This is a genomic window from Roseovarius nanhaiticus (genome assembly GCF_900156535.1).
GTDB classification, from domain to species: domain Bacteria; phylum Pseudomonadota; class Alphaproteobacteria; order Rhodobacterales; family Rhodobacteraceae; genus Roseovarius; species Roseovarius nanhaiticus.
The window spans coordinates 168,507-226,177 of record NZ_FTNV01000004.1 but is presented as its reverse complement, the minus strand read 5'-3'; the positions used below and the strand labels follow the sequence as shown (position 1 = coordinate 226,177).

Here is a 57,671-nt window from a genome sequence, read left to right as displayed (position 1 = left end):
GCCGAGAATTCTGAAACCGCAATGCGCATACTTGCCGAGGAAGCGTCTTCGGCCGCTCGCATGAAAATGAATTTCATGAGCATCGTGAGTCACGAGTTGAGGACGCCGCTGACCTCAATTATCGGCGGCTTGGCTTTATTGAAGCGCCGGGTTGCGGACACGATGACGGATGAGACCGCGCTCAAGCTGCTTGATCTGGCAATGCGCAATGGAGACCGGCTTCTGGCGTTGGTCAATGATATACTCGATGCTCAGGCTTTGAGCGAGGGTAAGGTCTCGTTGGAGCGAAAAAACGTAGATCTGAATGATGTCGTCACCGCGGCGGTAGAAAGTTGCCACGCCTACGCCGACAAGCACGACGTTCGATATAAAGTGACCACTCCTGGAGAGGAGGTGAAAGCCTTCACGGACAGCACCCGCGTCAGTCAGGTTCTGGTCAACCTGATTTCCAACGCGACAAAATTTACGACCTCAGGCGACGTCGTGGAAATCAGATTGAAAAAAATTGACCAGAAAGCGCGGATAGAGATCACCGACAATGGTATGGGCATCCCCGTTGACCGACAAAAAGCAATCTTCTTGCCCTTTCATCAGCTCAACCCGGGTACCACGGGTTCCACCAAGAGCAGTGGCTTGGGTTTGAGCATCTCGAAGCAGCTAATTGATTTGCTGGGCGGAGAAATCGGGTTCAGCTCGGTCGAAGGAAAGGGCTCAACATTTTGGATTGAGCTGGGTCTATTGCCGAAACTCACCGGGACACTTGCGGCCGTGTAATCTGGGATTGCCACTGATGATGGACCGGTGACTACGCGCCCGAGCCAGCGCGCTCCACAATGGTCGTGTTCTTTCGGCTCATTCCTGACCCTGACCCAATTCGCTGTCGCTGCGGTCCAGCTTTCAAAAAAGCGGTTATTGGCTCTTCGCTCGGCATTTTTCGTGCTGGTGCGTGCTATGTGGCATAAAAGGACTCTTGATTGATCCGCAATTTGGTTCAGCGTCTCAATAAATAGATTTTACTCCGTGGGTGATGCCCCGACGATCAGTGATCGCCGGGACCGCAAAGCTTACCGGTCCGCCTTCGGCACCCAGTCGAACTTCTGCATAGGGGCATCGACGGGCGTGTTCGCGATGTGATTGGTGTAGTTGCTCATTACCTTCTGGGCGAGGCCAAGGATGACTTCCAGCACATGGCGCTGCGCGAAGCCCGCGTCATAAAACGCCTGAAGGGTTGCATCATCGATGTTGCCCCGCTCGCGCACCATTGCGAGCGTGAAAGTGCGCAGCGCCTCCAGCTTCGGCGTCGGGAGCGGCGTCTCATCCCGCAGCGCGTCCGAGATCTCGTCACTGACCTTCATCATCTTCGCGATGCCGGTATGGGCGGGCACGCAATAATGGCACTGGTGTTCGACGTTGATTGTCTGCCACACGACTGTCTTTTCGTCGGCATCGAATGCGGTCTCTTCGGCGAACAGGCGGTGTAGAGCCTGGTAACCTTCAAAAGCGGCGGGCGATCCGGCCAGCACGCTATGCAGGCCCGGCAGGCGCCCGAAGGCCGCCTTTGATTTCTCGATCAGCGGGATCGACTTTTCGGGTGCGTTGGATTCGTCAAGGCGGTCGAGTGTGGACATGAAAGTCTCCTATGCTATCGCTTCGTGCGACGGTGATGGGAGCAGATGTGTCAATACTTGAACGATCACTCAAGTAATAAAAGAGTGATCGCTCAAATGTTAGTGAGAGGTGGCTTTCGGGCTATCTGCCGAATACCCAAAAGTGTATCCGGAACCATGCCCCGCGCACCGACATACGATCGCGATGCGGCCCTCGATGCCGCGATGACCCTGTTCTGGGTCAAGGGATATGCCGCGACATCCCTCAAGGATCTGGAGCTTGCGTTGAAGATGCGGCCCGGTTCGATCTACGCGGCGTTCCAGAGCAAGGAGGCGTTGTTTGGTGCCGCACTTGACCTCTATGCCGGACGGATGGAGGCGGAACTGGCTGCGATGATCTCCGATGCACCCTCGGCCCTAATAGCACTGCGCGGCTATCTGTTATCATTGGGCGGGCTTGAGCCGTGCGACAAGCCCTCGACCGCCTGCATGTTGGTCAAATCCCTGCTGGAAATTCAGAGCGATCACTCGGACCTGCGCGGCCTCGTGCTGGCGCACCTGGAGACAATCCTCCGCCTCCTAGAGGATGGCTTCACCAAGGCTCGCGCGGCGGGCGAACTGCCCGCCGATGCAGACCCGGCCCGCCTGGCCCGACGGATGCAGACTTATGTCTTCGGATTGAAGATCCAGGCTCAGCGGGAAACGGACCCCGTAGCCATGCAGCGGCTGGCGCAAGACCTGGCAAATGAGATTAGCGATCTGCGCCGCGCCGCCTGACGCTTGGGTTGGCTCGGACCGAGCCGAAAGACGCGCTTGCTCAAACGGAATCCGCAGATTGGCATTTAGACATCACCAGCCATTCTTGGGATCAGAAGGGCGCTTAAGGCCGGCAACCCTGCAACCGAAAGTAGCCACTCTCTGCGAGCGAAAATCCTTGCAGGATGGGCTCCTTTCAGACCTTGGATGCGGCCAGCAACAAGGTTTGGAATGCGGGACAGAAGTTAGCTTTCGCTATGACGTGCTACACCTATTGACCGGACGCTCAGCGTCAGCGGCCATTGTTCCTCAAGTGACGTGTTCTTGCTTTCGGTCGACAGAAGTCACAAGCAATTGTAAGCGTTCGGCTGGCCGGTGGCCTCTGTTGCAACAAGCGTTATGTCCGGCGATTGCCCCTTGCGTCAGAGGTCAGCCACGATTTCTCCCCTCATTTCACCTGTTATGCGCGTCATATCCTCCCGGTGCAAAGATCGACGAACCTGTTCGATTTTCAGCTCAGCCGCGTCTCGCGTGGCCTTGTCAGGCCATTCTGTGATCGCGGCGCTGGTTCGGTCGCTCGTGCGGACCACCGTGACGCGGCTAGCTCCAAAACCCTTAAGCGCAGGGATTCGTTTCTCCTCCATTGCGCGGAGGGAAACTTTGTAATCGGTACCGTCAGCGATTTCCCCTGTGGTGATTGTGATATAGCGCATCGCGTCCTCCATTGGTTATGAAGACATCTTAGCACAGAAGGGTCCTCGACAGCTGATCCCGTCCATGAAACTGAGTCCGCGTCGCACTGTCTGTTGCAGAGACTGCTTTTCCCTGCCGTCCCGGACATCGGGCGTCATCGGCCATCCTGCATATCGGATGTGGTCACCACAGCCTCAAATTAGATATTCCCGAAACCGGATCCCTGCCAGATTGCGAAGCGTAGGTTGCAGTCGACATAGGCACCGATAAGCCCCACCAACCCGATCAGCAGGTGCAATGAGTAGCTTAAATTACGCCAGATCCTGTCCAAGAGACGGGAGTAGCTCACAAGGCCCCTTGGAGATATCGTTTAGGTCCACGTTAAATCTGGGCGCAGAAGTACTTAGGACGATGCACACAGCAGCTAAGTGGACCTTGATACCGGTCGCGTATCTCCGCGTTACATCTGCTATCGGCCCATTGGGCGTCCACTCGCGACAGCATCCTCCCACTCAGCTTCCGCATAGCGGCGATTAGCTACGGGGCGCACCATCTTCAGACTCCAGGCAGTCGGCAGCTCGGGCGCGGCTGATCATCTGACGTTGCACGGCGACTGAACTTGACAGTCGGTTATCATATCAATATATCCGGATATATGGATAATGATATCGCTCTCGAGGCCTTTGCCGCTCTAAGCCAACCGACGCGGCTCAATGTGTTCCGCCTGCTCATAAAGGCTGGCGAAGCCGGTATGTCAGCCGGCGACATCGGAGACACCCTCGGCGTTCGGCAAAATACGATGTCGGCCAACCTGGCAATCCTCGCTCGTTCCGGCTTGATCCGGAGCGAGCGGGAAGGCCGTAGCATCCGCTATTTCGCCGACATGGATGGTGTGCGCGGGCTGCTGGCGTTCCTGATGGAGGATTGCTGTGCAGGCCGTCCAGAGCTCTGTCAGCCCGTCATTGACGAAATTGCCTGCCACCAATCATAGGAAAACTGCCATGACCGACACTCCATTCTCCACCGCCGCGGGTCTGGGCACCTTCGAGCGCTGGCTTTCGGTTTGGGTGGCCCTTGCCATCGGTGCGGGACTTCTGCTTGGCAACCTGTTCCCGGGTTTTTTCGGCCACCTCGCGGCGCTGGAGATCGCTTCGGTCAACCTGCCCGTAGCGGTCCTGATCTGGGCGATGGTTTATCCGATGATGGTCGGTGTGGATTTCAGCTCTCTGGCCCGCGTCGGCGATAAACCGAAGGGGCTTGTGGTGACGCTGGTCGTAAACTGGCTGATCAAACCGTTTACGATGGCGGCCCTGGGTGTTTTGTTCTTCAACTATGTCTTTGCAGGGCTGATCCCGCCGGACGATGCGCAAGCCTACCTCGCAGGCGTGATCCTTCTGGGCGCGGCGCCCTGCACGGCGATGGTCTTCGTCTGGTCGAACCTGACGCGCGGCGACGCCAATTACACACTGGTTCAGGTCAGCTTGAACGATGTGATCATGGTCTTTGCCTTTGCGCCAATCGTTGCTTTTCTGCTGGGGGTGACGGATATCGTCGTGCCTTGGAATACGCTTCTGCTGTCGGTCGGCCTCTATGTCATGCTGCCGCTGATCGCGGGTTATCTCACGCGCCGAAGTCTTGTCGCACAGGACGGCGAGGCCGGGGTCGACGCCTTCAAGAGCCGCGTGCAGCCCTTTTCGATCATAGGGCTGCTGGTGACTGTCGTGCTGCTTTTCGGGTTTCAGGGCGAGGTCATCCTCAACCGTCCGCTGGTCATCGCGATGATTGCCGTGCCTCTGCTGATCCAGTCATATGGCATCTTCTTTGCGGCCTATGGCGCCGCCCGGGCCTGGGGCATCCCATTCAATGTCGCCGCGCCCTGCGCCTTGATCGGCACGTCCAACTTTTTTGAGCTGGCCGTCGCCGTCGCGATCAGCCTTTTCGGCCTCGGTTCGGGTGCGGCGCTGGCAACAGTGGTCGGCGTCTTGGTGGAAGTGCCTGTCATGCTATCCCTTGTTGCCTTCGCGAACCGGACGAAGCACTGGTTTCCCAACGAGGAGGGCGCGTGATGAGCATCGTCATTCATCACAATCCGGACTGTCAAACCTCGCGCAACGTGCTTGCGATTATCGAGGCTTCGGGCGAGACGCCGGTGGTCATCGAGTATCTCAAGACAGGCTGGACCCGACCGCAACTCTTGGCCTTGTTTGCTGCGGCCGGTCTGACGCCGCGCACGGCACTGCGCACGACGAAATCTCCGGCGAAGGATCTTGGCCTGCTCGATCCGTCCGTCAGCGACGAAGCCATCTTGGCTGCGATGTTGACGCATCCGATCCTGGTCAATCGCCCCATCGTTTGCTCGCCTAAGGGTGTGCGCCTCTGCCGCCCGAGCGAGACTGTGCTCGACCTTCTCGACGTCCTGCCGCCAGGCCCTCTGGCCAAAGAGGATGGCGCGCCGATCATCGACGCCGAAGGGAACCGTCTTGCCTGACCATATTAGCGACGTGCCATCTCCGCCCTTGGGGCGCGTGGACATAGGCGGCGCGTGGCAAGCAGCTCTGACAGGACAGTTGCTTGCGGCGAAGGCCCCGATCGGAGCGGTGCCGCCGTGTCTTTTGCGAGATTCTTTAAGTGGCCGAGGCCGAGAAAGAGACTGCGCCATTAGCCTCGGCTGACACAGTCGACAGGGTCTTGGGTTTGTGGAGATCCTCTCGCGCGGTCTCGCCGCCTGTAGACGCCGAGTCGCGTTGATCTGGGCATCGTCGCCGTTGCGTTTCGCGCGAAGTCGCGGCTGCCTGTAACTGGTTGAAGCCAGCGTGAGATGGCTTGGCTTCATTGAATGGTCAGGACGCCCTGGCAAACTATTCGAGTCAGAAACCCGTCTGTTTGCCAGTGCAGCCCAATTAACTTTGCGTTGTCAATGCCATACAATTTGTATCGGTTCATTCATCTGAGTGCAGGGGTGCTTATCCGCTCAGCTTGACGACGCGTTTGCCGAAAGCCTCACCATTGAGCAGGCCAACAAACGCTGCGGGTGCCTGTTCCAGTCCGTCAATCATTTCCTCGCGATACTTGATCTTTCCTTGCGTCACCCACTCGCCCATCTGCTTGGCGAACTCTGGGTATAGGTGACCGAAGTCGTCAAAGACGATAAAGCCGCGTAGGGTCATCCGCTTGCGCAGGATCGTGCCCATGAGCAGGCTCAAACGATCCGGACCGTCCGGCAGGGAGGTCGCGTTATACTGCGAGATCAACCCACAGACCGGGATCCGAGCCGACGGGTTGAGCAACGGCAGAACCGCGTCAAAGACCGCGCCGCCGACATTTTCGAAGTAGATGTCGACGCCATCGGGGGCCGCCGCTTCGAGTGCCTTGGGAAAACCGTCGGCCTTGTAGTCGATGCAGTCGTCGAAGCCGAGGGTGTCCACGACGTGGCTGCATTTCTCGGCGCCGCCCGCGATCCCGACAACGCGCAAGCCGAGGATCTTGCCGATCTGACCAACCGTCGCGCCCACCGGCCCGCTCGCTCCGGCGACGACCAGCGTTTCACCCTCTTTCGGCTGCCCGATCTGGGTCAGTCCGGCCCAAGCCGTCAGGCCTGGCATGCCGAGGACGCCAAGCGCCCAAGACGGATTTTCGGGCGACTTGCCCATGTTGATCACGCCCTTGCCGTCGGACAGGGCGTAGTCCTGCCAGCCGCCAAAAGCGACCACCCAGTCGCCTTGATTAAAGCCGTCGACGTCCGATGAGACGACCTGAGCTACGGTGCCGCCTACCATCACATCGCCGATCTTGACTGGCGGAGCATAGGAGGGCGCGTCGCTCATCCGACCCCGCATATAGGGATCGAGGGACAGGTATTCGTTGCGCAAGAGCATCTGGCCGGGCCCAGCGCTGGGCAATTTAGCGGTTTCAAGGCGCAGGGTATTGTCGTCTGGCGCGCCCTCTGGACGCTCGGCCAGGACGAACATGCGGTTCTCGGTGTCGGATTGGGCCATAAGATTTCCAATTTATTGAGTGTCGACTTTTACGTGTGGATCTAACCGCCACTGAACAAGAGAGGCACGCCGCGCTTAACGTTTGGTAAGGCTGAACGGGTCAGGTGTAGGCACCAGCTGAATAGGTCAGCTCGTAGCTGTGGCTGTAAAGCTCGAACACGATGCCGAACGGGTCTTCAACATAGACCATCCGATAAGGCTTCTCGTCGGGAAAATATTCGCGCACTGGCATGCGCTGCTTGCCGCCCGCGGCGACGATTCTTGCCAGCAGACCTTCGAGATCGGGATCTTGGATTGCGAAATGGAACGTACCGTGCTGGCGGAAGGGCAGATTGTCCTGTGGGGCCGTGTTGCCGTCGAATTCAAATAGCTCAAACCCGATCCGGTCGGCAGTCGCCAGGTGCGCAATGCGCAGCCGCGTCCAACCTACGCCAAACACGTCTGAGCACATCTGACCGATGTCGCTGTCGTCCTCGACGATCTCTGTCGGCTCCATGATGGTGTAGAACCCCAGAATTTCGGTGTAAAATTTCACGGCGGCGTCCAGGTCCGGGACCGATAATCCGATGTGCGAAAATGTGCGCGGTGTCGGCAGCATGATGTGATCCTTTTGTTTCTACTGACACGAGACATAGGCGATCGTTTCTGTTAATAAAAATAATGATTTGTACAAATAAAGATAACAAAATCTAATGAATCTGTTGAATGCCCAATGGTTGGAAACCTTCACGACGCTGGCTGAAACCGGCCATTTCACCCGCACTGCGGCGAAACTGGCGATGACTCAGCCCGGCGTATCGCAACACCTGCGCAAGCTTGAGGGCCAGGTTGGCCAGCCGCTGATCTCGCGCCACGGCAAGACCTTCACTCTTACGGCCGCAGGGGAGGCTGTGCTGTCGGTTGGTCAGTCCAGGCGCGCCGAGGAAAAGGCCCTTCTCCACGCAATCCAGTCGGATGATCCCACTGTCGGAGAGGTTGGCGTTGCCTGTTCCGGGAGTTTCGCCATGCTGCTGTACCCTCATCTTTTCTCACTGATGCGATCATCACCCGACCTGACCGTTCACCTTGAGGCGGCTCCGCAAGACAAGGTTGTTACCGGAGTAGTGGAGGGGCGGTTCGACCTTGGCATCGCGGACCAAAAGCCGGATCACCCGCGTCTGGACGCGCGGCATCTTGGGCAAGAAGAACTTTGCCTCGTCTTACCAGCAGGCAACGCGACCTCACCCACCGACCTGCAGGCCTTGGATGATCTGGGTTTCGTCGCACACCCCGATGGGTTCACCTACGCAGACGAGCTCTTCTCGCTGAACTTTTCCGAGACCTTCAAGGGCGCGGAGCGATTGCGGGTTCGGACCTTCATAAATCAGATCAGCCAGATCCCCGCGCCTGTCGCCAGCGGCATCGGCTACACGCTCCTTCCAAGAAGTGGCGTCGAAGCCTTCGCCGAAAAAGACAGTATTCGCATCGTGGAGCTTCCGATGCGTTGCCACCACGACCTATGGATTGTGTTTCGCCGCGGCCGCGTGCTCCCCGCTCGGGTCATCCGCATCATTGACGCGATCCACGCCACCGCTTCAGGCCTCGGAAGTGTCAAGTCCGGCTTCAAGTAGGCATCATGACGGACGCCGCACTTGATTTTCATAACTTAATGAATGTCAGGGCGGCCACTTAAGAAAGTCGGCGCCAAATTCTTCACTGCGGCGTTGTTATGGCGCAAAACCGTGCGGGGCCCACGTGCCGTATCCTAGCGGTTGGTTTGATGAGCATCTTGAATCGTCGCGCAACCAACTACCGGAAAAAAGAAATTGCCAGCTATGCGCCTTCGGCATTCAGCAAAGATCTCCAAGTCGAAGGTTGGCATTCCGGATGATCGAATGATCGCCTTGCGCCTTTTTTGAACGCATGCCTCCAAGCTTCATTATCAACGATGGCTCATTACGGGTAGTTGCACCGGCTCAGCCGTGGCGATCATACCAACGCCAATATCCTGTTATTCCATGACTTCTGTCATACGATCCGCCGGTGACGAACCATGTACTGGGCTTCGGATGAAATACGCTTCTCAAAGCGTCAGACAGCCACGTTAACACTCATAGATTTCACGAAAACCTATCGATTTCGATTCCAGAAATGACCTGGCTTTCTAAGGCAAAAACATAGACGGGCTTAAGCTTGTCGTATTGGCGCGTTAACGGCTACGCACGCCGGAAGCGAAATAGAAGCAGAAGTGTGCAATAGCAGGCAGCGCATTCTGATGGTGCAAGCCATCAATAATGCCAGCACACATTGCGCCGATCGCCCATCATCCACGGGTTGCTAATCGCTCTCTTGATTCTTGCGCCGCACAGGTAGTCCCTCGCGACACTGGTGAAACTCAAAGTTCGCGTATGTCGGCTTAATCTCAGGGGTCGACTCGGCTGGGTCAATGGAAACGCAGATTCGCGCCAAGGGCTTGTTTTAATGTGTCAATAGTGAAATTGTGAATCGGCATTGATCCGCTGGTGCGATGGTGATATGCTAGGGGGTCTGCAGATTGTTGTCCTGCGAGCACGTAAAGATTTAGCATTTTTTATTTTTAAAGGCATCTGTATGGAGTGCGTAAAGCCTGTCAAAATTGCCTTCGTTGACGATCATCCGGTATTGCTTTCGGGTATCTGTCAGCTCTTTTCATCAAACGATGAATTTCAAGTCGTGAGCGTTGGATCATGTGCCAATGACGTGGTCGACATCGCAAGGTCGATGAAGCCTGACATCATGGTGATTGATCTGAACATGCCCGGGCGTGTTCTCGAGGCGATTACGACCGTGGTCAATGACCACAAGACGACCAGGCTTGTCGCGTTCACTGCGTCCGGCAATATAGACACCGCAATCGCAACACTCGAGGCCGGGGTTCTGGGCTACGTGCTCAAAGGCAGCACGCTGGATGAGTTGACCGACGCGATCAGGCAAGTCCACAAGGGTGAAACCTATATGTCGCCGCGTGTCGCTGCGAACGTGGTGGCGGGCCTGCAGGTGAATGCACGGGCGCGCACTGTGCCAGCGGTCCGTTTCAGCAGCCGGGAAGAGGACGTCCTACGCTTCCTTCTTCAGGGATGTACCAACAAGGAAATCGCTCTGTCGCTGTCGCTCAGCGAAAAGACAGTGAAGCACTATATGACCGTGCTGATGCAAAAGCTTGATGTGCGCAATCGGGTCGAAGTCGTCCTGGCCGCGCAGGAACTGGCCAGCAGCGGTGGACTGACGGGTGCGGGAACGAACGTGCAACGCCATTAAAATAGGTGTCGAGCCAATACCGCTTTACCTCTGAATAAGATTACGGGGACTTTTTTCAGGCTAAGTCTATAGGCAACCTGACGCGCAAGTTGGTTTCGTCCGCTTCATTTTGGAGCAGAAGCTGGCCACCAAATGCCTCGAGGCGGCGGCGCATGCCGTGCAGCCCCAATTTCCAAGTGGAGGTGTTGGGGGCGGCACCCGCTTCGCTCGACGGGCCGCTGTGGATGACAATGTCCAGATGGCTTTCGCCCGGCTCGATACTTACCTTCGGCACCGTTCCACCGCCATGGCGCGTGGCATTTGTCAGCCCCTCCTGTACCACCCGATAGAGGCATACCTTGCGCGGCGCATCGAGCGCAAGATCCGGCATCTTCATATCCAGATCGACAGGCTCCCCAGTCAGTGCCTGATGGCGTTTGACGGCAAGTGTGACAACGGCTGCCGCATCCAGCCCGTCCAGTTCCGGCAAGATCAGGCCGGCCGACATCGCGCGCAGTTCGGTCATGACCCGGTCGGTCAATTCTCGAACGCTCGTTCCATCAGCAAGTTTAGGCGCCTCCTCGCGGCTTTCCATTAGTGAAATCAGCCCAAGCAGTTGCACGGGCCCATCGTGCAATTCGGCCCCTATAAGGTTCAGCACCTGTTCATTTGCCTGCGCCGCATCCAAGCGCGCCTGATCCGCCTCTCGGCGCAGCCGTTCGTTCAGGTCGGTCATCTTGCGCTCTGCTTCCAGGCGGTCCTGCAGCTGCGCGCTCTGGCTGAAGCTGAGGGCAAGCATCGCCAATACGCCCATCGTCGCAAGGCCGAGCGCCGCCCAAATCGTCATCTCTACCATCGTACGATCGCGCAGGATCTCCTCTGCGCTCTCGTAGAGCTCTCCGATCGCCACCATCTCACCGGTGTAGGGGTCGTGAATTGGCGCGTAGACCTCGAAAAAAGGGTACGCTATCGGAAGATCGGGATCGACAGCGCCTTCTGTCTCCAGCTTGACCACGAAATTTCCGTTCAGGGCCGTAGCCAGATCTTCGGCATCGTGATGATCTGCGTTGTCATTGGGAAATGTCGAGAATGACAAGGTGCCATCCAACTGCCAGATGCGCAGAACGAGCCGTGAATTCTCCTGATTGAGGCTGCGAAACACATGGTTGATGCCCGATGTTGTCTCGGGCACGCCATTCTTGAGCGATAGCGCGTAGGGGGCCAGCAGGTTGTCCACATAGACGCTTCCCACTTTGCCGTGAGATTGCAGCTGAAGTGAGCGGTATTTGTCTATGATGAAAAACCCGAGGCCGAGCATCACGATAATAACGGCGCAGGTGAAGACGGCGGCGAGAGGGCTGGGGCGTACCACGAACCGTCTGGGCCGCACGATTCGCGAATCGCCCGATTCGGTTGCGGAGCTCTTCTCGTTCGGATCCATTTCGACTCCCGGTCCAACCGCTAACCCATAGGTTGATCTGCTGGGTCGGTCTGACCTTGCGTCAACTTAAGGCGACCCTAACCAATCTTAAGACTTTTTAACAAATATTAATGCAAACGCGCAGTAGATCGGCGGGGCCGCATCAGACCATGGTCTGATCTCGGCAGGGACCAATGGTCGAAATTCCTCCCTGACTTTGGTGCAGGCCACACACACGACCTATGCCCGTGGCGCCAGATACGCGGTGGTGGGAAAATGGGTGCAATACTTGGGACAATGTTGACCCCAACCACTTCCCGCGCTGCCGCGGGGATCGGGGGCAACTAAAAATCATAATTTTAATTCAAAACTGCGCCCGAGCTTTGCTGCTTTGGGTCATCTGGGGAGATATGTCATGGCTGTTAAACTCAACGTTGCGGACCTCGAGTTCATCTTGCGTCAGGTCAAGATCAGTGAAGCGCACGCAAGCGGAACGCCCTTAACCGAGATTTACGTCGATGCTGATGGCAATGTCGTGCCCGAGGGCACGCCGGGCGCGGTTCTGGCGATCTCCAGTCCGCTGGTGCCAAATGGTCTGCGCACCGTAGACGGCACCTACAACAACCTCATCCCTGGCCAAGAAAAATGGGGTGCGGCGGATACGCCGATGCCCCGTATGCTAGATCCCAATTTCCGCAATGATGCCGATGGCGATACGATGCCGTTCGGACCGCCGGGCGGACCGGCTGTGACAAACACAGATTACGGCGTCATCGGCGCGCCTTCGGACCCTTCGGTCAATGGCGGGCATACCGGCAACGTGGCCGATGCCGACCCGCGCATCATCTCGAACCTCGTCAATGACCAGAGTATCGCCAACCCGGCAGCCGTCGAGGCGTGGTTCGCCAGCGATGCGGCGCTTGCCGCCTTCCATGCACGTTATGGCGAGGACGCGATCCCCGTGCGGCCCGGCGAAGGCCTAGTCGCCCAAGCGATTGCGAATGCCAGCTTTGAAGCGCAGTCGATGGCAGATGGCGCGCCGGGCGTCGTATCGAGCGCGCTGGGCAACTATACTCTGGACGCGCCCACCGGCTGGACCGTCTCGGGCGGTATCGGCGGCGTCTTTGCGCCCGCAGCGACAGTCACCGACCCTGCTGGCCATCCCGGCCCCAATGTCGCTTGGCTGACCGGCGGCGCAACGCTTGCGCAGGACAACGGCACGATCACGGCGGGCGCCAGCTACAATCTCAGCCTCAGCGTCGGTGACCGGAGCGATCAGGCCTGGACCGGTGGCACCGCGCGCCTCGTCGCGGTCGGTGCGGGCGGTGTGACCACCGTTCTGTCGACGGTTGCCCTGCCCGAGCCTGCCGATGGCGGCTGGGCCGATGTCTCGCTGGCCACAGGCCCCGTTCCGGCGGGCCTTGCCGGCCAGACGCTGCGCATCGAGGTGCAGCAGAGCGGCGGCTCGCAGGTGTTGGTCGACAATGTCTCGCTCAGCGCGACCGACGGCAACAAGATCGAGATCGACAATATCGACATGGCGTCCCTGCCGAACATCGCGCCCGATGATGGTATCTCCGCGCCCTTCAATGCGTGGATGACCTTCTTTGGTCAATTCTTTGACCATGGCCTCGACCTGATCACCAAGGGCGATAACGGCACGGTCTACATCCCGCTCCAGCCCGACGATCCACTTGTCATGGGGCCCAATGGAATCAACGACGGCATTGACCCGGTGACGGGCCAAGCCCTTGGCGACGACCTTTCAACCCATCTGCGCTTCATGGCCGTCACCCGCTCGACCCCCGTCGAGGGGCCGGGACCGGACGGCATTCTGGGCACGGCGGACGACACCCAGCACGAAGGCGAGAACACGACGACGCCCTTCGTCGACCAGAACCAGACCTACACATCGCATGCCTCGCATCAGGTCTTCCTGCGCGAATATGCTTTCGATGCCAGCGGCAATCCGGTCTCGACCGGGCACCTGCTGGACGGCGCCAATGGCGGCCTGCCCACCTGGGCCGAGATCAAGGCACAAGCGCGCGACATGCTGGGGATCGAGCTGACCGACGGGGATGTCCTCAATATTCCGCTGCTGCGCACGGATCAATACGGTCAATTCATCGCCGGCCCGAACGGCCTGCCGCAGATCGTCGTTGGCCTTGGCGCCGATGGCATTCCCAACACTGCGGACGATGATGTGGTCGAGGGCGATCTGGCCGCGCCGGTCAACACGTTCACGGCAGGCGCAGTGCGCATCGGCCACGCCTTCCTCGACGATATCGCCAACGCCGCCAATCCCTTTGACGGTCAGAGCGGCGGGCTCAAGGCCGCCGATGACGATGCTGCCGTGGGCCTGTCGGACAGCGTCAGTGTCGCTGGAAAATACGATAACGAGATGCTTGACCGGCATTTCGTGACGGGCGATGGGCGCGGCAACGAGAATATCGGCCTGACCGCCGTCCACCATATCTTCCACTCCGAGCACAACAGGCAGGTGGAGTCGCATAAATCCATCATTCTCGAGTCCGGCGATCTCGACTTCATCAATGAATGGCTGATCGACGATGTGACCGAGGTTCCCACCGATCCGGCGGGCCTCAATTGGGATGGCGAGCGCCTGTTCCAGGCCGGCCGCTTTGCGACCGAGATGCAGTATCAGCACCTCGTCTTTGAGGAGTTCGGGCGCAAGATCCACCCGAACATTGACCCGTTCGTCTTCAACGCGGTGACCGATATCGACGCGTCGATCTTTGCCGAGTTCGCCAACGTGGTTTACCGCTTTGGCCACTCGATGCTGACCGACAACATGCCGCGCGTCATGGTCGACAGCGCTGGTGAAGTGACCACCGATAACATGGGTCTCATTGCCGCCTTCCTCAATCCAATCGCTTTCGACAATGACGGCGCTATGACGGCGGATGAGGCATCTGCCGCCGTGATCCTTGGCATGACCACCGAGCGGGGCAGCCAGATCGACGAATTCGTCGTCTCATCCCTGCGCAACAACCTGCTGGGCCTGCCGCTGGACCTTGCCGCGATCAACATTGCGCGGGGCCGCGAAACCGGCATTCCCACCTTCAACGATACGCGCGCACAGCTCTTTCAACAGACCGGCTCGGCATGGCTGAAGCCCTATGACAATTGGGTCGAGCTGGCCTCCAGCCTCAAGACGCCGATGACCGTGGTCAACCTCATTGCGGCCTATGGTACCCATGCCAGCATCCTTGCCGAGGACACGCTGGCCGGCAAGCGGGACGCAGCGTTCGATCTGGTCTTTGGCGGTGGCGAGGTCTCGGATCAGGAGCGTTTCGACTTCCTTCTTGGCCGCGGAACGTGGGATGCGGACTCGAACGGTCTGAATTCGATTGACCTCTGGGTTGGCGGTCTGGCCGAGCGGATCATGCCCTTCGGCGGTATGCTGGGCTCGACCTTCACGGCGATCTTCGAGGCGCAGATGGAGGCGCTGCAGGATGGCGACCGGTTCTATTACCTCAGCCGGACTCAGGGTCAGAACTTCCTGAACGAGCTTGAGGAGAACTCCTTCTCCAAGATGCTGCTGGCCAATACCAGCCTTTCGGACCCCGGTCCGGACGGCATCCGGGGCACGTCCGACGATATCATCACCCATCATATCGGCGTCGACAGCTTCGCGCTTTACGACTATGTGCTTGAGATCAATCAGGCCAACCAGCTGATCGACGATCCGGTCGGCAACGATCCGGTGCTCGAGGCGCTGGGCATGGGCAAGGTCGTCCGCGACGATCCGACCACCAGCGAAGTCGAGACCAACTACCTGCGCTTCTCCGGAGGCGAGCATGTGGTCGTCGGCGGCACCAGCGGCAACGATACGATCATCACCAGCGACGGTGACGACGGCATCTGGGGCGACGACGGCGACGATTACATCGAATCCGGCTACGGCGTCGATCTGGTCAATGGCGGCGGCGGCAACGACATCATTCTCGATGCCGGCGACGAGGGCGACTTCCTCAAGGGCGAGGACGGCGACGACGTGATCTCGACCGCGAACGGCTTTGACGTCGTGATGGGCGGCGGCGGCAAGGACGTCGTGTTTCTCGGCGCAGATGCCTCGGACGTGTTCGGCGGCGAGGGGGATGACTTCATCCTCGGCGGCGATGGCGCCGACTTCCTGATGGGCAACGAAGGCAACGACTGGATGGAGGCCGGGCCGGGCTTTGACACCACGGCAGGCGACAATTCCGAGCTGTTCTTCAACAGCAAGATCAAAGGCCACGACGTGATGTTCGCTGGCTCGGACGAGCATGATTTCGACGCGGAATCCGGCGACGACATCATGGTCCAGGGCGCCAGCGTCATGCGCAACGAGGGCATGTTCGGCTTTGACTGGGTATCCTTCCAGGGCATGCAGAACGACGCCTATGCCGATATGCGCATCAAGATCTTCACGACCGACGAGCAGGACATTCTGCGCAACCGGTTCGACAAGGTCGAGGCGCTGTCGGGCTGGGACAAGAACGATACCCTGATCGGCGATGACCGCGTGGCCCCCGGCACGGGCGAGGGCGCAGAGGCCGAGTTCGCCAATGACGGTCTGGACCAGGCCGGCATCGACCGGATCGACGGTCTGGCCGATCTGGTGTCGATCGTCGACGGTGATGAGTTCTGGGAGAGCGGCAACATCATCCTGGGCGGTGGCGGATCGGATCTGATCACCGGCAATGGCGGCGACGACATCATCGACGGCGACCGCTGGCTGAATGTGCGCATCCGCATCACGAACGATGCGAATGCAGAGAACAGCGCTGACAATGAGATCGCTACGGTCACGACGCTCAAGCATATCTTCAGCGAAGCCGACGGCGTTGATCCCGCCTGGGTGGGCAAGAGCCTCTTCGAGCTCTTGATTGCCCGCGAGATCGTGCCCGGCCAGATGCATATCCAGCGCGAAATTCTCGATGCGGGGATGGGGGACGATGTCGATGTCGCAGTCTTCAACGACAACCGCGACCAGTACACGATCACCGATCTTGGCAACGGGGTGCTGCAGGTCGAGCATACCGGCTTTGGCACCAACCCTGACATCCTGATCGATGACGGGCTCGACACTCTGCACAATATCGAGGTGCTGCGCTTTGCGGATGGGGACATCTTTGCGCCTCAGCCTGCGACAGGCGTGCCGGTGATCAACGATCCTACCCCGACGAACGGGCAGGTCTCGCCGGTCGAAGGTCAGCTTCTGACCGTCGACACCAGCGGTATCGCCGATGCGAACGGTCTGGGGACGTTCAACTACCAGTGGCAGTATCTCGACGGTGCGGTCTGGACCGATATTCCGGGCGCCAATGATGCCACCTTCACTCCGAACGACCCCAACATCATCCAGCAGCTTTTTGGCGACATCAGCGAAATCGGCCGACAGCTGCGGGTCGAAGTCAGTTTCGTCGATGGCGGTGGCACATTGGAGACGGTCATCTCCGAGCCGACGCTGGCGGTTACAGAGAATACCGGTGTGACCCTGAACGGCTCGGCATTCGTCAACAACACGCTCAACGGCGGCCCTGGCAATGATGTGCTCACGGGTGTCAGCCCCTTCTTCGGTTTCCTTGGCGGCAACGACACGCTGAACGGCAACGGGGGAGACGATATCCTGAGCGGTCAGGGCGGCAACGACGTGCTGAACGGCGGCACCGGATTTGACCAGCTTGACGGCGGCGGTGGCAATGACGTCTTGAACGGCGGTGCGGATAACGACCTTATCATTGCCGGCGGCGGGACCGACACCATCATCCAGGGCTCGACTGACGGTCGTGACATGGTGGATGGCGGTGCGGGGACCGACACCTATCGGCTGGAGGGCACCGCAGAGGCCGAAAGCTTCACGATCTACGCCATGTCCGGCGGGCAGAATGCCGGCCTTGCAGCAAGCCTTGGGACAGTCATCCAGGGGACGACCGAGATTGTGATCACGCGGACCGTCGGCACGACCACAACGATCGTGGCCGAGCTGGACAACATCGAGGAGATCATCGTCGACACGCTCGCTGTCTCTGCCAACGATGGAAACGGAACGCCCAATGGCGGCCCGGTCGGCGGCGACACGGTGAACATCGTCGGCGACTTCACCCCGACCAGCCTGAACTTCAGCACGATCACCATCAATGGCACCTCGGGGGACGATACGGTCGATATCTCGGCTCTTACATCGGCGCACCGGATCGTGTTCCGCGGCGAGGGCGGCAATGACACAATCGTGGGCACTTTGCGCCCGCAGGATGTAATTGATTTGCCGGGGCAGGGCGATCCTGTCGTCACCAACGGCGCCAACGGGATGGTCACGGTCAGCCGCGGCGGCGCCAGCGTCACCTTCGATGGCAGCAGCGGAATGCCGGCCATCCTCGACGACGATGTCCCGACGGGGGCCTTCAGCCTCAGCGCCAGCGACATTGCCGGGCTCAAGAACCTGGTGAATGGCCGTCCCGCCTTCGAGGGCGACGACGACACCGAGGGTGCGGCCGGTGTGCGTACGCTTAGCGGCGAGGGCAATAACGAGGCCAGTCCGCTCTACGGCACGGCCGATCAGCCCTTCATCCGCCTGACCGAGGCACGCTATGGCGAGGCCGACGAGAATGGCAACCGCAAGGTGAACCCGATCTTCGACGGGCTGGATCCGCGCACCCTTTCGAACACGCTGGGCGCGCAGGACGAGACGGTGGCCAAGAACGCCATGAACGCAAGCACGCTCTTCATGGCCTTCGGTCAGTATTTCGATCACGGCCTAGACTTCCTGCCGAAAAGCCCGGCCTTCGGGACGATCGATATCGGCGGTCCCGGTGCGGAACGCAGCCCGACCTCCGACAATCCTACCGATCTGACGCGCGGCGAGGTGGCCTATGTGGATGCGGACGGAATTCCGCAACACCGCAACATGACGTCGCCCTTCGTGGATCAGAACCAGGCCTATGGCAGCAATGAGCTGGTCGGCCAGTTCCTGCGCGAAAGCGATGGGGCCAACGGCTCGGGCATGCGCCTTCTGGGCGGCGAGGCGGATCCGTCTGATCCTGCCTTCTCCCTCCTGCCGACGTTGCGCGAACTGATCATGCATCACTGGGAGGCCGAGACCGTCTTTGTGGATGACGGCCTGCTGGGCGGCATGGGCACACTGCAAGACCTGATGCCGGGCCTTGTCGATGACGCCACAGGCGAGATCGACGGGGATATGGTGGCCGCTCTCGCCGGGGATTTCCTCGGGTCGGGTCAGCCGCTTCTGCTGGATACCAACCGGTATATCGACCTGCTCGATCACCGGGTTGCCGGCGACGGCCGCGCGAACGAGAACTTTGCCCTGACTGCGGTTCACACCGTCTGGGCGCGCAACCACAACTTCCACGTCGAAAATCTCTTGGCCCAGGGCTATGAGGGCAGCGCCGAGGAGGTGTTCCAGGCCGCCAAGATGCTGAACGAGAGCGATTATCAGCGCGTTGTCTTCCAAGAGTTTGCGGACAAGCTGCTGGGCGGGCTGCGCAGCCCGGATGGCGATTTCGACGATCACGGCTGGGATGGCTACAACCCGGACGCAGATGCCAGCATCAGCCATGAATTCGCGGCAGCGGCCTACCGCTTTGGCCATTCGCTGATCGGCGAGACGATGCAGGTGAAAGGGCCGAATGGCACGATGATGGAGGTGCCGCTCTTTGATGCCTTCCTCAACCCGACCAACGATCCGGACGTCTTTACCGGGCCGCTGCCGCAGGGCTATGTGCCTGCGCCTGGCTATGCCCAGCACGGCGTCGCCTCGATCATCGGCGGCACCGCGGTTCAGCAGGCCGAGGAGGTCGACCTCAAGGTGGTCGATGCGGTCCGGTCGGATCTGGTGCGCATCAACGCGGATCTCTTCGCCTTCAACGTGGCGCGCAGCTGGGATGTGGGCCTCGGCACCATGAACCAGATCCGCGCAGGACTTGCCGCCTCGACCAATCCCTACGTGGCACAGGCGGTGGCCCTGGCCGGTGATCTGTCGCCCTACACAAGCTGGGAGGATTATCAGGCCCGCAACGATGTCAGCGCCGAATTGATGGCGCAGCTGATGGCGGCCTATCCTGACCTGATCCTCGACACGCAGGAAAAGATCGACGCCTTCGTTGCGGCCAATCCCGACATCACATTGGTGCCGGGTGCGGATGGGGCGATGATCGTTAAAGGCATCGACCGTGTCGATGTCTGGGTCGGCGGCCTTGGTGAAAAGCACATCAATGGCGGCATGGTCGGCCAGACCTTCTGGGTCGTGCTGCACGAACAGCTTGACCGCCTGCAAGAGGGCGACCGGTTCTACTATCTCGACCGGTTCGAGAACTTCGACTTCTACGAGAACTTCGGCGAGGACACGACATTCGCCGAGATCGTTGCCCGTACAACGAGCCTCACCGATCTGGATGCGGATATCTTTGACGCGACCGATGAGGTTGCCGAGGAGAATGGGGACGACAACGGCGCGGGCGATGACGACGATGCCGGAGCTGATGACGGCGCAGACGACCATGGCGGTGACACCGGTGGTGACACTGGCGGAGATACCGGCGGGGATACCGGTGGTGACACCGGTGGTGACACCGGCGGCGATACTGGCGGCAACCCAACCACACCGCCGCCGCTGGCAGCTGGGGGCGCGATCCTCGGCACCGCCGCAGCCGACGCTCTCTTCGGCACCGACGCATCCGACAACATCCTCGGATTGGCGGGCCGTGACATGATCTTCGGCGGAGACGGCGACGACAACGTCCTCGCCGGAGCGGGCCGCGACATGGTCTTCGGCGATGGCGGCAACGACAGGCTCTTCGGCGAAGGCGGCGACGACTTCATCGAAGGGGGCGCCGGAGACGATTTGGTCTCGGGTGGTGCGGGCGACGACGTGTTCGCAGCCACCGCAGGGGACGGCAATGATGTCTACTACGGCGACGATATCGGGGGCGGCATGGGCAACGACACGCTCGACATGTCCCGGATCATCGAGGACATCACCGTCGATCTGGGCACAGGCTCCGGCGGGCGTGGCCAGGCATCAAGTGCCGCCTCCGGCACCGATGTTCTGTGGAGCGTCGAGAACTTCATCGGCGGCGCGGGGGATGACATGATCACCGCCAGCAGCGCGCAGAACGAGATGGATGGCGGCGCCGGTAACGACACCTACCGCTTCCTCTCGGCGCAAGATGCCGACGGAGACACCATCGGATCGTTCCAGCCGGGCGACAAGATCGACCTGTCTCAGATCGACGCCAACGGGGCGGGTGCCGGCAATGGCAGCTTCACGCTGGTTTCGGATGCCTTCTCGGGTAGCGGCCAACTGATGGTCACGCACCAGACCGGGGCAGATGGTGACATGACGTTGATCCAAGGCACGGTGAACGATGCTGCCGCGCCCGACTTCACCCTCGCGATCCGCGGACGCCACGACCTGACGCAGGACGACTTCCAGTTCTGAACCTCGCGTTAAACCAAAGGTCCGGGCCGGACCACCACGATACCGGCCCGGACACACCTGCCAGATCAGAATAAAAAAGCGTGCGGGAGACGGGAATGGGACATTCAGCAAAAAAACAAGGCAGCGCAGCGGTCAAGATCCTTGGGGGGATCAAGGGGCTGGCTGTGTTCCTTCTGCTTCTGTCGGGGGTGATCAACATCCTCGCCCTGACGGGATCATTTTACATGTTGCAGATCTACGACCGGGCGCTGGTCAGCGGCAGCATTCCGACACTGGCCGCAATCTCGGTTCTGGCGATCGGACTTTACATGTTTCAGGGTGTTTTCGACATCATCCGCACCCAGATCCTGGTGCGGGTGGGCGCGCGCCTAGATCGGCGGCTTGCGCCGGTGGCACATCAGCTGGTGGTCGACATGCCGCGCCTTGGCTACTCGACCTCCGAGGCACTTGAGCGCGGGCGCGACGTGGACACCCTGCGGACCTTTTGCGGCTCGCAAGGGCCCATTGCGATCTTCGATCTGCCCTGGATGCCGATCTTTCTCGCGTTTGTCTATTTCCTCCATCCGACCCTTGGCGCGCTCACCATCGCCGGTGCCTTTACCCTGACGACCCTCGCCATCATCACCGAATGGCGCACCCGTAACTGGAGCAGCGCGACGATGGCTTCGACCATCGAGCGCAATGCCATCGCCGATAGCAACGCGCGCAATGCCGAGGTGCTGAAGGCGATGGGCTTCGCCTCGCGCGCCGTCGCGCGTTTCACCGCGCTCAACGACAAGCATCTCGAGCTGCAAACGCGCACCAGCGATATCTCGGGGACCTACAGTGCCATTTCGCGCGTACTGCGCATGCTGCTGCAATCGGCAATCCTTGGCCTTGCGGCTTATTTGACGATCATCGGTCAGCTTTCGGCGGGTGCGATCATCGCGGCCACCATCGCCTCGGCGCGCGCCATGGCGCCGATCGACATGGCGATCGGCAACGCCAAGAACATGGAGGCCGCCCGCGCGGCGTGGAAGCGTCTGCGCAACACCGTCGAGGTGATGGAGAACCAGCCGCGCCCGATGCGCCTTCCGGCGCCCAAGTCTTTCCTGTCGGTCGAGGGGATGACGATTTCGGCACCGGCCACGGGCCGCGTGCTGCTGAGCGATATCACCTTCCGCGCCCAGGCAGGCCAGGCCGTCGGCATCATCGGGCCCAGCGGCGGAGGTAAGACCACCCTCGCGCGCGCCCTGACCGGGATCTGGCCCACCTTGCGCGGCGCGGTGCGTATGGATGGCGCCGAAATGCGTCAATGGGCGGATGACGCCCGGGGCGTTCATATCGGCTACATGCCGCAGGATGTCGCCCTGCTCGACGCCACTGTCGAGGAGAACATCGCCCGTCTCGCCGAGGATCCAAATCCCGAAGACATCGTCGAGGCCGCGCGCGCCGCGATGGTCCATGAGATGATCGTGCGCCTGCCCGATGGCTACCGCACGCATCTGGGTCCGATGGGCACCTCCGTGTCGGGTGGCCAGCGCCAGCGGCTGGGACTGGCGCGGGCGCTCTACGGCAACCCGTTCCTCGTGGTGCTGGACGAGCCGAACGCACATCTCGATCCCGAGGGCGAGGCGGCGCTGACAGCGGCTATCGAGGGCGTCAAGAGCCGGGGCGGCATCGTTGTTCTGATCGCGCATCGCCCTTCCGCACTCCAAAGCTGCGATCTGATCGGCGTGATCCAGGATGGCAAGCTGACGGCCTTTGGCCCGCGCGAGGAGATCCTCAATCCACGCCGCCTTGCCGATGCCAAGGCGCAGCCCAAAGCAGCCCCCGCCAATAACGTGGCGGTCAATTCAGCCGCGCCCGAAGCCGGGGCCACAGCGAAATCGGGCGCCAAGCGCAGTGTGGCACAGGGGGGACGACCATGATCGATGTCAAAGGCACGCGCACAAACAGCGCCCCTGCGCCCGATGCGGGCGATCCCTTGGGCCTGCAACAGACCGAGCCCGACTCGGGCAAGCGCTATTCTGCGTGGTTCGTCGGGCTCATCGCGGTGGGGCTCTATATCCGGTCCTTCCTCTGGCCCGAACCCGAGCCCGAGCTAGAGCCGGCGGCTACCCCAAACTCCGGCGGGGACGGCGAAAGCGGCGGCTCGATCCGCAAGGCCTCGTTCGATCTGGGGCCTGGCGAGGATGATGTCGCCCCCGACACAGATCTGATTGACGAGGATACGGCGCCGGACGAGGCCGCCCCCTTTCCCACGGTCCTCGGTCCCTTCGACTCGCTTTTTTTTACCGCCGCTCAGACCTTTTATGTCACTTCAGGCATCCAGGCGGATTCGGCCAATACCTTGCTGCCGCCCTTCCGGGCCCCGGACGCGACAGGTATCGGCAGCAACGGCAACGGATACGTTCCGGGGACCCCGCCCTCGGGCGGCGGATCGGGTGGATCTTCGAGTGGCGGCGGGGCGACGGAAACCGCCGAACCAGAAGACAATGGCGAGGAGACCGACGCACCTTCCGAGGACGCTCAACGAAACCGCCCGCCGCGCAATACCGGGCCGGTCTATCTGGCCGATGTCGGCAGCGGCGCCGCTGTTGGGTTTGCGCTGTCGTTCTTTCTGTCACAAACCACCGATCCGGAAGGCGCGGAGATGACCGTCCGGATAAACGCGGTCAGCTCGGGCGAGATGAGCCCAAGAGGCGACGATATGCGCTACATCGCCGATACGGATTATCTGGGCGAAGTGCGGATTGATTACACGGTTTCGGATGGCAGCCTGGAAATCTCGCAAACTGCCTTTCTCAACGTGGTCGAGAATATCCTGATCGGATCGGACGAGGATGATCTTCTGGTCGGCACGCATGGTCGCGACATGATCGACGGGCTTGCGGGGGACGATAACCTGGCCGGTCTTGCCGGCCGCGACAGGATTTTTGGCCGCGACGGCGACGACAACATTTCAGGCGGAGATGGCGATGACATCCTGTTCGGAGGCAATGGCAATGACCTGATCGTCGGCGGCGCGGGCAATGACTGGATTTCGGGCGGCGCCGGGGACGACCGGATCTTCGGCGGCGATGGCGACGATGAAATTTACGGAGACGCGGGCGATGACATGGCCGACGGCGGCGCCGGAAATGACGTGATCCACATGGGTGAAGGCGACGATACGGCCCTGGGTGGCGACGGAGACGATCTACTGTCTGGCGGCAGTGGCGCCGACCTGATCCGGGGTGATGACGGCCAGGACATCATCCACGCAGGCGAAGGCGATGACATCGCCATCGGCGGCGATGGCGACGATGAAATTTACGGAGACGCGGGCGATGACATGGCCGATGGCGGCGCCGGGAACGACGTGATCCACATGGGCGAAGGCGACGACACCGCGATCGGCGGCCTTGCCGATGACGTCATCCTTGGCGAGGCGGGCAAGGATCAGCTCCTTGGCGGCGAAGGGGATGACATGCTTTCTGGCGGAGCGGATGCGGATCTGCTGCACGGCGACGCGGGAGATGACGTGCTCCACGGCGGAACAGGCGATGACACCGCTTTCGGTGGTGACGGCGAGGACATCCTCTTCGGCGAGGCTGGGAATGATCACCTTGACGGCGGCCACGGGGACGATGTGATCTCGGGCGATGACGGCGATGACCTTCTGGAGGGGGGCGCCGGCAACGACGTGCTGAGCGGCGGCGCGGGCAGCGACAGCGTCTCGGGCGGTGCAGGCGACGATCTGGTGATTGCCGATGACGACTGCGTCTCGGATGTGTTCGACGGCGGCGAGGGCCATGACCAGCTCGATTATTCGGCCGCAACTTCGGCGGTCATCTTCGATCTGACCCAAGGGATCGTGCATGGCGAAAGCACTGGCGAGGATCAGTTCGAGAATTTCGAGCATTTTGTCGGCAGCCGCGAAGGCGACACATTTTATGTGGGTGCTGGCAGCGGCACGCTGACCGGAAATGGCGGCGAAAACCGCTACGATTTCGTGCAAGGCGATACCGTCGACGTGCTCCATTCGATCTATCGGATTACCGATTTCAGCTCCGACGACGATATCTGGATCGGCGAGGGTAGCTCGCGCTACCATATCCGCAAGGCCCAGAAATCGCTCGAGGACCGGATCGAGGACGGGTTCGAGGAATACGCTGAGGGCACGGGCGCAGACGAGCCACGCCTGAGCTTTCACTTCGATTGGACTGAAGATTACCGACGCACCACGATCGAGGTCGATTTCGACCGCGACACGGTGGTCGATCTCGAACTGATGCTGGAGGGGGAACACCTCTTCGTGGTCGAGCACGCATGAGCGGACAGGGAAAAGGAGCCTCGAAATGAGCAAAGCGGCGAATTCCAGCGACAAGCCAAAGCGCAGCGGGGCCTATGACCGGCTGGGCGGGCGGGTCTTTCTTGGCGCAACCCTCGTGGTCGCCCTTCTGGGCGGCGTGGGCGCTTGGGCCTTCACCGCCAATCTGACCGGTGCGGTGATTGCCATGGGCACGGTCAAGGTCGACCAGAACCTCAAGCAGGTTCAGCATCGCGACGGCGGAATCGTCGAGACGATCACGGTTCGCGAGGGCGACGAGGTGATCGCAGGCCAAGTCCTTTTCTTGCTCGATGACGCGCAGTCGCGTGCCGAGCTTTCGATCCTCTCGGCGCAGCTGGACGAGGCCGAGGCCCGCCGGGCGCGCCTTGTCGCTGACCGCGAAGGCGCCAAGGATATCCAGTTCCCTGCGCGCCTTCTGAGCACAGACCCGAAACACGCCGAGCTGGTGGCAGGTGAGACGCGACTCCACGCGGGCAACATCGCCAATCGCGCGAACCAGCGCGAGCAGCTTGATCTTGGCATCGCGCAGGTCGATGAGGAAATCGTCGCGCTGAATGCGCAGCGCGAGGCGCTGGCTGACGAGACCCTTTTGGTGGAAAAAAGCCTCAATCGCATCACCGGCCTTTTCGAGAAGGGTCTGGTCGAAGCGCTACGCGTCGAGGACGCCGAGCGCGAGCTGGTCCAGTTTCGCGGCAAGCTGGGCGAGATAGACGCCAACATCGCTCGCTCGCGCTCGCGCATCAGCGAGATTGGCATGCGTATCCTAGCTATCGACGAGGTCGCCCGCACCGAAGCGCAGCGCGAGTTGGCCGTAGTCGAAACCCGCATCCTCGAGCTTTCGGACCGGCTCTCGGCCGTGCGCGACCGCCTGTCGCGGACCGAGATCCGCGCGCCCATATCGGGCCGCATAAACGAGCTGTCGGTCTTTACCGAAGGCGGCGTCATCACACCTGCCGAGGTCCTTGCGACGATCGTGCCGTCCTCAGCCGAGCTGCGGATCGAAGTGCAGCTTCCGACAACTGCGATCGACCAAGTCTATCTGGGTCAACCGGCCCGTGTCCGGTTCTCATCGTTCAATCACCGAACGACGCCCGAAGTCATCGGCACCATCTCGCATATCTCTCCCGCGACGACAGTGTCCCCGGCGACGGGCGAGCCCTTTTACATAGGCCACGTCTTCCTTACCGCAGACGAGCTTGCCCGGCTGGATGGACTGGCGCTGATGCCAGGCATGCCCGCCGAGATCTACCTGTCCACCCAAGAGCAGACGGCAGCGGCGTACTTTGCGCGCCCTCTGCTCGACCAGTTTCAGCGGGCCTTTCGCGAGGAGTGAAAAGACGGTGCGTGCGGGGACTCGCTCCGTGCCCGCCAGCCGACGGCTGACATTGAGGCGGCCTCTGGGCTTGGCAGATAAAAATGCGATTTGCTTAGATCAAGCGCGACCTAGGCCAGCGGATGATGCGTGTCCTTGGACCCGAAATTGCAATCGCATGCCTCGAACGCGGCAAATTCGCCGTGAACCTCGGGGTGCGCGCTAAATTTACGCCCATATCGGTGTCGGGATTACTAAGGGTGGCACGCGGGCTGCTGCACCTATCACCAATCATGCAGGTTTCTTTCAACGGTCGTCCGGCAAGTCAGACCTTGGAATCTTGAGCAGTGATTGCCTGTTCGTGTGAAAATCGCCCTGTTATCGGGGTATTTTTTGCCTTCGTTCGCTCGATCAGGCATTCGTTTGGTTTACCACAGCGCCTCTGTGCGCTCGCAAAGATCTGAGCAATACCGTTCGATCTGGCTTGTGCAAATTTCCGAGAAACAGCGTTCAAATCCCGCGCGCGTAACTAATACTTCAATGGAGACGTTGCGACCGAACAAGACTGCGTTCCACCGAGAATTGTCGGCTCCCGCCAGAGAAAGCTGCGGGGCCATTTGACGAACCACGTCCGCGCAGTCAATTTCCGCGTGCGCCTCTCATCATCCTTAAGGCAGCAAGCACCCTTTCTGAGTTAAACCGGGGACTTGCGCGAAAGATGCCCAAGGACTTGCGCGGGGTGGAAGTGAGCAGGTTCCCTGTATCAGCCGCCTTGACCGCAGACGCCGGACAGCGGACCATCGGGATTGGAAATGAAAGAACGGTTCGCCGTTTTTGTGGTCACCACTCGAGTGCGCGCGATACCCCGCGCCCCTTGCCGAGGAGAATGTCGATGCGCCTCCGCCTTGTCGGACCTGACGCAGCGAATACTGCGACTTGCCATTGCCAGGCCACTCTGCCGGGCGCGGACCTTGTCGCTGTAGCATCCTCCTGCGAAGGCGCGCGGTTGCTCATTGCGGCGCAAACCTATCGCATGATGGCTTCGATCATTCGGAGAGGCGGGAGGGTGGGCGCCGGCCCTGATTTCGCGGCACAACAACGGGACGTCGCCACGACAATCCGAAATGATTTCTTATCGCGAGGTCTCAGGTGAGCGACGTCTGGAGCAAGTTGCGGATCAATCATCGCAATGCCGAGGCCGCCGGCAGATCTATCACCGATCTTTTCCGGGCGCCGGATCGCTTTGACACGTTCTCAGCCAGGTCCGATGGAATGCTGCTGGACGTCTCGAAGACAGGCATCGACGCCGCCGCGCTGGATCTACTTCTGGCTCTCGCGCAGGAGGCCGATGTCGCCGGTATGCGCGCGGCGATGTTCCGCGGCGATCGTATCAACTTTACCGAGGACCGCGCAGTGCTGCACACGGCCCTGCGCGCGCGCGAGACCAAGCCGCTGGTCGTCGATGGTGGGGATATACGCCCTGCCATTCAGCACACGCTGGACCAGATGAATGATTTCGCGCGTGAGGTGCGATCCGGTGGGCTGAAAACTGCTGAAGGCGGGCGTTTTAGCGATGTCGTGAATATCGGTATCGGCGGCTCGGATCTTGGCCCCGCGATGGCGACAGCTGCACTGGCGCCCTATCATGACGGGCCGCGCTGTCATTTCGTGTCGAACGTGGATGGGGCGCATATCACGGATGTATTGCGCGGCCTTGATCCGGCGACGACGCTTGTCATCATCGCGTCCAAGACGTTCACCACGACCGAGACGATGACCAATGCGCGCACCGCGATCCATTGGCTGCGCAGTGCGTTGGGGAATGGTGCGACGTCGCATCTGGCCGCGGTTTCTACGGCGCTCGATCGGACGGCAGAACTGGGTATTCCGGGGGCGCGCGTTTTTGGCTTCGCCGATTGGGTCGGCGGGCGCTACTCGCTCTGGGGGCCTGTCGGCCTGCCCATCATGCTTGCCATCGGGCCTGAAAGGTTTCGCGAGTTTCTGGATGGCGGCACCGCGATGGATGCGCATTTCTGCACAGCCGAGCCGCGTGAAAACATGCCATTGCTCATGGGGTTGGTCGGGATTTGGCACCGCGATATCTGTGGTTACGGCACTCGCGCGGTTCTGCCTTATGATCAGCGCCTTGCGCGCCTGCCGGCCTATCTTCAACAGCTGGATATGGAGAGCAATGGCAAGCGCGTCACCCGCAGCGGCGAGGTCGCAGCGCACGGGACGGGACCGATCGTCTGGGGGGAGGCGGGTACAAACGGCCAGCACGCCTTTTTCCAGCTTTTGCACCAAGGCACCCAGGTCGTCCCGGCCGAATTCCTGATCGCCGCGGAGGGGCACGAGCCGGAGCTAGGGGCGCATCACGACCTTCTGAAAGCAAATTGCCTTGCGCAATCCGAGGCGTTGATGACAGGCCGGTCCTTTGATGCCGCGCTTGAAATCGCGCGCGCCGCCGGGTTCGAGGGGGACGCAGCGCGCCGACAGGCGCAGCATCGCACCTTCCCCGGCAACCGCCCATCGATCACCCTGGCCTACCCCAAGCTGACGCCTTTCGCCCTTGGCCAGATAATCGCGCTCTACGAGCATCGCGTCTTTGTCGAGGGCATAATTTGGGGCATTAACTCTTTCGACCAATGGGGCGTCGAGCTGGGCAAGGAGTTGGCCAATGCGTTGCTACCGCTGGTGCGGGACGAAGGGGGCGAGGCCAAGAACGCATCGACTCAGGGTTTGCTGGACGCGCTGCGCCGATGACACAAGTTAGGTCGCCTCGACCAGGGGCAGGCGTACACGTGCGATCAGTCCGCCTTCGGGCCGGTTGGCGAGTGTGATATCGCCGCCATGCGCGTTGATGATCGTGCGCGCGATTGCAAGGCCGAGACCCGCGCCGCCGGTCTCGGTGTTACGGCTATCATCGCCGCGCGTGAAAGGCTCGAACATTTCGGCAAACCGGTCTTCTGGTATGCCGGGGCCGTTATCGGTCACGGTGACAATTGCGTGTGCTTTCTCTTGCGCCAGCGCCACGTTCGCGTCGCCGCCGTAGCGCAGGGCATTGTCGATAAGGTTTCCGATGGCGCGGCCCAACCCGACTGGGCGCGCGGCCACGATCAGCGGCCCGCCGGCTGCGCATGTCACGCCGCGCGCTTCGCAAAGACGGCTCAGGAGCGCGGATAGGTCCAACGGCGCCATCTTCTCGCTGTCCCGGCTCTCGCGCGCATAGCTTACCAGGCCGTCGGCCATTACTGTCATGTCGTCCAACGTCTGAATCATCGCATCGCGCTGTGCGTCGTCCTCGACCATTTCGGCGCGGATGCGAAGGCTGGTCATCGGCGTGCGCAAATCATGGCCAATAGCGGCCAGCGTGCGCATTCGTTCTGCGTCGAATTGCGAAATTTCGGCCTGCATCGCATTGAAGGCCTGCGCAGCCTTTCGCATTTCGAGGGCGCCGGTTTCAGGCACGCGTGCGCTTCGGTCGCCGCGCCCTGCGGCCTCGGCGGCGCGCGACAGCTCGGCCAGGGGCTGCGTCAGATGTCGCGCCAAGAGGATCGACACGCCCAGTACCAAAAGGAGCGACAAGGCCAGAACCGTCAGAAACAGGCGTGCGTCAGGCCGCCCGGGACGCAGCTCTGCACCGCTGGTAACGACGTTGAGCCATGCAGGCGCACCGTCACGCGCGCTGAGCGGCGCAGTGATGGCGATCACGCTGCTGCTGCGCTGGCGGCCTTCCGGGCGATCGCGCCGCGCATTGTCGTCCCGCCCGGCGCTGGGGAGGGGACGGGCGATGATTGCAACGCTGATATCGTCGCGGCCCAACGTGTCGCGCAGGCTTTGCGCGATATAGGCGGCGCGGGCGCCCGGCGCGGTTTCTGTCAGCAGCGGCTTGCTTTCCACCCGGACGCGGGCGAAGCGGGTCGAGGCATCGCGTGCGATCACGCGGCGCACCTGCGCATCGACCGCTTCCATCGCCGGGATAAGGGCGGCAATCCGCTCGATTTCGCGGTCCTCACGCGCCTGCCGGTCAAAACGCTGTTGCTGCACGCCCAGAACGGCGAGGGCGATCAGGTTGGCGGCAAGAATGGTCGCGGCCAAAAGGAATACGATGCGCCCGGCCAGTGCGTCGGGAAAAAGGCGCGCGAGGCGGCGCATCATGCGCTTCCCGCACCGGTGGGGGCTGGTGTCACATCCGCCACGAGGCGATAGCCGCCGCCCCATTCCGTCACCAATATTTGCGGGTTCCCGGGATCGGCCTCGATCTTGCGGCGGAGGCGACTGATCTGGTTGTCGATCGCGCGGTCATAGGCCTTGGCCTCGCGTCCTGCAGTCAAATCCAACAGGACCGCACGGCTCAGCACACTGCGGGGGTGATCCAGGAAAATGCCAAGCAGGCGGTTCTCGGCGCTGGTCAGGCTCACGGTGTGGCCTTGAACATTTACCAGTTGCCGCGCGTCCGGGTCATGCACCCAATCCGCAAAGGCGCGCCGTGCGCTTGGCGGCGCGGCGATCTCGGGCGGCATTCGGCGCAAGATCGCCCGCACCCGCGCCAACAGCTCGCGAGGGTTGAACGGTTTGACCAGGTAGTCATCGGCGCCCAATTCCAGCCCGACGATACGGTCCGTTTCGTCGGCCATGGCAGTCAGGAGAAGCACCGGCGGACCGCCTTGCGCCACCAGCCAGCGGCACAGGCTCAGCCCGTCCTCGCCCGGCATCATGATGTCCAGTACGACCAGATGGATTGTCGCCTCCGCCAGCACATCGCGCGCTTCGCCGGCATGAGCGGCCAGCCGCGTGCGAAATCCCTGCTTGCGCAGATATTGTCCCAGCGGCTCGCGGATGTCGCGGGCATCGTCGACAATCAGGATTTGAGGCGCGATCGGATCGGTCATGATGTCCTTCTGGGTTGCTGGCGAAAAAAGCCTGCCTTGGCTCTACTAGCGCCGCTTTCAGCAGCTTGATCAACCTCGCAGGGCAGCTTTTTAGGCATTGTTTGTCGCAAGCTGTATCAGGTTCTGGGTTTGCGACCACCGGCGACAAAACCGGCCTCGCGCTGACACACCTTCGGGCGCGATTGTACCTAGGTAGGTGTCACCGAGGCGATGAATGCCTCGACCTGAAACCCGAAAGGATACGACATGACTTCTTCCAAGATTCTCCCCGTCAGTTTTCTCGCCCTGATGACCGTCCTCGGCGGCCTAACCTTGGCCAATGCCCAAGGCGCCGACCCGGTCGAGCCAGCGGCCGCCGCCTCCGAGATGAAGGCAAAGCAGGGCGATCATGCGCGTCACGGCAAGGGCCACGGCGGCCATCGCGGCGGCATGATGCGCGAGATTCTGCGCCAGGTTGATGCGAATGGTGATCGGGCCGTGACACAGACCGAAGTGGACAATTTTCGCAGTGCGCTCGTCACCGGTGCCGATGACTCGGGCGAAGGCGACATTTCGCTCGACGAGTTCGAGACCGTCTATCTGGAACTGACAAAGAACCGAATGGTCGATGCGTTCCAAGATCTGGATGCGGATGGCGACGGTGCCATCACTCAGGCCGAGATGGACGCGCGTTTCGGCAATATCGTGGAACGGATGGATCGAAACGATGACGGTCAGCTTGACCGCGCGGATCGCGGCAAGATGGGCGGCAAACGCGGCTGATCCCAAAGGCGGCGCTGACCTTGCGGACTGCGCCGCCTACTTCATCGCTCAGTGATCTGGGCCGACCGTGATAAAAAAACGCACTGGGACGCCGGGCGCGCAGATAGCAGCGCGATTGCGGGTGGCCGGGGTCAGGGTTGGCAGCGATCTACCGGGCAAAAGCTCGGACAGAATGTCTTGTTGACCGCCAGTTCAGTTCATTTCGACACGCGGGTGTTCCTGCGATGGCCAACGACAGGCGGGCCACTGATTTATTTCCAATGGCGGAGTTCGTCACACCGACACCTTCCAATTGGCTCCCTACTTTCTCTCTTCGACGGCACGTCTAGCCCAGTCCCATTAATCGGCTGTGCAAATCGCGCAGATATTCGGGGCCTGGCAGAGCTGCCTCCAGATCGCTGCGCAAGGCTGCGTATTCCTCGGCGAGGGCGGTTGTTTTGGCATCGTTGCGCGCAGCCGCCATCATGCAGAGGTGCGCCATGGCCTCGCCCTTCTGTCCATTCTGGAGCGATTGGAAGAGGGCGCCCGGCGCGAATGGCATACTGCAAAGCATGCGGCGCTGGGCGCGGGGCATTGCGCGCAACAGGGCCGTTGCGGCGGTCATCGTCGATAGCGCCGCCTCGGCGGGCGCGAGCGTGCATTCATCCGCCAGCCAAGGCAAAAGGCGGGCCAAGCGCGCGGCTTTTTCAGCCCGAGGCGCCTTGGCGATGGAGGCCTGAATGAAATTCATGAGGCTGGCAGGGCCATGTGACGGCATCCGCCGCAGGATCGGGGGCACCGGCTGGACATGGATTTCGTCGACGTTCTTCAATGCGCTCGTCCAAACGGACCATGTTTTGGCAGGATCGTCACCCGCTTCTGATTTTTGGCGTCGACCTCCCTTCACAAGCAAGCGCCGTGGTGCGGGAAAAAGCCCGGCGGCCTCCTCCGCGAGGATGGTGGCGGCCATCGCAGTAAGCCGCGCCTCATCAGGTCCGGTCAGATACCTGTCGCAGCTGGTCAGCCACCAGCCGATAGCCAGCAAAACGTGTTCAGGGCGAAGCCGCAGACACTCTTCCAGCTGATACAGGCCGGGCGGGTGAACGCGATCGTCGCAACCCAATGTCAGGACATAGTCGGCGCCGGTGCGTTGCCGTGCCAGATCCTCGGCCTCGCCGTGCGTTATGGATGCGCCAAGCGTGATCAACTCGCCCCCGTTCCTGCGCAGGAAATGTTGCACCGCATCGCGGGTTTTCGGACTCGTTCCAGCATCGAAAATAAGCAGTGGGCGCCCGTCATCAGGTATGCCGGACAACGCCGTCAGCGCCGCTTTGACGCTGCGCGCATCGTCGTCGATCACAAGCGCCAATGTCAGCATTTCGCAGTCTCCGGCGCGATCATCAGCATTAGTCTGAGCGCCAGAACTGGATCCTTTTGCAGAACGGCCTCGTACAGATCATTTGTCAGAATGCTGCGCAGAAACTGTTGCCGCCGCGCTGCGAATGCATCCCTCAGATCCGGCGCGATCACCCGTTCGCCCCAGGTCAAGATGCCGGCGCTGAAGCGCAGAAATGCGAGTTTGGGAGCATCGTCGTCATCGTGCATCACCGCGTCCGAGGCGGGCCGCAGTGCTGAAAAAAGATCCAGCCGCGCCGCGTCATTCTGATTGGTCAATCGATCGCCGCCGGGTCGCACCACATGGATGGCTCCCAAACGGGTCGATACGAAAATACGTCGTGCCGCTGCAAAGCTTCGCCAATGCAATTCGATGTCATTGTGCACGCGTGTTTCGGTGCAGCGAATGGCGTTGGCGCGCAAAAACCGGGTCCGGTAAATCTTGTTCCAAGGGAAATTATTGGCCTCTGCCAGTGACCATATTGCATCGCGGCTCACCCGGCGCGGCGCAGCACTGACACACCCGGCGCGGTGCCAGCACGCCTCGTCATGCAGTGTCTGTCCTATCCCGCCGAAATGCCCGCGTTCGCTGTCTTGATACCGCATCACGCAAAAATCGAACTGCTGGCCGCGGAGGTCGTTCCAAAGGTCGATGATCTCTTTCGTAAAAAGATCGTCGCTGTCGAAAAAAATCATGTGATCGGTCCGGACCAATTCAAGGCCTGCATTGCGTGCCGCTCCCGCGCCGCGTGGTGCGCGATGGCGCAGCAGGGTGATTGGGCAGCGGCATGGTCCCATGCAATCGAACTGCAGGCGGACGGGAATCCGAGAGGCGTCATCGACGACTACAATCTGCTCGAAGATTCCAAGCTGTAGGGCTTGTGTCAGCAGCCTGTCCAAGTTGCGTTGATCGTCACGCACACAGATCACGAGGGCTAAGGTCATACCAGAAACATCCGCAGATCGATCAGGCAAAGGCGGACCGTACCGATCGGAAGAAAAAGGATGACTTCACGCCAAGGCGCATGCGCAGGTACGTCTTCGCGCAACGCAAGCGCGAGGGCATCGAGATGGCTTGTCTCGTCTGGCCGCGCGATCAGATGCTTTTCGAAGAAGGCGTCGACGAAACCGTCCTCGGTTCCGCTGCGCAAGCAGGCGCGGATGCTGCAAACTTGCGGAGCGCGAAGGCGCGCGGCAAACCCGAAGACTCCGTGATCTGCGAGGGCGTAGGCCGGCAACGCAATGTGAAGCGCGAACCAGCCACCGCGCGCGCCGGTCATCGCTGCGTCCAGCTCTAGGATGATCCCGCGCGGGGAGGCGTAGCGGCCCGACAGTCCGAGGCCGGGCGCCGCGTGCAAAGCGATGCCGGGTGCCAGTGGGACATGGTGCGCCAAAATGCCTTCGGGGACGCTGGCCCGCAGCATCGACAGCGCGTGATTGGCATGAGCATCCCCGCCAAGTGCAAGATTGGTCAGGGCTTCCGGTTCGCTCTGCATGTGGCGTCCGTCCATGTCAGGCTGCGCCGCGCTGGCGCGATCCGACATAACGCGCAATCTGGGCCTTGTCGTCGGCCGTCAGTAGATCCCGTCGGTGCCAGTCGCGCACCGGCACCGCACAAAGCCTGGTCGTGCGCGTGGCGAAAAGTTGGGTGATCTTGCTCTTTTCGGCCTTCAAGGTTCGCTCAATGGCCTGCGCCGTGTCGGCGCCAATATTCAACCCCGCGATGCGCGCGGTGTCGTTCGGATGGTGGCGCCCAAAATCATGCGCAATCATGCGGTCCCGCGCCGCCATATGGCTGTCGTTGTCGATCAGGGTCTGGGCGTACTCAAGCTCCGCAAGCTTGCGATTGCTCAGCCGTAAATTCTGCTTCGGCATTGTTGCAGGAGGTGCCACGCCGGCCAGCGCGCAAAAATCGGAGATGAAGTTTTCAGCGGGCAGATCCCCCGGCTCCATCGAACGCAGGCTAAGGCGGGCACCTTGGGTCTTTGTGCGGATTTCCTCGCACCATGCTTTGATGGACCAAAGAGGGTAGCCGCGCAGCATTTCGAACCTGTGCAAGAACCGCTCTATCGAGGGCGCGCCATCCGCGTAGAATTCAGGCCGGTTCACGCCCATCAGCCCAGCACGGATGAACTGCGCATAGCAGGAGTCGGCAAAGTCGAACGGGCTTCGAAAATAGGCGACGACGTGCAGCGTGCGGTCCGGCATGATGCGGCTCAGCTCGGTGCAAAGCGACGCAAGGTTGCAGATATGAAGCGCGTTCGTCCAATGCTCGCAAGACAGCACAATCGTGTGGCACCCTTGCGCCTCGGCTTCGATTTGCTTCAGAGCGCGTGGCAACTCGTCCGGGGCCATCTGCGCAAGCGGAAGGTGGTTGCGATATCCCGATCGCAAGCGGTGTGCAGTCGGATAACAGACGCCCATGTCGTGATGCGCCTTGGCGCGATCAGCCATATACGCCTGAAGCGAGCTGGAGCCACATTTCGGTAGGCCGATATGCAGCAAGACACGCTTCTTTTGCAGTTTGGAGAGGATCCTGCCGAGCATCCCGCACCTATGCGCTGCGGCGCATATCCGGCGCCTCTTTGACGAGAGTGGGATCGCCGGCAGACTGGGTCTTGTCGATCTGCAAGATCTCGGTCCAGAACGGGCCCTGTGTCAGAGTATCATAGCCCTGGCGCCAGCGCGCCTTGATCTGTGGATAGTCGCGCCACATCACAAATATCGCCCAAAGGGCGCGGGTCATTTCGCGCCACGCGCGGCGTTTGTCGTGGCGCACCGTGTAGGCGCGGCTGCGATCGGGCGAGACATAGGTGATCCGGGCCGCGCCCCAGAGAGGGCGCCGGTGCCCGCGCAAGGCGGAAGGCAGCGTGACGTGATTTCCTATGCGCCCGAAAAACGGAAGAAGATGGCCATTCAGCGTGAGCTTCATCAGCGCCCTGTCGCGGCGCCTGCGCGGATCAAAGCGGCGCTTCTCGGCAGGTGGATCAGTGGTCAGATCGTGCCAGACCTCGTTCTGCATATTGGCTTTGATTTCTGCGCGGCGTCCGGCCATATCCGCGTTTTTGGCAAAGAACTCCGGACCTGAAATCGCATCTCGCACCGAGAGGTTCAGCGCCGCGAGGGTCTCGTAATGGCAGCTCAGGAAGCTTCGGATAAAGAACCAGCCAAGGATGCGCAGCACGCCCGTGCGCCCGATATCGAGGCCGGGTGCAACGAGGTGATGCGCCAGATGCCCGCGCAGATCCAGATAGAGCGTTTGCGGCGACTCCTTGCTCGAGAAATCCTCGTCTTGGAAAGAAATGACACCGGGCAGATTCACGATCTGAAAATCGTTCATCAGCGAGAAACTGACATCGTCGCCGCGGACGAAGAATGGGAACGGCATGTGGTCGACATGGGCGAGCGGGAAGGCAAAGAACCACCAGCCGCCGTAGAAATTATCCGGTTTCTCGCCGGTGCTGGCGAACTCCATATCGAGCACATCTTCGGCACACCGCAGATCACGGCCTTGGAATTGGGGATGACACAGCCTGTCGAACACGGCGCCGTTCTCCCACATCTGCCAACGGTGCTGCGCGTTGGCCAATGCGCCCGAGATGGCAAGCCTGTCGTCGGTTGCGTGAGCGAGGAACATCCATGTCCGCTCGATTGCGCCGGGATGATTGGCCGCGTCGTCATCCATGAAAAGGCAGTGGGTCGCACCGCGGTTTTGCGCCTCGATCAGACCGCGCGCAAAGCCGCCGGCACCGCCTAGGTTCTCGTTCGGAATAAGCGTAACGTTCGGCGATGAGACGATCTTGGCGCTTTTGCCGTTATCGACGACTGCAAGGTGCAGATGTGCCCTCAGTGGCGTTTCGGACATGAACCGCTCGAAACGGGCAACCGTGCGGCGCACGGCCTCTTCACGCTTGAAGGTGGTGATCGACAGCATCAGGTTTGGCGTTCGGCGCGGCGCACGGTCGGTGTGCCAATCTGCGCGGCGCAGCACGCCGTCTGACAGGGCACGCAGCTGAAAATAGAGCGCGCCGCGGTTTTCGAAACCGGCGCTGGGCGTTACGTCAAACAGCTGCGTAGTACCGGCCTCTAGTGTGATCACCTCGTTGATGAGACGAATATAAGAGTGGTCGGGATGCGCGTAGAAGACCACCAGCTCGAAGGCGCCCCCGCCCTCGAGGTGCAAAGACAGCTGATCAAGATCGCAATATTTCGCCCATTTTCCGCTGTTGAAGAGATTGGCATAGGTATTGAAGTCTGCTCCGCCGCCGGGCGCAAAGCGGATCTCTCGCGCATTCATCGACAGGGCGGCGCCGCCGTCCAGCCGCATATAGAGATCGCGCTCCGTGCAGAGCTCGGGATCGGGCCAGATTAGGGACTGAAGCGGTGCTGTGACGCAATCGATACCCTCGCTCATGGCCGCATACCGCCGCGTGCGTCCGAGCGGTGCGGCGCGCCTGCGCCCCCGACAACAAGTTCGCGCAGGAGCGGTGCCACGAATTGCGCCATCAGATCGGTGTTGGAGCTGGGAATTTTCATTTCGGCCAAGGTGGTTTCCTTGTCCGGACAGGGCGCCTCGAAAAGGTGATCGCGGCCAAAATGCCGGCGCGCGAGCGCGGTATTGCCCACCTCATATTCCGCCAGCAGGGCGGCGCGCAGATCGGGGGGCAGCAATCGCTCGCTTTGTTTGCCGGAGTGGCCAAGGCTTCGACGGTCAACCGCCTCAAGCGCGCGGCGAAGCCTTTCGCGTTGGGGTGGGGTAAATTCGTGCATCGGAAGATGGCGCGTAAACTCGACCATAGCGGCCGACATAGAGGCGTTGATATGGGGCCCCGGCGCGCCGCCGATGAGCGGATCGAGACCCAGCTGACGGCAGAAATGCTGCACCGGTCCGCCAGGCATCTGGGCGGGCTCGAACACGCTTAGGAGAAGGTTTTCAGGGCCGAACACGTCCTCAAGATGGCGAACGTAGTGGGCGTATTGGATCCAGTGAAACTCGGCCCGGCGCGCTAGGAACTGATCGAAGGTGATATGCGAAAGCGATGGGTTCCACTGCCATTTGATGTTCTGGAAATACCAGCTTTCCAGCCACAGATCCTGCCGGCGCATCGAGTAGATGACCTTGACGTCGAAGTGGTCACGAAACCGGGCCAGCCGGCTCAGATCGCGCCGCATCGAGATATCCTCATCCGTCACGATCAATTTGGTAATTGGCACCGGCTTTTTATCTGCGCGCCGGTTCAGATCGGCCGCCACGTCATCGACTTTACGTGACCCGTCGAAGATCGCGTTCATCATCTCGAAATGGCGTGGCTTGCGCAGCGGCAACAGGCAGCCCGCGGCAACCAGAGCATCGAACTGCCGCACAAGAAATCGCTGGATCGAGGTCGTCGCGGTGCGGTGCGCGCCAATGTGCAGGTAAAGGGTGCGTGTCATGGAGGGCCCTCGTGCGGTGTTGGAATGGCATCTTTGTTCCCTCTTCGTTTTAGTAAGCCTTGGTTAAGCTCCGGTTAAGCGCGTTCGGGTCGTTCGGCCTTCTTTGGCAAAGCCGCGATCGGGCGGTGTCGTCCGATGTTGAACCCCGTGTGGAAACAAGGCAGGTTGCGAGCAACGCGCAGTTGGTGCGCCACAGCCTTGGAAACTGCCGATTTGAATGATGACATGATCACCCCCGTCCTTCTATGCGGCGGCTCGGGCACACGGCTCTGGCCGCTCTCACGCAAATCCTATCCCAAGCAGTTCGCGCGGCTCATGGGCGATGAAAGCCTGTTCCAAGCTTCCGCCCGCCGCCTCTCGGGGGCGGGATTCGCGGCGCCGCTGGTCGTGACGGGCGATCCTTTTCGTTTTGTCGTGACTGAGCAGTTGGCGCAGATTGCTCAAGCGCCGCAAGGCATCCTGATCGAGCCTGAGGGCCGTAATACCGCACCTGCGGTTCTGGCCGCTGCGTTGTGGCTGGCCCAGAGGGACGCAGGCGCGCTGATGCTGATCGCGCCGTCGGACCATGTCATCCCGGACGCAGACGCATTTCGCGCCGCTGTGCTGGCGGCTGCTCCGCGCGCGCGGGGCGGTGATCTTGTCACATTTGGCATCGCCCCGACGCGGCCCGAAACGGGGTATGGATATCTGGAACTGGGGCAGGGCGCCGATGCCTCGGCTGACACGCCGCAGCCCCTGGCGCGGTTCGTCGAAAAACCGAATGCCGCGCGCGCCGAAGAGATGCTGAGCGCGGGGAATTTCCTGTGGAATGCGGGAATTTTTCTGTGCACCGCCGAAGCGGTCATCGCGGCATACACGTCGCACGCACCCGCCATGCTCGATGCGGTGAGCGCCGCCTATGACGGAGCCGCGAACGATCTGGGTTTCACCCGCCTCGCCGCCGATCACTGGGTAGAGGCCGAGGATATCTCGATCGACTACGCGATCATGGAGAAGGCCGCGAACCTCGCCGTCATGCCCTTTCGCGCCGGATGGTCCGATCTGGGCGGCTGGGAGGCCGTCTGGCTGGAGACGGGGCCGGACGCCGAAGGCAACGTCTGCTCGGACCACGCCACCGCGATTTCGTGCGAGAACAGCCTGCTGCGCTCCGAGAGCGCGGATGTCGAGCTGGTCGGGATCGGCCTCAGCGATATCGTGGCCATCGCGATGGACGATGCCGTGCTCGTCGCGCACAAGTCCCAGACCCAGCGCGTGAAGGAAGCCGTCAGCGCCCTCAAGGCGCGGGGCGCCTCGCAGGCCGTGCAATTGCCGCGCGACTACCGCCCCTGGGGCTGGTTCGAAAGCCTCGCCGTTGGCGGGCGCTTTCAGGTTAAGCGGATTGTGGTAAACCCCGGCGCGGCGCTGAGCCTGCAAAGTCATCAGCACCGGTCCGAGCATTGGGTCGTTGTCGAAGGCACCGCCCATGTCACAATCGGCGAAGAGGTGCGCCTCTTGTCCGAGAACCAGTCCGTCTACATCCCCCTCGGTGCGGTCCACCGCATGGAGAACCGAGGCAAGGTGCCGATGGTCCTGATCGAGGTACAGACCGGCAGCTATCTGGGCGAAGACGACATCATCCGCTATGAGGACGTCTATGCGCGCAGCTAGGCGGCTTGCCACGTGCGGCATGATACGAGAATTGGATGGGAGAGCGCGATGAAAAAGGCATTCGTGACCGGCACGACGGGGCAGGACGGCTCGTACCTGGTCGAGTTTTTGCTGGAAAAGGGCTATGAGGTCCACGGCCTCAAGCGCCGCGCGTCGTCGTTCAACACGCAGCGGATCGATCATCTTTTCGAGGATATCCACGATCAGCCGCGCTTTCGCCTGCATTACGGCGATCTGACCGACAGCTCCAACCTCACGCGTCTTCTGTCCGAGATCGCACCCGACGAGATCTACAATCTGGGCGCCCAAAGCCATGTTGCCGTCAGTTTCGAGGCACCGGAATATACCGCAGATGTCGATGCGATCGGCACGCTGCGCCTGCTTGAAGCGATGCGCTTTCTAGGGATGGAGAAGACCTGCCGCTTTTATCAAGCCTCCACGTCCGAGCTTTACGGGCTGGTGCAGGAGACGCCGCAGACCGAGACGACGCCCTTCCATCCGCGCTCGCCCTATGGCGTGGCCAAGCTTTATGCCTACTGGATCGCGGTGAACTACCGCGAGGCTTACGGGATGTATGCCTGCAACGGGATCCTCTTCAATCACGAGAGCCCACGCCGGGGCGAGACGTTCGTGACCCGCAAGATCACGCGGGGGCTGGCCAATATCGCGCAAGGGCTCGATGACATGCTCTACATGGGCAACATCGACAGCCTGCGTGATTGGGGCCATGCCAAGGACTACGTGCGCATGCAGTGGATGATGCTGCAACAAGATGCGCCCGAGGATTTCGTGATCGCCACCGGCGTGCAGCATTCGGTGCGCGAGTTCATCACCTGGGCGGCCGCCGATTTGGGCATCACGCTCGGCTTCAAAGGCAAGGGCGTCGATGAGGTGGCTGTGGTCGAGCAGGTGGAAGGCGACAAGGCACCCAACGTCAAACCCGGCCAGGTCATCATGCGCATCGATCCGCGCTATTTCCGCCCCGCCGAGGTCGAGACACTGCTGGGCGATCCCTCCAAGGCCAAGGCCAAGCTGGGATGGGTGCCCAAGATCACCGCGCGCGAGATGTGCGCGGAGATGGTCGAGGCCGATCTGAGCGCGGCTCGGCGCCATGCGCTGCTGACCGCGCATGGCTTTGACGGCGCGCAGGGGTTTCGCGAATGAGCGATGCTGCGCAGCGGGGCCGCATGCTGCTGACCGGCGGACGCGGCATGGTTGGCCGCAACATCCGCGAACACGCGCGCGCCGCCGAGTGGGAAATCCTCGCGCCGAGCAGTGCCGAACTGGACCTGACCGACAGCGCTGCAACGGCGGATTACATCGCGGAGCAAAATCCCGACATCGTGGTCCATGCGGCAGGCCGGGTAGGGGGCATTCAGGCCAACATGGCCAACCCCGTCGCCTTTCTGGACGACAACACGGCCATCGGGCGCAGCGTCATCATGGGCGCGCGGGCGGCGGGTGTGCCCCGCCTCCTCAACCTCGCCTCCACGTGTATCTACCCGCGAGAGGCGCCCAATCCGCTTTCCGAAGAGATGGTTTTGACCGGCCCTCTGGAGCCGACGAACGAGGGCTACGCGCTGGCCAAGATCATGGCGCTGCGCCTCTGCCAATACATCCGCGCCGAGACACCCGAGATGCAGTACAAGACGCTGATCCCCTGCAACCTCTATGGCCGGCATGACAGCTTTGACGCGGCATCCTCGCATATGGTGCCCGCCGTGATTGCCAAGATCCACGCGGCGCGCGAGGCGGGCAGCGAGACTGTCGACATCTGGGGAGACGGCACCGCGCGCCGCGAATTCATGTATGCGGGCGATCTGGCCGATGCGGTGCTGCGCGCCGCCGCAGATTCGAAGGGGCTGTCCGACCTGATGAATGTCGGCGTCGGTGCGGATCACTCGGTGAATGAATATTACGCTGCCGCCGCCGAAGTGATCGGCTGGACGGGCAGCTTCGCCCATGATCTGTCCAAACCCGTCGGAATGAAGCGCAAGCTGTGCGACACCGCGCGACAGGCGGACTGGGGCTGGGCGCCGCAAACCGATTTGCGGGCGGGCATGACCGCGACATATCAATTCTATCTCGAAAGGCTGTCTACATGAGCGCGCGTTTCCCCCTTGCCACATCGTCCTGGGACCAGGCCGAGCAGGACGCGCTGCAGCGCGTCATCGCTTCCGACCGCTTTACCATGGGCGCCGAAGTGGCCGAGTTCGAGCGCCGCTTTGCCGCGCATTTTGGCGCTGGATTTGCCGTGATGGTGAATTCCGGCTCCTCGGCCAACCTGCTGATGGCGGCGGCCCTTGCCTATACATCGAACCCCGATCTGCGGCTGAAGCCCGGCGACGAGGTGATCGTGCCCGCCGTCAGCTGGAGCACGACCTATTATCCGCTGCACCAATACGGGCTGAAACTGAAATTCGTCGATGTGGACGCAGACACCCTGAATTATGACCTGGACGCGCTGGCCGATGCCGTGACGGACCGGACCCGCGCGCTGATGGTCGTGAACCTTCTGGGCAATCCAAATGATTTTGACGCAATCGCCCGCATCACCGAAGGGCGCGGCATCGTGATGATCGAAGATAACTGCGAGTCGATGGGTGCGCGTTTGAACGGCAAGCAATGCGGGACCTTCGGCGTGATGGGCAGCTTCTCGACCTTCTTTTCGCACCATATCTCGACCATGGAGGGCGGCGTCGTCGTCACGGACGACGAAGAGCTTTACCACGTGATGCTCAGCCTGCGGGCCCATGGCTGGACCCGCAACCTGCCCAAGGAAAATCACGTCACCGGCACCAAAAGCGATGACGCCTTCGAGGAAAGCTTCCGCTTCGTGCTGCCCGGCTACAACCTGCGTCCGCTGGAAATGTCGGGCGCGCTGGGCATCGAACAGCTTGCCAAGCTGGACGGGCTGATCTCGGGGCGCCGCCGCAATGCCGCAGCTTTCGTCGCCGCGATGCAGGATCATCCGAAATTCCGCATCCAGCGTGAGATCGGCGAAAGCAGCTGGTTCGGGTTCAGCCTGATTCTGCGCCCCGATTTGGAGCAGAGCCGCGCCGAGGTGGTGCGCGGCCTCGAGGCGGCTGGTTTTGAATGCCGGCCCATAGTTGCGGGTAATTTCGCGCGCAAGGAGATCGTCAAGCATTTCGACTTCGCCATCCACGGCGATCTGCCGAATGCTGATTATCTCGATACGCGCGGTCTTTTCGTGGGCAATCATCACTACCCGATCGATGAGGCGATCGCGGCGCTAGCCGCATTCTAGTATCGCGCGTCACAGGGGCGCCGTGACAAAGGCGGGAGTGGCTGGGCCTTGCTGGGCAAACACAGCCGCCGTGTCCAGCGCCTCGCGGATCGTGACATCCATGTCGAGATAGCGATAGGTGCCCAGCCGCCCCACAAATGTCACACCGCGTTCGCTCCGCGCGCGATCGACGTAATCGGCCAAGAGCGCCTTCTCGCGGATTTGGCGAATTGGGTAATAGGGAATATCCCCCGGCTCGCATGCACGCGAAAACTCGCGGTAACAGACCGATGTTTCATGCTCTTCCCAGGGGCTGAAATGCTTGTGCTCGGTGATGCGTGTATAAGGCACGTCGCGCTCGCCGTAGTTCATCACTGCGCAGCCTTGGTAGTCGCCCTCGTATTCGAACCGCTCAAAATCCAACGTGCGGTAGCCAAGCCGGCCAAGCTCACAGCCGAAATACTCGTCCAGCGGCCCGGAATAAAAGACATGATCATGTCCCGCCGCTTCCCGCCGCTCGAACCGCTCGCCAAGGGTGACGGTGATTTTCGGATGATCGAGGATCTGTTCCACCATCGCCGTGTAGCCATCCTTGGGCATGCCCTGATAGCGGTGGAAAAAGTAGTTGTCGTCGTAATTGAAGCGGACCGGCAGCCGTTTGAGGATCGAAGCGGGCAATTCCTTGGGCGAGATACCCCATTGCTTGACAGTGTAGCCCTCAAAGAACGCCTCGTAAAGATCGCGTCCGACGAAACGCAGCGCTTGTTCCTCGAAACTCTGCGGATCGCTGATGCTGGTATCGGCCTCGCCTTCCAGGAAGCTGCGAGCCTCGCAGGGCCGCATGGTCCGACCGTAGAACTGATTGATCGTGTGAAGGTTGATCGGCAGGGAAAATACCTTGCCCTGCGACGTCGTTTTGACCCGGTTTCGAAAGGGCATGAAGTGGGCAAAGCGATTGACGTAATCCCATACGCCCGTATCATCCGTATGGAAGATATGCGGCCCATAAACATGGACCATGACGCCGGTGGCCTCGTCCCGCTCGGTGTGGCAGTTGCCGGCAATATGCGGGCGGGCGTCGATCACGCTGACATCATGTCCCGCCTCGGCCAGTTGGCGCCCTATGACAGCCCCGGACAGGCCCGCACCGACCATTAGAATACTCAAACTCAGCCCTCCGATACTCGTGTTCTGACTATCCAGACAGATAAGCAACAAAAGGCGAACGGAAGGTTAATGGCGCTTGGCAAAAGTGACGCGGCGCGCCGCATCAGAGAAATATGACGTCCGAACTGTCAAAGCTGGCGATACTCATTCCGTCCATCAGCACTTGGCCGCCCTCCCACGCGACAACGAGGCCCAGAGGTGCCTCGTGCCGCCGCAGATCCGAGATCGCATTGTCCCCGGTTTCCAGCATGAGCCGATCGGTCCCGTTTTCGAAATCAGCGATGCGATTGAATTCATCGCCCCGGTTGAACACGAACACGTCCGCTCCGGCGCCGCCGCGCATGAAATCGTTTCCGATCCCGGCAAAAAGCCAATCGTCACCGTCGCCGCCCAGCAGAGTGTCGGCATTCGCGCCGCCGATCAGGGTGTCATCGCCGGTGCCGCCATCCAGCCGATCAAAACCTTCGCCGCCGTCCAACCTGTCATCACCGGCGCCGCCAATGAGAGTATCTGCATTCGCCTCACCAATCAGCGTGTCGTGACCGGTGCCTCCCTCGAGCCTGTCAAATCCGTTCTGGCCGTTGAGATAATCGTCGCCATCCCCTCCGATCAGGGTGTCGCGATGGGCGCCACCAAGAAGTGTGTCGTTTCCGTCCCCTCCAATAAGCGTGTCAAAATCTATTCCGCCACTGAGCAGGTCGTTGCCTGCACCACCCTCAAGGTGATCATGGCCGACCTCGCCGTAGAGCGCGTCATGTCCTTCGCGGCCAAACATGCGGTCAGCGTTCGCCCCCCCGAACATGGTGTCATTGCCGCGCCCGCCATCCAGGAAATCGAACCCATCACTTCCGTCGAGGCTGTCATCGCCATCGCCGCCATAGATCGTATCGGCATTCGCTTCTCCGATCAGGGTGTCGTCGCCGGCGCCGCCCTCGAGCAGGTCGAAACCGTTCTGACCGTTCAGGAAATCATTGCCGTTCCCACCCTGAAGGGTGTCACGATGTGCCCCGCCGAGCAGCGTGTCATCGCCCTCACCACCGATCAGCGTGTCAAACTCGACCCCGCCCTCGAGGATGTCATTGCCATCCCCGCCATAAAGCAGATCGTGCCCCATCTCACCCAACAGGCTGTCGTTGCCGTCCCCGCCATAAAGGGTATCAGCATGCAGTCCCCCGGTCAGCGTATCGTTCCCCGCGTCGCCGTAGACCAGATCAAATCCCTTGTGTCCCTCCAGCCTGTCGTCGCCTGCGCCGCCGCGCAGCGTGTCCAGCGCCTTGCCGCCCAGCAACAGATCGTCACCGGACCCGCCCAGAATACTGTCCGATCCGCGCCCGCCCTTGATCGTATCGTTTCCGTCATTGCCGATCAGCACGTCTTCGCCATCCTCGCCATCGATGCTGTCGTCGCCGATCCCGCCTTCCAGTCGATCCTGGCCCGCGGTGCCAGTCAGCGTCACCGCGGGGCTCGGCAGGGGCAAGCCCTGGGGATCGACGTCATTGGTTTCAACGATTGGTGTACGTTCAAGATCGAAGGCGAGCGCGGCGCGCACATCTTCCAACTCCAGCCGCGTGCCATTGCTGGTGCGTATATTCGTCACGTCGTCGCCGATTGTCAGGCGCGCGCCCCACGAGGTGCTGCTGATGGCGATATCATTCGGACTGTAAAGACCGGCGCGCAGGGTCAGGTCGATGCGGTCCTCGCCCAGCTGGAAATCTGTGATGTCATCGGTGGCGTCGTCCGGGCTGAGCAGAAAAATGTCGCGGCCGGCGCCGCCGGTCAGCGTATCGCTGCCTGCACCGTCGAGTAGAATATCGTCGCCCGCCCCGCCGAGAAGCGCGTTGTCGCCGTCCCCCCCGATGATCAGATCATCTTGGGCTGTGCCATTCTGCACCGCCGCGTTGCCCGAGATCGTCTGTCCCTGCTGAGCGAGCGAGACAGTAAACTGCGTGAGCCCTGCATTGGTCTGCGATGCCAGTATGACCTCAATTGCATCGGCGGCCTTGATCGCGGTCATCGCGCTGATCGACTCGAGGCCTAGCCCCAAGTCATGCGCGATCGTATCCAGATGGATCAGTCTGCCATCCGGCAGCATGGTCAGAAGGCTGATGCCGTCATCGCCGCCCGCGGCGATGACGTAGGCGCGGCCCTCGTGCTCGATAATCTCAAGGCCCTGTATCCGGCCAAAGCGCGTGTCCCGCGAGTCGCCCACGTGATCTCGTGCCACCAGCGCGCCTCCGGCGTCGATTTCCAGAACCGTAAGCGCGGCGCCCGCGGCGCTCGCATCCATCGAGGCGGCGATGACGAGGCTGCGCCCGCCGATATCGACATTACGGAGGCAGATGGCGGTATCGTTAATGCCCAAACCTTCCTGCGCACCCAGCGATCCTTTGGCCGTCAGCGCGCCGTTGGCGGGATTGACGGCATAGGAGGTCACGCCAGCCTCGCTGCGCGAGAAGGTCAGCAGAAATTCCTTGCCCGCGACTTCAACCATACGTAGCGCCGCAGGCGCGGCGCCATAGGTCTGCGCTGTGTCGGCAACGCTGGAAATAGCTTGCAGCCGCCCGGAAGCGTCTGCGGTAAAGGTGCCGATGGTGCCGTCGGCCCGCGCGGCAAAGATGTAGCCGCCCGCGCTACTGGTCAGCGGGCCGCCAACGGCCAGCTCTGGCACCGCGACACTGGCCCCCACGCCGAGCGAGCCATCCGCATTTACACGGTATTGCAACAAGCCAGTGCCAGTGCTGTTCGTCATCACAACGGCTTGCGTGCCCGCGATGTCGATCAGGTTTGCCTCGCCCCGCAGGCTACGCCCCGGCCCGCCGTCAAAGCCCGTTCCCGCCGTCACTCGGGCGAGCGACCCGGCAGCCGGCACGAGGGTGCTCAGACCGCCGTTGGGGCCACCAATGGCTATGATCCCGGCCGGCACGGCCAGGAAACCCCGCACGTCACTCTCAAGATACTCTGCCGCTTGGCCCAAAAGTCCGCGATGCTGAAAGCCCGGCATGGTTGCCCCCCTTAAACTCGGGAGAAACCTGCGATCCTATCGCGGTCATCAACGGATCGAATTCACGGCGAAATCTGGGAACGCCGCTCGAATGATACGCTTAATTTAGGGGTATTTTAATGATCTTGAACGTCGTCAGGCCGACGCCATCAGCGCCTGATGCTGCAATATCGCGTCCTCGATATCTGCGTGATACGTCAAGGTTCCGCGGTCAAGGATGAGGGCCGCATCGCAGAATTGGCGCAACTCTTGCATATTGTGGCTGACGAGGATGGCACTGCTGGTCTTCATGCGGTGGCGAAAGACGGCTTGGCTTTTTCGCTTGAACGCGGCGTCGCCCACCGCTGTCACCTCGTCCACCAGATAGGTGTCAAAGCGGATACCCATCGACGTGCCGAAGGTGAGCCGCGATTTCATCCCTGCCGAATAGGTCCGGACCGGCATGTGGAAATGCTTGCCCAATTCGGCGAAGTCCTCAACGAAGGCGATCAGGCTGTCCGTGTCGACGCCGTAAGTACGCGCGACGAAACGCACGTTTTGCGCGCCTGTCAGATCGCCGTGGAACGAGCCGCCGAAGGACACAGGCCACGAGATGGACCCGTCGCTGATCACCCGGCCGCTGTCGGGGCGCATGATACCCGCAATGATCTGCATCAGGGTCGATTTGCCCGCACCGTTCCGGCCCAAAAGCGCCAGTGACGATCCGGTAGGTAGCGTGAGGTTCAAATTGTCGATGACGCATCTGCGCTCGCGTCCGACCATGAAGCTTTTGCTGAGATTCTCAAAACGGATCATGCTGCGCCCGGTCCCTTAATCACGCGCGGTCGCGCAGGGAATAGTAGATCAGAACGATTACGCCCCAGCCCAACACAAGGATCAGCGCGGCCAGCCCGAAGATGACAAAGGGGCGGGGATATTCCGGCTCTTCGGCAAGTGTCGGCTCGATATAGGCGGCGAGGTATCTGCTCTGGCGGATTGCCTCGCCCTGGGCCGCGTCGCGCGCGGCAAGTGCGGCGCGGTAGGTCTGCTCGGCGAATTCGCGCTCTACGACAAGGCCCTCGAATTCGGAGATCAGGCTGGGATAATCTTCGCCCGTCTCGGTGACTTCGGTGGTTGCGAAATCCTGCCGCTCTTGCGCGATGCGGTCGCGGATCACCTCGATGCGGCGCATGGCTTGGCTGACGCGTGGATCGTCGGCGCGCGTCGTGCCGGTCAGCTCGTCAAATTCGACGAGTTCGGTTGCCAGCTGTTGTTGCAGATTGTTCATCACGCCCATCCGGCCTTGGATATCTGACTGAAGATCGACGATCTGCGTGCGCGTGCGAAATCGTGTCACCTCCGCGCGGATTGTTTTCAGACGCTTTTCCGCCTCGGTGAGGTCGGCGGCGGCATAGCTGATGGCATCGGTGCGCGCGCGCTGGTTCAAGGCGTTCACCATGTCCTGGCTCTCGCGTACGATGTCAGATGCGATGGTCTGTGCCATCTGAGGATCGAAGGCCAGCACCTCGATCTCGATCAGGCCGCTGGATTGATCAAAGGAGGCGCGCACGACGCGGTCCCAGAACCACTCCAGATCCTCGATCGACGCATCGGGCCAGAGCGAATACACCGGATCCTGGTCCCAGTGCTGGGCATAATAGGCGCGCAGGCCCCGCGCCGCGTCGATGCGGCGGATGATGGCCTGGCTGCGGATGAACTCGTAGAGGATCTCGCTGTCGCCGGTGCCGCGCCCGCCCGCAAAGCTGGCCAGCCCGCCCAAGAGATCGCTGGCGCTTGCGCCTTCCTCCTGCCGAACGGTGAAGCCTGCGGTCGAGGCAAAGCGATCCTTGGCTGCTGTGGCAAGGTAGAGCCCCACAAGGCAGAGCGGCAAAAGTACGAAATTCGCGAAGCCCAGAAGCACCCAGCGATGGCGTTTCTTAATACGCGCGGGGCTTGCCACCGGGCGGATCTCTACGCGCGGAGGTGCATGATTGTTGGCTGGCGCACCGGGTTTGGTCTGCGGCGCCGGGCGACGCTTGTCATGCGACGCAGTGGGCTTGGGATCGGGCGGGCTCGTCTTTTTCAGAGCGGTCGGATTTTGATCTTTTTGTGTCAATTCTTAAACCATTCTAAATCTGATGGACCTAGCGTTTCCGAGGTCGATTGCCGCCCAAGCGATAGGATTGGATTGCCTCTCATGTCTGTCACGGACCCTCTCTCCCCCTCCGGCGCGCGCCCCGCGCCGCATCCTGTGGCCCCCGGATCGGGCGTAGCGCGGTCGCATCGCACGGCCCGCATCGTCTCGGCGCTGATGCTGCGCGAGATGTCGACGCGCTATGGCCGATCACCGGGCGGATATCTCTGGGCGATACTCGAGCCGCTGGGCGGTGTGCTGATTCTGTCGCTGGCATTTTCGTTGCTCCTGAGGACACCATCGCTCGGAACAAGTTTCATTTTGTTTTACGCAACCGGATTTGTGCCGTTTAACCTTTATCAAAACGTCTCGACCACCGTCGCGCGGGCGCTGAATTTCTCGAAGCCGCTGATGCAATATCCCGTGGTTACATGGGGGGATGCGGTGCTCGCGCGTTTCGTGCTGAACGCGCTGGTGGGCATTCTTGTCGCCTATGTCGTGCTCAGTCTGATCACGGTATTCGTCGACGCGCATGTGCTGCTGGACATCGCGCCCATCCTGAAAGTGATCGGGCTGACGCTGCTGATGGGCCTAGCGGTGGGTGTGCTCAATTGTGTTTTGCTGGGCCTCTTCGGCGCGTGGGAGACGATCTGGTCCATCGTGACCCGGCCGCTTTTCATCGCATCGGGTGTGCTCTTTACCTACGAGGATGTGCCGGCCAGCGTGCAGGGATTTCTTTGGTACAATCCGCTGATCCACATCACCGGGCTCATGCGGCAGGGCTTTTATTCGACATACTCGCCCAGCTACATTTCAGAGCTGTATGTGATCTGCACCTGCCTTACCGTGCTGTTTCTGGGCACGGTTTTGCTGCGGCGCTATCACCGCGATATCCTGAACCACTAAGCCGGCGTGGGCGGCGCGCCCAGCCCAGAACACTGTCATGCGGCACGTCGGTGGTTCGTAGCAGGCCGTCCCGGACAGCGCGCAGCATAAGGGACAAAAAGACTGCGCGATCGCCCCCGTGAACCCGCGCCTTCCAGAGCCATTTCGGAAGGATCACCGCCAGCGCAGGCCAAAACATCCAGCCGGCGGCCAGACGGTAGAGCAGCAGAAGGTTGCGGTGGTAATAATAGACCTTCCATAGCGGCACGAAGCGTCCGCGCTGCTCAGCCGCGAATGTGCTGCAATCATGCTCGAACCGGACAGTGGGATCAAAGACCATGCGCCCGCCCGCGTTGCGCAAGCCCAGCGTATAAAGGCCGTCATCCCCGTAAAGGAACAACCCCGGATCGGGCAGACCGGCGCGCGCCATTCCCTGGCGCGAGATGAAGAAGCCGACGAAGGAGGTCACATCGATGGAGGTGGTCGCGCGGCTCCGATACGCCTCGGCGCCCAAGTGAAACCCGCGACGCCCCTTTAGTGCTGTGTCGAGAAAGGCGCGCGCGCTCCAGAACGGATTACGGGCAGGTCTGTTCATCTCGCAGATGCGGCCGTCGGGAAAGCGGACGGCCGCTGCAACAGCGTCGATTCCGGTCTTGTCGCGTGCGTGAAATGCCGCCAGCGCGCCGGGCGTCGGGCGTGCGTCATCATCCATGACCACCACCCAATCGGGATCAAAGCGTTCCTGCGCCAACGCGATCCCGATGGAAAAGCCACCCGCACCACCGACATTGGTGCCGACGCGGTGCACGATGAGGCGCCTGTCGCGCTGCCGGGCAAGCCATGTCGAAGTGCCGTCAGTTGCTGCGTTGTCGATCACAAGGATTGCCTGCAACTCATGTGCAGGAGATGCCAGCAGCTGCGCCAAAGTGGTCTTTAGCTGCGACAGCCGATTATGGGTGACAACCACCGCAACAAGGCGTGATCCGCTGCTTTTTGCAGGATCGCCCCGGCTTTGCGCGCAGCTGTCTTGCGTGAAACTATCGCGGCAAATCATTGACACTCGTGCCTCCGGTCGTGTTTCCGGCGCGCCCGTGGCATTAAGGGGCCGGTGCTGCCAAAATCTGGCCGCACTATTCTGGTTCATCGTGCGGAATAAAGATAAAGGAGTTGTTTATGCAGATCGAAAAAACAGCTCTTCCCGAGATTCTGATCCTGACGCCGCGCCGCTTTGAAGACGCGCGCGGCTTCTTTGCCGAGACGTGGAACAAGACGCGTATGGCCGAAGCGGGGCTGGACGTGGACTTCGTCCAGGACAACCATTCCGTTTCCGCCCATGCCGGGACCCTGCGTGGCCTGCATTTTCAGGCACCGCCCCATGCGCAGGCCAAATTGGTGCGCTGCGGCCGCGGGAGGTTTCTGGACGTCGCCATCGATATCCGTGCGGGCAGCCCGCGCTACGGCCAATGGGTCGCGGTCGAGCTGAGCGCCGAGAACGGACGGCAGCTTCTGGTGCCCGAGGGTTTTGCACACGGTTTCGTAACGCGCGAGGACGATACCGAGATTGTCTATAAATGCTCGGATTTCTACGACGCCGCGTCGGACGGCGCGATCCATTGGGACAGCTGCGGCATAGATTGGGGTCTGAGCGCTGAACCTATCCTGTCCGAGAAGGACGCGGTCGCGCCGCCTCTGGATGCCTTCTCCAGCCCCTTTGCGATGAAGGATATCACATGAAGCTCTTGGTCACGGGCGGTGCGGGTTTCATCGGCTCTGCCGTGGTGCGGCAGGCGGTGGCGCGGGGGCATGACGTCGTCAATCTTGATGCGTTGACCTATGCCGCCTGCCTCGCGAACGTCGCCAGCGTCGAGGAGAGCCCGCACTACCGCTTTGAGCATGCGGATATCCGCGACCGCGCCGCGCTGGACCGGATCTTGGCCGACCACGCGCCCGACGCCATCCTGCACCTCGCCGCCGAGAGCCATGTCGACCGCTCCATCGATGGGCCGGGCACTTTCATCGACACGAATATCACCGGCACCTACACGCTGCTCGAGGCCGCGCGCGGCTATTGGCAGGCCGCCGGACGGCCCGAAGGCTTCCGCTTTCACCACGTCTCGACCGACGAGGTTTTCGGCAGCCTGCCCGCAGATCCCGGCACCCGCTTTACCGAAGAGACGCCCTATGATCCGCGCAGCCCCTATTCGGCGTCCAAGGCGGCGTCCGATCATCTGGTACGCGCCTGGGCCGAGACCTACGGCCTGCCCATTCTGCTGACCAATTGCTCGAACAATTATGGCCCCTATCACTTCCCCGAGAAGCTGATCCCGGTCGTCATCCTCAGCGCGCTCGCGGGCAAGCCCCTGCCGATCTACGGCGACGGCTCGAACGTGCGCGACTGGCTTTATGTGGAGGATCACGCCGATGCGCTGCTGACCGTTCTGGGGCAGGGCCGTGTCGGGCGCAGCTATGCCATCGGCGGCGAGAACGAGCGCAGCAATCTGGAGCTGGTCCAGACGCTCTGCGATATTCTGGACGATCTGGCGCCGCGCGGTGATGGCCGCCCGTTCAGCGATCTGATCACCTTCGTCGCTGACCGTCCCGGCCATGACGCGCGCTATGCGATCGACCCGTCGCGCATCCGGCGCGAATTGGGTTGGCGCCCTTCCGTCACGGTCGAGGAGGGGCTGAGGTGCACGGTCGAATGGTATCTGGCGAACGAGGATTGGTGGCGCCCCTTGCAAGCGCGCGCGGGCGTCGGCACGCGGCTGGGCACCGCGCCATGAGCATCCTCGTCTTTGGCCGAACCGGGCAGGTCGCCCGTGAATTGCAGCGCGCGGGTATGGTCACCGCGCTGGGCCGCGCGGAGGCGGATCTGTCGGATCCCGCAGCCTGCGCCGCCGCCATCCATGTCGCGCGTCCCGACTGCGTGATCAACGCCGCTGCCTACACCGCCGTCGACCGCGCCGAGGATGAAGACGCGCTGGCCCGTACCATCAACGCCGAGGCGCCCGGAGCAATGGCGCGCGCCTGTGCCGATCTGGGTATCCCGTTTCTGCATATCTCGACCGATTACGTCTTTGACGGGCAGGGTGAGGCGCCATGGCAGACGGACGATGCCACCGCCCCGATCAACGCCTATGGCCGCAGCAAGCTGGCGGGCGAGGAGGCAGTGCGCGCATCCGGCGCGAACGCGGCGATCCTGCGCACGTCTTGGGTATTTTCGGCGCATGGCGCGAACTTCGTCAAGACGATGCTGCGCCTGTCCGAGACGCGCGATGCGCTGAGCGTGGTCGGCGATCAGATCGGTGGGCCTACCCCCGCCGCTGCCATCGCCGAGGCACTCCTGACCATGGCGGGCGCCATGACAAGCGGACAGCCCGGCGGCATCTATCATTTCGCGGGCACGCCGGCGGTCAGCTGGCACGATTTCGCCGCCGAGATCTTCCGCATGGTGGGCCGGGACGTTGCCCTGACGTCGATTCCGACCTCGGACTATCCGACACCCGCGCAGCGCCCGCTGAACAGCCGGCTCGATTGCGCGGCTCTTGCGACAGATTTCGGTATCGAACCGCCCGATTGGCGCGCCGGTCTGCGCGCCGTTCTCAAGGAGCTAGGCATATGACACAGCGCAAGGGCATCATCTTGGCCGGCGGCTCGGGCACGCGGCTTTACCCGATCACGATGGGCGTGTCGAAGCAGCTTCTGCCGATCTATGACAAGCCGATGATCTACTATCCGCTCAGCGTCCTCATGTTGGGGGGTATCCGCGATATCGCGGTGATCACCACGCCGCAGGATCAGGACCAGTTCCAGCGCACCCTTGGGGATGGCAGCCAATGGGGCCTGTCGCTCAGCTATATCGCACAGCCTTCGCCCGACGGGCTGGCGCAGGCGTATGTATTGGCCGAGGACTTTCTGGACGGCGCGCCCAGTGCGATGGTTCTGGGCGATAACATCTTCTTCGGTCACGGTCTGCCCGAGCATCTGGCCGAGGCGGACGCGCAGGACCAGGGCGGCACCGTTTTCGGCTACCGCGTGGCAGACCCCGAGCGCTACGGCGTCGTCGATTTCGCGCCCGACGGATCGGTGCGCGCCATCGTGGAGAAGCCCGAGGTCGCGCCCTCGCCTTATGCAGTCACGGGGCTTTACTTCCTTGACGCCACCGCGTCCGAACGTGCGCGCAACGTGACACCCTCGGCGCGCGGCGAGCTTGAGATCACGGCCCTTCTTGAGATGTATCTGGCCGACGGTCTGCTGAACGTGCAGCAGATGGGGCGCGGTTATGCGTGGCTCGATACCGGCACCCACGGCTCGCTTTTGGATGCGGGCAATTTTGTGCGGACCCTCAGCGAGCGGCAGGGATTGCAGGTCGGCAGTCCGGATGAGATTGCGTATGGCAAGGGTTGGATCGACGCAAGCGCGCTGCAAGAGCGCGCCGAGGGGTTCGCCAAGAACAGCTACGGCCAATATCTCTTGCGGATGTTGCGGTAGGCGCAGCGCGTCTCGTCCCGATATGCCACGCCTGTGCGCGCAGTCGTGCGGAATTGGAGGCCGCACTTGCCTCTGCGGCGGGGCGGCTTTAGGGGCTTTCGAAGCAAAAGCTGAGATACGGCGCGCCGAACGGTGCGGCGAACTTGAATTGAAGAAGCTCGCCGGATCGCGCCACCACGGCGGTCCGGCCACGAAAAAACGGGAGAGACCGCCTTGCGTATAGTGATGATCGGAACCGGCTATGTCGGGCTTGTCTCGGGAGTGTGTTTCGCAGATTTCGGCCATCAGGTGGTTTGTGTCGATCGCGATAGCGCCAAGATTGCGCGGCTGGATGCGGGCGAGGTGCCCATTTACGAGCCCGAGCTTGATGTGGTCATGGCGCGCAACGTCGATGCCAGGCGCCTGACCTTTACGACCGACCTTGCGGGTGCGGTCGTGGGCGCCGACGCCGTCTTTATCGCCGTAGGTACGCCCACGCGGCGCGGTGATGGGCATGCCGATCTCAGCTATGTCATGGCGGCGGCGACCGAGCTGGCCCATGCCATGCCAGATGGCGTCGTCGTGGTCACCAAATCCACCGTTCCAGTCGGCACCAACCGCAAGGTGCAGGAGACGATCGCGACGGCGAACCCCGCGCTCGATTTCGAGGTGGCCAGCAATCCCGAATTCCTGCGCGAAGGCGCGGCGGTCAAGGATTTCATGCATCCCGACCGCGTTGTTGTCGGCGTCCAGAGCGAACGCGCGGCCAAGGTGCTACGCGACATCTATCGCCCGCTCTACCTGCGCGATTTTCCGATCGTCGTGACGGATCTGGAATCCGCCGAGATGATCAAATACGCTGCCAACGCCTTTCTCGCGACCAAGATCACCTTCATCAACGAGATTGCGGCGCTGTGCGAGCGTGTCGGCGCGGACGTCAAACAGGTCAGCCGTGGCATGGGCATGGACGGGCGCATCGGCAACAAGTTCCTGCATGCCGGGCCGGGCTATGGCGGGTCGTGCTTTCCCAAGGACACGACCGCGCTGGCGCGGATCGGGCAGGAACATGCCAGCCCCATGCGTATCGTCGAGGCCGTGATCGAGGTGAACGAGGCGGTCAAGCGGCGCATGACGGACAAGCTGCTGGACCTTTGCGGCGGCAGCTTTGCGGGCCGCACCATCGGCGTGCTGGGTGTCACGTTCAAGCCCGACACGGATGACATGCGCGCCGCGCCCAGCCTGTCGATCGTGCCCGCGCTGGTCGGCGGGGGGGCCAAGGTGCAGATCTGTGATCCGCAGGGCCAGCGTGAGGGTGCGGCGCTGCTGCATGGGGTCAGCTGGCATGACGACGCCTATGGCGCCGCCGAAAAGGCCGATCTGCTGGTCATCCTGACCGAATGGAATGAATTCCGCGCGCTGGACCTCAGCCGCATCGCAGGCGACATGACCACGCCCCGCCTTGCCGATCTGCGCAATATCTACAGTGCCGAGGATGCGCGCGCGGCGGGTTTTGTGGCCTATGAGGGTGTCGGGCGTCAGGGATACGGCGCCTGATCGGCGCGCGCTCTGGCTTGCCGGGGCGTGGATCGATACAGTAGCGCTTCACGTCCCCTTTCGAGAAACGAGAGAATTTTCATGCATTCGCAGCCGATGACCGATCCCACGCCCGAGGACAGCGCCAACAGCATCGCGGCGGCGCAAAAGGTGCTGGGGATCGAGGCGGACGCGCTTCGCTACCTGGCCGAAAACCTGCCCGCAGATTTTGCGGCGGCGGTCGAGACGGTGCTGGCCTGCAAGGGCCGCGTCATCGTGTCGGGCATCGGCAAGTCGGGCCATATCGGGCGCAAGATCGCGGCGACGCTGG

Annotated in this window: 42 protein-coding genes (2 of these 42 cut by a window edge); 24 read left to right on the top strand and 18 right to left on the bottom strand. The window is 61.6% G+C overall.

The window, feature by feature from the left end; genetic code table 11:
• A protein-coding gene (locus tag BW975_RS16715) for a sensor histidine kinase (RefSeq protein ID WP_083687169.1) crosses the window boundary here: on the top strand, positions 1–774 show its 3' portion. It extends 648 nt beyond the left edge of the window; 774 of the gene's 1,422 nt are visible here — the last part of the coding sequence; its start codon lies beyond the left edge, outside the window; the stop codon is at positions 772–774.
• 290 nt (positions 775–1,064) lie between these two features.
• Here the strand turns inward: BW975_RS16715 and BW975_RS16710 are convergent, their stop codons facing one another.
• Positions 1,065–1,628, bottom strand: coding sequence for a carboxymuconolactone decarboxylase family protein (locus BW975_RS16710; protein ID WP_076535488.1), 564 nt, complete (start codon positions 1,626–1,628; stop codon positions 1,065–1,067).
• Positions 1,629–1,784: 156 nt separating this feature from the next.
• On the opposite strand from BW975_RS16710, the gene BW975_RS16705 reads away from it, so the two are divergent.
• Positions 1,785–2,384 (top strand): TetR/AcrR family transcriptional regulator, encoded by a 600-nt coding sequence (locus tag BW975_RS16705; protein WP_076535487.1) that lies wholly within the window; start codon positions 1,785–1,787, stop codon positions 2,382–2,384.
• 401 nt (positions 2,385–2,785) lie between these two features.
• On the opposite strand, the gene BW975_RS16700 is transcribed toward BW975_RS16705, so the two are convergent.
• The gene (locus BW975_RS16700; RefSeq protein ID WP_139194261.1) at positions 2,786–3,076 is read right to left on the bottom strand and encodes a hypothetical protein; all 291 of its coding nucleotides are present in this window, start codon (positions 3,074–3,076) and stop codon (positions 2,786–2,788) included.
• Positions 3,077–3,711: 635 nt separating this feature from the next.
• Here BW975_RS16700 and BW975_RS16695 point away from each other — a divergent pair.
• The 3 genes from BW975_RS16695 to arsC are packed head-to-tail and all read left to right on the top strand — an operon-like array spanning position 3,712 to position 5,544.
• Positions 3,712–4,047 (top strand): ArsR/SmtB family transcription factor, encoded by a 336-nt coding sequence (locus BW975_RS16695; RefSeq protein WP_076535485.1) that lies wholly within the window; start codon positions 3,712–3,714, stop codon positions 4,045–4,047.
• 10 nt (positions 4,048–4,057) lie between these two features.
• Positions 4,058–5,122 carry an ACR3 family arsenite efflux transporter gene (arsB, locus tag BW975_RS16690; RefSeq protein WP_076535484.1) on the top strand — a complete coding sequence of 355 codons (1,065 nt, stop codon included), beginning with the start codon at positions 4,058–4,060 and terminating at the stop codon, positions 5,120–5,122.
• On the top strand, positions 5,122–5,544 hold the full coding sequence (gene arsC, locus BW975_RS16685) for an arsenate reductase (glutaredoxin) (protein ID WP_076535483.1): 423 nt from the start codon (positions 5,122–5,124) through the stop codon (positions 5,542–5,544). The genes arsB and arsC overlap by 1 nt, the downstream gene beginning before the upstream one ends.
• A 475-nt stretch (positions 5,545–6,019) precedes the next feature.
• Here arsC and BW975_RS16680 read toward each other — a convergent pair whose 3' ends face one another.
• Positions 6,020–7,051, bottom strand: coding sequence for an NADP-dependent oxidoreductase (locus tag BW975_RS16680; protein WP_076535482.1), 1,032 nt, complete (start codon positions 7,049–7,051; stop codon positions 6,020–6,022).
• A 100-nt stretch (positions 7,052–7,151) separates the two neighbouring features.
• Positions 7,152–7,649, bottom strand: coding sequence for a lactoylglutathione lyase family protein (locus tag BW975_RS16675; protein WP_076535481.1), 498 nt, complete (start codon positions 7,647–7,649; stop codon positions 7,152–7,154).
• 100 nt (positions 7,650–7,749) lie between these two features.
• Here BW975_RS16675 and BW975_RS16670 point away from each other — a divergent pair, with 100 nt between their 5' ends.
• Together BW975_RS16670 and BW975_RS16665 are read left to right on the top strand one after the other, a co-directional pair.
• Positions 7,750–8,661 carry a LysR family transcriptional regulator gene (locus BW975_RS16670; RefSeq protein WP_076535502.1) on the top strand — a complete coding sequence of 304 codons (912 nt, stop codon included), beginning with the start codon at positions 7,750–7,752 and terminating at the stop codon, positions 8,659–8,661.
• Positions 8,662–9,541: 880 nt separating this feature from the next.
• The gene (locus BW975_RS16665) at positions 9,542–10,327 is read left to right on the top strand and encodes a LuxR C-terminal-related transcriptional regulator (protein WP_212634899.1); all 786 of its coding nucleotides are present in this window, start codon (positions 9,542–9,544) and stop codon (positions 10,325–10,327) included.
• 55 nt (positions 10,328–10,382) lie between these two features.
• On the opposite strand, the gene BW975_RS16660 is transcribed toward BW975_RS16665, so the two are convergent.
• Positions 10,383–11,747 (bottom strand): sensor histidine kinase, encoded by a 1,365-nt coding sequence (locus tag BW975_RS16660; RefSeq protein WP_076535479.1) that lies wholly within the window; start codon positions 11,745–11,747, stop codon positions 10,383–10,385.
• A gap of 394 nt (positions 11,748–12,141) precedes the next feature.
• On the opposite strand from BW975_RS16660, the gene BW975_RS16655 reads away from it, so the two are divergent.
• The 5 genes from BW975_RS16655 to pgi all read left to right on the top strand — a co-directional run bounded on the left by BW975_RS16655 (position 12,142) and on the right by pgi (position 29,579).
• Positions 12,142–21,189 carry a peroxidase family protein gene (locus BW975_RS16655; protein ID WP_076535478.1) on the top strand — a complete coding sequence of 3,016 codons (9,048 nt, stop codon included), beginning with the start codon at positions 12,142–12,144 and terminating at the stop codon, positions 21,187–21,189.
• A 95-nt stretch (positions 21,190–21,284) separates the two neighbouring features.
• The gene (locus tag BW975_RS16650) at positions 21,285–23,099 is read left to right on the top strand and encodes a type I secretion system permease/ATPase (protein ID WP_083687168.1); all 1,815 of its coding nucleotides are present in this window, start codon (positions 21,285–21,287) and stop codon (positions 23,097–23,099) included.
• Positions 23,096–25,486, top strand: coding sequence for a calcium-binding protein (locus BW975_RS16645; RefSeq protein ID WP_076535477.1), 2,391 nt, complete (start codon positions 23,096–23,098; stop codon positions 25,484–25,486). The genes BW975_RS16650 and BW975_RS16645 overlap by 4 nt, the downstream gene beginning before the upstream one ends.
• A gap of 25 nt (positions 25,487–25,511) precedes the next feature.
• The gene (locus BW975_RS16640; RefSeq protein WP_076535476.1) at positions 25,512–26,837 is read left to right on the top strand and encodes an HlyD family type I secretion periplasmic adaptor subunit; all 1,326 of its coding nucleotides are present in this window, start codon (positions 25,512–25,514) and stop codon (positions 26,835–26,837) included.
• Between the two features lie 1,128 nt (positions 26,838–27,965).
• Positions 27,966–29,579 carry a glucose-6-phosphate isomerase gene (pgi, locus tag BW975_RS16635; RefSeq protein WP_076535475.1) on the top strand — a complete coding sequence of 538 codons (1,614 nt, stop codon included), beginning with the start codon at positions 27,966–27,968 and terminating at the stop codon, positions 29,577–29,579.
• 6 nt (positions 29,580–29,585) lie between these two features.
• On the opposite strand, the gene BW975_RS16630 is transcribed toward pgi, so the two are convergent.
• Both BW975_RS16630 and BW975_RS16625 read right to left on the bottom strand, forming a co-directional pair.
• Positions 29,586–30,971: an ATP-binding protein gene (locus tag BW975_RS16630; protein ID WP_076535474.1), complete on the bottom strand. Its 1,386-nt coding sequence runs from the start codon at positions 30,969–30,971 to the stop codon at positions 29,586–29,588.
• Positions 30,971–31,708: a response regulator gene (locus BW975_RS16625; protein ID WP_076535473.1), complete on the bottom strand. Its 738-nt coding sequence runs from the start codon at positions 31,706–31,708 to the stop codon at positions 30,971–30,973. The genes BW975_RS16630 and BW975_RS16625 overlap by 1 nt, the downstream gene beginning before the upstream one ends.
• 246 nt (positions 31,709–31,954) lie before the next feature.
• Here BW975_RS16625 and BW975_RS16620 point away from each other — a divergent pair, with 246 nt between their 5' ends.
• On the top strand, positions 31,955–32,470 hold the full coding sequence (locus tag BW975_RS16620; protein ID WP_076535472.1) for an EF-hand domain-containing protein: 516 nt from the start codon (positions 31,955–31,957) through the stop codon (positions 32,468–32,470).
• Between the two features lie 325 nt (positions 32,471–32,795).
• Here the strand turns inward: BW975_RS16620 and BW975_RS16615 are convergent, their stop codons facing one another.
• From BW975_RS16615 to BW975_RS16590, 6 genes are read right to left on the bottom strand one after another with little or no spacing between them, the layout of a single operon-like run.
• A complete protein-coding gene (locus tag BW975_RS16615; protein WP_076535471.1) occupies positions 32,796–33,827 on the bottom strand; it encodes a hypothetical protein in 1,032 nt (343 codons plus the stop codon).
• Positions 33,821–34,789, bottom strand: coding sequence for a glycosyltransferase family 2 protein (locus BW975_RS16610; protein ID WP_083687166.1), 969 nt, complete (start codon positions 34,787–34,789; stop codon positions 33,821–33,823). The genes BW975_RS16615 and BW975_RS16610 overlap by 7 nt, the downstream gene beginning before the upstream one ends.
• Positions 34,786–35,340, bottom strand: a complete 555-nt coding sequence (locus tag BW975_RS16605) for a hypothetical protein (RefSeq protein WP_139194260.1) — start codon at positions 35,338–35,340, stop codon at positions 34,786–34,788. The genes BW975_RS16610 and BW975_RS16605 overlap by 4 nt, the downstream gene beginning before the upstream one ends.
• A 16-nt stretch (positions 35,341–35,356) precedes the next feature.
• Positions 35,357–36,391, bottom strand: a complete 1,035-nt coding sequence (locus BW975_RS16600; protein ID WP_076535468.1) for a hypothetical protein — start codon at positions 36,389–36,391, stop codon at positions 35,357–35,359.
• Between the two features lie 7 nt (positions 36,392–36,398).
• A complete protein-coding gene (locus tag BW975_RS16595) occupies positions 36,399–38,258 on the bottom strand; it encodes a glycosyltransferase (RefSeq protein ID WP_076535467.1) in 1,860 nt (619 codons plus the stop codon).
• Positions 38,255–39,277 carry a hypothetical protein gene (locus tag BW975_RS16590; protein WP_076535466.1) on the bottom strand — a complete coding sequence of 341 codons (1,023 nt, stop codon included), beginning with the start codon at positions 39,275–39,277 and terminating at the stop codon, positions 38,255–38,257. Before BW975_RS16590 ends, BW975_RS16595 begins: the two co-directional genes overlap by 4 nt.
• A 225-nt stretch (positions 39,278–39,502) precedes the next feature.
• On the opposite strand from BW975_RS16590, the gene BW975_RS16585 reads away from it, so the two are divergent.
• The 4 genes from BW975_RS16585 to BW975_RS16570 are packed head-to-tail and all read left to right on the top strand — an operon-like array spanning position 39,503 to position 44,192.
• Entirely contained in the window at positions 39,503–40,924 is a 1,422-nt protein-coding gene (locus BW975_RS16585; protein ID WP_076535465.1) for a mannose-1-phosphate guanylyltransferase/mannose-6-phosphate isomerase, read from the top strand.
• Between the two features lie 48 nt (positions 40,925–40,972).
• The gene (gene gmd, locus BW975_RS16580) at positions 40,973–42,088 is read left to right on the top strand and encodes a GDP-mannose 4,6-dehydratase (RefSeq protein ID WP_076535464.1); all 1,116 of its coding nucleotides are present in this window, start codon (positions 40,973–40,975) and stop codon (positions 42,086–42,088) included.
• Complete coding sequence (locus BW975_RS16575; protein WP_076535463.1) at positions 42,085–43,029, top strand: GDP-L-fucose synthase family protein; 945 nt, start codon at positions 42,085–42,087, stop codon at positions 43,027–43,029. The genes gmd and BW975_RS16575 overlap by 4 nt, the downstream gene beginning before the upstream one ends.
• Complete coding sequence (locus BW975_RS16570) at positions 43,026–44,192, top strand: DegT/DnrJ/EryC1/StrS family aminotransferase (protein WP_076535462.1); 1,167 nt, start codon at positions 43,026–43,028, stop codon at positions 44,190–44,192. The genes BW975_RS16575 and BW975_RS16570 overlap by 4 nt, the downstream gene beginning before the upstream one ends.
• Positions 44,193–44,201: 9 nt before the next feature.
• On the opposite strand, the gene glf is transcribed toward BW975_RS16570, so the two are convergent.
• From glf to BW975_RS16550, 4 genes are all read right to left on the bottom strand, one after another.
• Positions 44,202–45,338, bottom strand: coding sequence for a UDP-galactopyranose mutase (gene glf / locus BW975_RS16565; RefSeq protein WP_272482030.1), 1,137 nt, complete (start codon positions 45,336–45,338; stop codon positions 44,202–44,204).
• A gap of 103 nt (positions 45,339–45,441) precedes the next feature.
• Positions 45,442–48,339, bottom strand: coding sequence for a hypothetical protein (locus BW975_RS17975; RefSeq protein ID WP_076535460.1), 2,898 nt, complete (start codon positions 48,337–48,339; stop codon positions 45,442–45,444).
• A 135-nt stretch (positions 48,340–48,474) separates the two neighbouring features.
• Positions 48,475–49,134, bottom strand: a complete 660-nt coding sequence (locus BW975_RS16555) for an ABC transporter ATP-binding protein (protein ID WP_076535459.1) — start codon at positions 49,132–49,134, stop codon at positions 48,475–48,477.
• A gap of 19 nt (positions 49,135–49,153) precedes the next feature.
• Positions 49,154–50,278: a KpsE/RkpR family capsule polysaccharide export protein gene (locus BW975_RS16550; protein ID WP_139194259.1), complete on the bottom strand. Its 1,125-nt coding sequence runs from the start codon at positions 50,276–50,278 to the stop codon at positions 49,154–49,156.
• Between the two features lie 237 nt (positions 50,279–50,515).
• Between BW975_RS16550 and BW975_RS16545 the strand changes: the two genes are divergently transcribed.
• Positions 50,516–51,358, top strand: coding sequence for an ABC transporter permease (locus BW975_RS16545; RefSeq protein ID WP_083687164.1), 843 nt, complete (start codon positions 50,516–50,518; stop codon positions 51,356–51,358).
• On the opposite strand, the gene BW975_RS16540 is transcribed toward BW975_RS16545, so the two are convergent.
• Entirely contained in the window at positions 51,294–52,391 is a 1,098-nt protein-coding gene (locus BW975_RS16540; protein WP_076535458.1) for a glycosyltransferase, read from the bottom strand. The genes BW975_RS16545 and BW975_RS16540 overlap by 65 nt on opposite strands.
• Positions 52,392–52,510: 119 nt before the next feature.
• Here BW975_RS16540 and rfbC point away from each other — a divergent pair, with 119 nt between their 5' ends.
• The 6 genes from rfbC to BW975_RS16510 form a co-directional block, all read left to right on the top strand.
• Positions 52,511–53,071: a dTDP-4-dehydrorhamnose 3,5-epimerase gene (gene rfbC / locus BW975_RS16535; RefSeq protein ID WP_076535457.1), complete on the top strand. Its 561-nt coding sequence runs from the start codon at positions 52,511–52,513 to the stop codon at positions 53,069–53,071.
• Positions 53,068–54,120 (top strand): dTDP-glucose 4,6-dehydratase, encoded by a 1,053-nt coding sequence (gene rfbB / locus BW975_RS16530; RefSeq protein WP_076535456.1) that lies wholly within the window; start codon positions 53,068–53,070, stop codon positions 54,118–54,120. The genes rfbC and rfbB overlap by 4 nt, the downstream gene beginning before the upstream one ends.
• On the top strand, positions 54,117–54,959 hold the full coding sequence (rfbD, locus tag BW975_RS16525) for a dTDP-4-dehydrorhamnose reductase (RefSeq protein ID WP_076535455.1): 843 nt from the start codon (positions 54,117–54,119) through the stop codon (positions 54,957–54,959). Before rfbB ends, rfbD begins: the two co-directional genes overlap by 4 nt.
• Complete coding sequence (gene rfbA, locus BW975_RS16520) at positions 54,956–55,828, top strand: glucose-1-phosphate thymidylyltransferase RfbA (protein WP_076535454.1); 873 nt, start codon at positions 54,956–54,958, stop codon at positions 55,826–55,828. The genes rfbD and rfbA overlap by 4 nt, the downstream gene beginning before the upstream one ends.
• Before the next feature lie 213 nt (positions 55,829–56,041).
• Complete coding sequence (locus BW975_RS16515; protein WP_076535453.1) at positions 56,042–57,361, top strand: UDP-glucose dehydrogenase family protein; 1,320 nt, start codon at positions 56,042–56,044, stop codon at positions 57,359–57,361.
• Positions 57,362–57,442: 81 nt separating this feature from the next.
• Positions 57,443–57,671, top strand: partial view of a KpsF/GutQ family sugar-phosphate isomerase gene (locus tag BW975_RS16510; protein WP_244512623.1) — the start only. Its footprint extends 761 nt past the window's final position; the window shows 229 of its 990 coding nt (coding positions 1–229); the start codon lies at positions 57,443–57,445; the stop codon falls past the right edge of the window.

Bases quoted from the DNA above. Each gene is read 5' to 3' on its own strand.
- BW975_RS16710 (WP_076535488.1), bottom strand. From the start codon at position 1,628: ATGTCCACACTCGACCGCCTTGACGAATCCAACGCACCCGAAAAGTCG.
- BW975_RS16705 (WP_076535487.1), top strand. From the start codon at position 1,785: ATGCCCCGCGCACCGACATACGATCGCGATGCGGCCCTCGATGCCGCG.
- BW975_RS16700 (WP_139194261.1), bottom strand. From the start codon at position 3,076: ATGCGCTATATCACAATCACCACAGGGGAAATCGCTGACGGTACCGAT.
- BW975_RS16695 (WP_076535485.1), top strand. From the start codon at position 3,712: ATGGATAATGATATCGCTCTCGAGGCCTTTGCCGCTCTAAGCCAACCG.
- arsB (WP_076535484.1), top strand. From the start codon at position 4,058: ATGACCGACACTCCATTCTCCACCGCCGCGGGTCTGGGCACCTTCGAG.
- arsC (WP_076535483.1), top strand. From the start codon at position 5,122: ATGAGCATCGTCATTCATCACAATCCGGACTGTCAAACCTCGCGCAAC.
- BW975_RS16680 (WP_076535482.1), bottom strand. From the start codon at position 7,051: ATGGCCCAATCCGACACCGAGAACCGCATGTTCGTCCTGGCCGAGCGT.
- BW975_RS16675 (WP_076535481.1), bottom strand. From the start codon at position 7,649: ATGCTGCCGACACCGCGCACATTTTCGCACATCGGATTATCGGTCCCG.
- BW975_RS16660 (WP_076535479.1), bottom strand. From the start codon at position 11,747: ATGGATCCGAACGAGAAGAGCTCCGCAACCGAATCGGGCGATTCGCGA.
- BW975_RS16655 (WP_076535478.1), top strand. From the start codon at position 12,142: ATGGCTGTTAAACTCAACGTTGCGGACCTCGAGTTCATCTTGCGTCAG.
- BW975_RS16650 (WP_083687168.1), top strand. From the start codon at position 21,285: ATGGGACATTCAGCAAAAAAACAAGGCAGCGCAGCGGTCAAGATCCTT.
- BW975_RS16645 (WP_076535477.1), top strand. From the start codon at position 23,096: ATGATCGATGTCAAAGGCACGCGCACAAACAGCGCCCCTGCGCCCGAT.
- BW975_RS16640 (WP_076535476.1), top strand. From the start codon at position 25,512: ATGAGCAAAGCGGCGAATTCCAGCGACAAGCCAAAGCGCAGCGGGGCC.
- BW975_RS16630 (WP_076535474.1), bottom strand. From the start codon at position 30,971: ATGCGCCGCCTCGCGCGCCTTTTTCCCGACGCACTGGCCGGGCGCATC.
- BW975_RS16625 (WP_076535473.1), bottom strand. From the start codon at position 31,708: ATGACCGATCCGATCGCGCCTCAAATCCTGATTGTCGACGATGCCCGC.
- BW975_RS16620 (WP_076535472.1), top strand. From the start codon at position 31,955: ATGACTTCTTCCAAGATTCTCCCCGTCAGTTTTCTCGCCCTGATGACC.
- BW975_RS16615 (WP_076535471.1), bottom strand. From the start codon at position 33,827: ATGCTGACATTGGCGCTTGTGATCGACGACGATGCGCGCAGCGTCAAA.
- BW975_RS16610 (WP_083687166.1), bottom strand. From the start codon at position 34,789: ATGACCTTAGCCCTCGTGATCTGTGTGCGTGACGATCAACGCAACTTG.
- BW975_RS16605 (WP_139194260.1), bottom strand. From the start codon at position 35,340: ATGCAGAGCGAACCGGAAGCCCTGACCAATCTTGCACTTGGCGGGGAT.
- BW975_RS16600 (WP_076535468.1), bottom strand. From the start codon at position 36,391: ATGCTCGGCAGGATCCTCTCCAAACTGCAAAAGAAGCGTGTCTTGCTG.
- BW975_RS16595 (WP_076535467.1), bottom strand. From the start codon at position 38,258: ATGAGCGAGGGTATCGATTGCGTCACAGCACCGCTTCAGTCCCTAATC.
- BW975_RS16590 (WP_076535466.1), bottom strand. From the start codon at position 39,277: ATGACACGCACCCTTTACCTGCACATTGGCGCGCACCGCACCGCGACG.
- BW975_RS16585 (WP_076535465.1), top strand. From the start codon at position 39,503: ATGATCACCCCCGTCCTTCTATGCGGCGGCTCGGGCACACGGCTCTGG.
- gmd (WP_076535464.1), top strand. From the start codon at position 40,973: ATGAAAAAGGCATTCGTGACCGGCACGACGGGGCAGGACGGCTCGTAC.
- BW975_RS16575 (WP_076535463.1), top strand. From the start codon at position 42,085: ATGAGCGATGCTGCGCAGCGGGGCCGCATGCTGCTGACCGGCGGACGC.
- BW975_RS16570 (WP_076535462.1), top strand. From the start codon at position 43,026: ATGAGCGCGCGTTTCCCCCTTGCCACATCGTCCTGGGACCAGGCCGAG.
- BW975_RS17975 (WP_076535460.1), bottom strand. From the start codon at position 48,339: ATGCCGGGCTTTCAGCATCGCGGACTTTTGGGCCAAGCGGCAGAGTAT.
- BW975_RS16555 (WP_076535459.1), bottom strand. From the start codon at position 49,134: ATGATCCGTTTTGAGAATCTCAGCAAAAGCTTCATGGTCGGACGCGAG.
- BW975_RS16545 (WP_083687164.1), top strand. From the start codon at position 50,516: ATGTCTGTCACGGACCCTCTCTCCCCCTCCGGCGCGCGCCCCGCGCCG.
- BW975_RS16540 (WP_076535458.1), bottom strand. From the start codon at position 52,391: ATGATTTGCCGCGATAGTTTCACGCAAGACAGCTGCGCGCAAAGCCGG.
- rfbC (WP_076535457.1), top strand. From the start codon at position 52,511: ATGCAGATCGAAAAAACAGCTCTTCCCGAGATTCTGATCCTGACGCCG.
- rfbB (WP_076535456.1), top strand. From the start codon at position 53,068: ATGAAGCTCTTGGTCACGGGCGGTGCGGGTTTCATCGGCTCTGCCGTG.
- rfbD (WP_076535455.1), top strand. From the start codon at position 54,117: ATGAGCATCCTCGTCTTTGGCCGAACCGGGCAGGTCGCCCGTGAATTG.
- rfbA (WP_076535454.1), top strand. From the start codon at position 54,956: ATGACACAGCGCAAGGGCATCATCTTGGCCGGCGGCTCGGGCACGCGG.